The sequence below is a fragment of the Dyadobacter sp. HNCC25DJ185 genome, from assembly GCF_056895195.1.
In genome coordinates this window covers 57,672-115,342 of the sequence record NZ_JBXHAR010000003.1, presented here as the reverse complement: position 1 = coordinate 115,342, position 57,671 = coordinate 57,672, and the positions used below count along the sequence as shown (strand labels likewise).

32 protein-coding genes and 1 pseudogene (2 of these 33 cut by a window edge) are annotated in these 57,671 nt (G+C 46.4%); 16 read left to right on the top strand and 17 right to left on the bottom strand.

Going from position 1 to position 57,671, the window contains the following annotated elements:
* Nucleotides 1-959, bottom strand: partial view of an FtsK/SpoIIIE family DNA translocase gene (locus tag AC1XUF_RS09030; RefSeq protein ID WP_483341419.1) — the 5' portion only. 1,567 nt of this gene lie to the left of the window's left edge; the window shows 959 of its 2,526 coding nt (coding positions 1-959); the start codon lies at nt 957-959; the stop codon falls past the left edge of the window.
* Between the two features lie 38 nt (nt 960-997).
* Complete coding sequence (locus tag AC1XUF_RS09025) at nt 998-2,029, bottom strand: quinone-dependent dihydroorotate dehydrogenase (RefSeq protein ID WP_483341417.1); 1,032 nt, start codon at nt 2,027-2,029, stop codon at nt 998-1,000.
* 571 nt (nt 2,030-2,600) lie between these two features.
* Between AC1XUF_RS09025 and AC1XUF_RS09020 the strand changes: the two genes are divergently transcribed.
* The 4 genes from AC1XUF_RS09020 to tamL all read left to right on the top strand — a co-directional run bounded on the left by AC1XUF_RS09020 (nt 2,601) and on the right by tamL (nt 13,600).
* On the top strand, nt 2,601-5,027 hold the full coding sequence (locus tag AC1XUF_RS09020; RefSeq protein WP_483341415.1) for a TonB-dependent receptor: 2,427 nt from the start codon (nt 2,601-2,603) through the stop codon (nt 5,025-5,027).
* 375 nt (nt 5,028-5,402) lie between these two features.
* Nucleotides 5,403-6,116: a hypothetical protein gene (locus AC1XUF_RS09015; RefSeq protein ID WP_483341413.1), complete on the top strand. Its 714-nt coding sequence runs from the start codon at nt 5,403-5,405 to the stop codon at nt 6,114-6,116.
* 124 nt (nt 6,117-6,240) lie between these two features.
* Complete coding sequence (locus AC1XUF_RS09010; protein ID WP_483341411.1) at nt 6,241-11,175, top strand: translocation/assembly module TamB domain-containing protein; 4,935 nt, start codon at nt 6,241-6,243, stop codon at nt 11,173-11,175.
* Nucleotides 11,165-13,600: a translocation and assembly module lipoprotein TamL gene (gene tamL, locus AC1XUF_RS09005; protein ID WP_483341409.1), complete on the top strand. Its 2,436-nt coding sequence runs from the start codon at nt 11,165-11,167 to the stop codon at nt 13,598-13,600. The genes AC1XUF_RS09010 and tamL overlap by 11 nt, the downstream gene beginning before the upstream one ends.
* Nucleotides 13,601-13,605: 5 nt before the next feature.
* Here the strand turns inward: tamL and mce are convergent, their stop codons facing one another.
* Both mce and rsgA read right to left on the bottom strand, forming a co-directional pair.
* Nucleotides 13,606-14,007: a methylmalonyl-CoA epimerase gene (mce, locus tag AC1XUF_RS09000; protein WP_483341407.1), complete on the bottom strand. Its 402-nt coding sequence runs from the start codon at nt 14,005-14,007 to the stop codon at nt 13,606-13,608.
* A gap of 13 nt (nt 14,008-14,020) precedes the next feature.
* On the bottom strand, nt 14,021-14,956 hold the full coding sequence (gene rsgA, locus AC1XUF_RS08995; protein WP_483341405.1) for a ribosome small subunit-dependent GTPase A: 936 nt from the start codon (nt 14,954-14,956) through the stop codon (nt 14,021-14,023).
* Nucleotides 14,957-15,227: 271 nt separating this feature from the next.
* Between rsgA and AC1XUF_RS08990 the strand changes: the two genes are divergently transcribed.
* Nucleotides 15,228-16,451, top strand: coding sequence for an ROK family transcriptional regulator (locus AC1XUF_RS08990; protein WP_483341403.1), 1,224 nt, complete (start codon nt 15,228-15,230; stop codon nt 16,449-16,451).
* A 30-nt stretch (nt 16,452-16,481) separates the two neighbouring features.
* On the opposite strand, the gene AC1XUF_RS08985 is transcribed toward AC1XUF_RS08990, so the two are convergent.
* A complete protein-coding gene (locus tag AC1XUF_RS08985; RefSeq protein ID WP_483341401.1) occupies nt 16,482-17,732 on the bottom strand; it encodes a 3-deoxy-D-manno-octulosonic acid transferase in 1,251 nt (416 codons plus the stop codon).
* Nucleotides 17,733-17,947: 215 nt separating this feature from the next.
* Here AC1XUF_RS08985 and AC1XUF_RS08980 point away from each other — a divergent pair, with 215 nt between their 5' ends.
* From AC1XUF_RS08980 to AC1XUF_RS08965, 4 genes are all read left to right on the top strand, one after another.
* The gene (locus AC1XUF_RS08980; protein WP_483341399.1) at nt 17,948-18,721 is read left to right on the top strand and encodes a hypothetical protein; all 774 of its coding nucleotides are present in this window, start codon (nt 17,948-17,950) and stop codon (nt 18,719-18,721) included.
* A gap of 59 nt (nt 18,722-18,780) precedes the next feature.
* Entirely contained in the window at nt 18,781-19,659 is an 879-nt protein-coding gene (gene lipA, locus AC1XUF_RS08975; protein WP_483341398.1) for a lipoyl synthase, read from the top strand.
* Nucleotides 19,660-19,874: 215 nt separating this feature from the next.
* Complete coding sequence (gene metK, locus AC1XUF_RS08970; RefSeq protein ID WP_483341396.1) at nt 19,875-21,155, top strand: methionine adenosyltransferase; 1,281 nt, start codon at nt 19,875-19,877, stop codon at nt 21,153-21,155.
* A 364-nt stretch (nt 21,156-21,519) separates the two neighbouring features.
* The gene (locus AC1XUF_RS08965; protein WP_483341394.1) at nt 21,520-22,461 is read left to right on the top strand and encodes a fatty acid desaturase family protein; all 942 of its coding nucleotides are present in this window, start codon (nt 21,520-21,522) and stop codon (nt 22,459-22,461) included.
* Between the two features lie 253 nt (nt 22,462-22,714).
* On the opposite strand, the gene AC1XUF_RS08960 is transcribed toward AC1XUF_RS08965, so the two are convergent.
* Both AC1XUF_RS08960 and AC1XUF_RS08955 read right to left on the bottom strand, forming a co-directional pair.
* Nucleotides 22,715-25,828: an efflux RND transporter permease subunit gene (locus AC1XUF_RS08960; RefSeq protein WP_483341392.1), complete on the bottom strand. Its 3,114-nt coding sequence runs from the start codon at nt 25,826-25,828 to the stop codon at nt 22,715-22,717.
* 7 nt (nt 25,829-25,835) lie between these two features.
* Nucleotides 25,836-26,906, bottom strand: a complete 1,071-nt coding sequence (locus AC1XUF_RS08955) for an efflux RND transporter periplasmic adaptor subunit (protein ID WP_483341390.1) — start codon at nt 26,904-26,906, stop codon at nt 25,836-25,838.
* A 299-nt stretch (nt 26,907-27,205) separates the two neighbouring features.
* Here AC1XUF_RS08955 and AC1XUF_RS08950 point away from each other — a divergent pair, with 299 nt between their 5' ends.
* Nucleotides 27,206-33,286, top strand: coding sequence for an alpha-2-macroglobulin family protein (locus AC1XUF_RS08950; protein ID WP_483341388.1), 6,081 nt, complete (start codon nt 27,206-27,208; stop codon nt 33,284-33,286).
* 60 nt (nt 33,287-33,346) lie between these two features.
* A complete protein-coding gene (locus tag AC1XUF_RS08945) occupies nt 33,347-33,739 on the top strand; it encodes a DUF4240 domain-containing protein (RefSeq protein ID WP_483341386.1) in 393 nt (130 codons plus the stop codon).
* Nucleotides 33,740-33,749: 10 nt separating this feature from the next.
* Here the strand turns inward: AC1XUF_RS08945 and AC1XUF_RS08940 are convergent, their stop codons facing one another.
* Nucleotides 33,750-34,964 carry a DegT/DnrJ/EryC1/StrS family aminotransferase gene (locus AC1XUF_RS08940; protein WP_483341384.1) on the bottom strand — a complete coding sequence of 405 codons (1,215 nt, stop codon included), beginning with the start codon at nt 34,962-34,964 and terminating at the stop codon, nt 33,750-33,752.
* Between the two features lie 154 nt (nt 34,965-35,118).
* Here AC1XUF_RS08940 and AC1XUF_RS08935 point away from each other — a divergent pair, with 154 nt between their 5' ends.
* Both AC1XUF_RS08935 and AC1XUF_RS08930 read left to right on the top strand, forming a co-directional pair.
* Nucleotides 35,119-36,405 carry a hypothetical protein gene (locus tag AC1XUF_RS08935; protein WP_483341382.1) on the top strand — a complete coding sequence of 429 codons (1,287 nt, stop codon included), beginning with the start codon at nt 35,119-35,121 and terminating at the stop codon, nt 36,403-36,405.
* Nucleotides 36,406-36,531: 126 nt separating this feature from the next.
* Entirely contained in the window at nt 36,532-36,939 is a 408-nt protein-coding gene (locus tag AC1XUF_RS08930) for a DUF6855 family protein (RefSeq protein ID WP_483341380.1), read from the top strand.
* A gap of 64 nt (nt 36,940-37,003) precedes the next feature.
* Here AC1XUF_RS08930 and AC1XUF_RS08925 read toward each other — a convergent pair whose 3' ends face one another.
* From AC1XUF_RS08925 to AC1XUF_RS08900, 6 genes are all read right to left on the bottom strand, one after another.
* On the bottom strand, nt 37,004-38,785 hold the full coding sequence (locus AC1XUF_RS08925) for a purple acid phosphatase family protein (RefSeq protein WP_483341378.1): 1,782 nt from the start codon (nt 38,783-38,785) through the stop codon (nt 37,004-37,006).
* A 45-nt stretch (nt 38,786-38,830) separates the two neighbouring features.
* Complete coding sequence (locus AC1XUF_RS08920; protein ID WP_483341376.1) at nt 38,831-40,189, bottom strand: PhoPQ-activated pathogenicity-related family protein; 1,359 nt, start codon at nt 40,187-40,189, stop codon at nt 38,831-38,833.
* Between the two features lie 26 nt (nt 40,190-40,215).
* Nucleotides 40,216-41,487 (bottom strand): hypothetical protein, encoded by a 1,272-nt coding sequence (locus tag AC1XUF_RS08915; protein WP_483341374.1) that lies wholly within the window; start codon nt 41,485-41,487, stop codon nt 40,216-40,218.
* Nucleotides 41,488-41,563: 76 nt separating this feature from the next.
* Nucleotides 41,564-43,219, bottom strand: a complete 1,656-nt coding sequence (locus AC1XUF_RS08910; protein WP_483341372.1) for a SusD/RagB family nutrient-binding outer membrane lipoprotein — start codon at nt 43,217-43,219, stop codon at nt 41,564-41,566.
* A 17-nt stretch (nt 43,220-43,236) separates the two neighbouring features.
* The gene (locus AC1XUF_RS08905) at nt 43,237-46,644 is read right to left on the bottom strand and encodes a SusC/RagA family TonB-linked outer membrane protein (protein ID WP_483341370.1); all 3,408 of its coding nucleotides are present in this window, start codon (nt 46,642-46,644) and stop codon (nt 43,237-43,239) included.
* Between the two features lie 23 nt (nt 46,645-46,667).
* Nucleotides 46,668-47,738 carry a PKD domain-containing protein gene (locus AC1XUF_RS08900; RefSeq protein WP_483341368.1) on the bottom strand — a complete coding sequence of 357 codons (1,071 nt, stop codon included), beginning with the start codon at nt 47,736-47,738 and terminating at the stop codon, nt 46,668-46,670.
* A 21-nt stretch (nt 47,739-47,759) separates the two neighbouring features.
* Here AC1XUF_RS08900 and AC1XUF_RS08895 point away from each other — a divergent pair.
* Nucleotides 47,760-48,059 (top strand): annotated as a pseudogene (locus AC1XUF_RS08895) (transposase); the annotation flags it as partial.
* 337 nt (nt 48,060-48,396) lie between these two features.
* On the opposite strand, the gene AC1XUF_RS08890 reads toward AC1XUF_RS08895, so the two are convergent.
* From AC1XUF_RS08890 to AC1XUF_RS08880, 3 genes are read right to left on the bottom strand one after another with little or no spacing between them, the layout of a single operon-like run.
* Nucleotides 48,397-50,049 carry a SusD/RagB family nutrient-binding outer membrane lipoprotein gene (locus tag AC1XUF_RS08890; RefSeq protein WP_483341366.1) on the bottom strand — a complete coding sequence of 551 codons (1,653 nt, stop codon included), beginning with the start codon at nt 50,047-50,049 and terminating at the stop codon, nt 48,397-48,399.
* A 24-nt stretch (nt 50,050-50,073) separates the two neighbouring features.
* The gene (locus AC1XUF_RS08885) at nt 50,074-53,442 is read right to left on the bottom strand and encodes a SusC/RagA family TonB-linked outer membrane protein (protein WP_483341365.1); all 3,369 of its coding nucleotides are present in this window, start codon (nt 53,440-53,442) and stop codon (nt 50,074-50,076) included.
* A gap of 34 nt (nt 53,443-53,476) precedes the next feature.
* On the bottom strand, nt 53,477-53,680 hold the full coding sequence (locus AC1XUF_RS08880) for a hypothetical protein (protein WP_483341363.1): 204 nt from the start codon (nt 53,678-53,680) through the stop codon (nt 53,477-53,479).
* Nucleotides 53,681-53,882: 202 nt separating this feature from the next.
* Between AC1XUF_RS08880 and AC1XUF_RS08875 the strand changes: the two genes are divergently transcribed.
* Complete coding sequence (locus tag AC1XUF_RS08875) at nt 53,883-57,623, top strand: T9SS type A sorting domain-containing protein (RefSeq protein ID WP_483341361.1); 3,741 nt, start codon at nt 53,883-53,885, stop codon at nt 57,621-57,623.
* A 22-nt stretch (nt 57,624-57,645) separates the two neighbouring features.
* A protein-coding gene (locus tag AC1XUF_RS08870) for an RHS repeat domain-containing protein (RefSeq protein ID WP_483341359.1) crosses the window boundary here: on the top strand, nt 57,646-57,671 show its beginning. The gene runs 3,223 nt beyond the window's last position; only the first 26 of its 3,249 coding nucleotides appear in the window; it begins with the start codon at nt 57,646-57,648; the stop codon falls past the right edge of the window.

The following is a 57,671-nucleotide window of genomic DNA, read 5'->3' as shown; positions in this document are numbered from 1 at the left end:
TCCACTGGTTCCGCCGCCTGCGTAGTATCCTCTACTTCCAGTTCCAGTTTGGTATCAACGGCCACGACGGGTATGGGAATTGGCTTCACAAAGGGAATACTCGTCACCTGTCCATTCCCTGGCTCCAATACCGGCTTTTCTGTTTTCGATGGCAGTGGCTCTGGCTCAGCCTCGACAGGCTGGATGTAATCGTCGTAGGTATCGTTAACCACAGATACGAAATTGCCAACCTTCTCAGGTTCTTTGTTATTGTCCGCTTCTGCAGCGACTGTCGCGTCATTGGCCAGCTCATCGGATTCTTCCAGCCGCGCATTTTTGAGCTGCCAGGCCTCAAAGGTTGACCGGGCATCATAGAAGAAAACAGCGAAAACAAACAATGCAAAAACGATCGGGATAACGCTTCCCCATTTGAGCCAGTCGAACAAAGCGACATTGACCATGTAGCCAATCCCTCCCGAAACAAAACTCAGGTTATTTTCGGTGTTGCTCATCATCACCACATAGCCCATCAGCACACTGATCCACAATGTGAAGAAGATTACCTCTTTGGTGGTTCTGGACAAAGGAAGAAATTCCCTGGCAAATGCCAATTTCCAGCCTGCTACAATGGGTACCAGTGGGAGCAGCAAGGCACCTACCCCAAACCAGCGGTAGACAAAAAAATGTGAAACCACGGCGCCCAGCACACCGAAAAAATTACGGGTTTGTTTGCCTGCATCCCTTACTGAGAGTTCGCTCAACCCATCAATCACACTTTGGTCCGAAAGGCCTGTGATGACATAGGACACAAAAGAGATTTCTAGAATGATCCCTAGCAGAATGAAGAAGATACCCCACGCCAGCGTATTCTTTGGACTGGAGAAAAACTGCTCCCAATCGAAAGATAAACTAAAACGGGAACCCGTCGCTTCCTCTGTTTTTGAACGCGGTGTGTTTCCTCTTGGCTTATTAACTGACATTTATTAGGCTATGGAATGCGTGATTACTTTTGCTCAGATTACTTGTTAACCAGCGCCTTACAAATATTTTTTGCAATTCCGGGCCCTTCGTAAACAAAGCCGGAATATACCTGAACCAATCCTGCACCGGCCTCCATTTTTTCCAGGGCCTGTGTCGGCGTTGCGATGCCACCAACGCCGATGACCGGAAACGCATGGTTGGATTTTTCGCAAAGGTAACGAATTACTTCTGTCGAGCGTTGTGTCAGTGGCGCCCCGCTCAAACCGCCTGCGCCTAGCTTTTCCACTTCCGCCTTATTGGTTTTCAGGTTTTCTCTGCTGATCGTCGTGTTTGTTGCGATAACGCCCGCAATGCCCGTTTGTTTTACGATGTCAATGATATCATCCAGCTGGCTGAGCGTCAGATCCGGCGCAATCTTTAAAAATATGGGTTTGGGATTAACTTTTTCCTTGTTCTTTTTCTGCAGCTCCATCAGCAATGCAGTAAGCGGCTCCTTTTCCTGCAAATCGCGCAGTCCGGGAGTATTAGGAGAACTTACGTTTACCACAAAATAGTCAACCACGTCAAACAATTCCCTGAAACAAATCAGATAATCGCTTAGCGCCTGGTCGTTTGGGGTATCTTTGTTCTTACCAATATTCCCTCCGACTAAAATCTTTGATTTTCGCTTCGCTAATTTTGCGGCGGCGACCTGGGCCCCCTTATTGTTAAAACCCATCCTGTTGATCAGGGCCTTATCCTTCTTCAAACGAAAGAGCCTTGGCTTATCATTGCCTGGCTGCGGCCGCGGGGTTACTGTCCCGATCTCGATAAAACCGAATCCCAATGCTTCCAGCTGATCCACCATTTCCGCATTCTTATCGAATCCCGCCGCCAGCCCAACCGGGTTCCTGAACCGCAAACCGGCTACTTCCTGCACTAAATCAGGATGTTCGAAGGTATAAATAGATCGTAATATCTGGGGAACAAAAGGAATTTTAAACGCGAAATGCAATACCTCGGCTACAAAGTAATGGATCCGCTCAGCATCAAACAGGAAGAGTATCGGGGAGATCAGAATCTTGTACATGCTGCAAATGTATCATCTTTGGCAGGAAGGGTTTGAATGGGCAGGGGTTTTTATTTTGTCAGGAAAGCTCTTTCAAGTAGACGTAAGTAACGCCATTCTTATTCTGACTCGCCGAAAACGTTAGCAGATATATTTTACGATCGGCAAATTTGACTAACCTGCTTCCAACACTCTCCTATCTGTCCTTACCTGAGTATAAAAGCGAACCTTGTGACGATTTTAAAAACTTCTTTTCCCTTAACCGCCCCGCCGCATTATGCGCTTCAGAGGATTGATAAAGTTTAACCTACTGATTTGACGCAAAGCCTACATCCACCATTTAGCCAAATATACCAAAGGACTCCGTTGCCTGGAAATACGTGATGATTAAACAAAACCTCTGCCAAAATTTTAGCAACCCCTATCTTAATTTTTTTATACTTTTATGTAATTGTTTTACGATCGGGTGCGTTACCAATTTCGGGGTAAGCTCAGTTTGACAAAATGATCGTAAAAACGGATTTATCCTATTCATCACGCGCTACACCTAGTAATTCAACTAAACTCCTAATAAAAATTAAAACCTATACCCGTGAAAAATAGCCGTTTCCTGAATATCATTGCGCTGCTGGTGCTATGCCATTCTCTTTTTGCCGCCCCAAATAGTTATAAAACAACCGCAAATATTGCAACAACCTCTCTGGCCGATGGCGGTAAGCTTGTAGGCAAAGTTGTGGAATCGCCGGCCAATACGGCGGTCAGTTTCGCAACCATTGCTTTATTAGCTTCCAAAGATTCGTCTATTGCCAACGGTGTTGTTGCAGATGAAAATGGCGTTTTTACAATCGCCAATGTACCTCCCGGCAACTACATTCTCCGGGTCACCAATATGGGTTACCAAACCCGTTTTGTCGCCAATGTAAAAGTAGCAGCAGAAGGAAACATTCTGGACCTGGGCAATATTGTCGTTCAGGCCGAAGCACAAAAACTTAACGAAGTAGTTGTGAAGGGAGAGAAAAGCATGATTGTTGATGATATAGACAAGAAAATGGTGACCATCGGAAAGGACCTGCTTGCCAACAGCAACAATGTGAGTGACCTCCTTGAAAAAGTGCCTGCCGTTTCGCTGGATGAAAACGGAAATCCGCAGGTCCGTGGGAAAGGAAATGTGGTTGTACTGATTGACGGCAAGCCTTCCAACCTTTACGGCAGCGATCTCCCGACCATCTTACAATCGTTCCCGGCCAACCTGATCGAACGCATCGACGTCATGACGACGCCTTCTGCCAAATATGAAGGGGAGGGTGCTTCCGGGGTGATCGATATCATCACTAAAAAGTCAAAAATCCGTGGTACCAATGGCGGTATGCGCCTGAGCCTTGGAAACAAAGAAAACCATAACGCTTCGGCCAACATCAGCTATCGTGCCGGAAAACTCGGTATGAACGCGTCTCTAAGCGGCAATACCAGGGGAACAACTTGGGAACGTAACCTCAACCGCCAGAATTTCATTTCCGAAAGCGCTTCCTACCTGAATCAATCCGGGACAGGTTCTAACAAGGGCAAAAACGCATTCGGACGGGTTGGTGTAAATTATGATATCAATGAAAAAAATTCGCTGGAAGCAGGCGTCAATTATTCGCTCGATAACAGTCGCAATAACAGCAATATACTCAATGAAAACAGCCTGACGCCCGGAGTAGTTTCGGAGAGTTTCAGACGTATCAACAACAGTAAGGGAAATGGGGATAATGTGAATTTCAGCCTCGACTATCGGAAGAAATTCGCAGACAAGGACCACCAGTTCAATTTCAATTCAAGCTACTCATTGGGAGGGTCCGACGGTGAATCGTATTTTGTTCAGGAAAGCCAGATTGATAGCCTGATGAAAAACCAACAGAACCTCCGCAATAATAACCGTAAGTCCCTTTTTCTTAATACCGACTATACATGGCCTATCACGCCCAAAGCGACCTTGGAAGCAGGTATGCGGGTCCGCACGAGCTCGAATGATAATACCAATGCCTTTTACAATATGAACAAAGAGACCGGTGCATACGTATTTGATCCCAATATCAGTAACGTTTTCAGTTACAACGACGCTACATATACAGGATTTATGACTTTTTCCCAAAAAACGGACCTATGGGGAATGCGCGCCGGTTTGCGTGTAACAGGTTATAACCAGAATATCGATCAGGTCAGCATCAACCATGAATTCGGGGTGCACTTTCTTACGCTCGTGCCCTCGCTGGCGCTTACGCGCAAACTAGGCGAATCATCGCAGGTGAAGCTGAATTACAGCCGCCGCGTGCAGCGTCCCGAGGCAGATTGGCTCAATCCCTATACCGACGTATCGGATCCGCGAAACGTAAAAGCCGGAAACCCAAACCTGCGACCTGAATTCACCCATAACGCAGAAATGGGGTATTCCAACTACGAAGAATCAGGTGGTTTTGGTCCTTCACTGTTTATGAATTACTCCAATAACGCGATAACCCAGATACGTACCATCGACGAAAACGGTGTTTCTCTAACCCGCTACGACAATGTTGGTCGTGAGCTTTCTTATGGTTTTGAAACCGATTTCTCTAAAAAATTCGGAGACATTTTGAAACTCAATGGAAGCGGCCGTTTTTTCCGCAATGAAGTAGTGTCTGCAATTGCCCAGATCGATAACCGCACCTGGAGTTACTCGGGCAACCTGAATGCCTTCATCACACTCCCGATGGACTTTCGTGCTTCGGCATATGTAAACTACGAGGGCCCTCGCGCCATCGCCCAGGGTACCCGGGAGGGTGTTTTTATCGCCAATATGGGTATCCGAAAAGATCTTCTGGAAAAAAAAGCAACAATTTCGTTCAATGTGCAGGACATTTTCTTATCGAGGAATTACAGGAGCCAGCTGAGCACAGCTACCTATTCTCAAGAATCCAACTGGCACCAGACCAACAGGCTGGTTAATCTGACATTCCAGTACAGATTTGGTAAAATATCCGCAAGCGGCGACGACGCTTAATATAATACGTTACGCAATTTGCGAAAAGGAAGGGCTCGATATTGCCCTTCCTTTTTCATTTTCAGCGCATTAGAAAATTAGGCTCTTGCCCCGTGAAGATCGCCCTGCACGGTCGCCCAAATGCACCCGCTGCACTGTTCCGCCATTAAAAACGGGCAATATTAAAATAGGCACGATAACGAATTCCCCAATACCTCCCCCAAATAACTTGTATTGGCCTATAATGGAATGGTTTTTGCAAATGAATGTTAAGCAGCGACTGATATATTTCGCTTATTTAAACTAAAAGCTCTTTTACAGATCTAAAAGTTGAAGAAATACTTATTCCTTCGCGTATAAATCTGTAAAAAGTTTAAACATTAACATTTGATCGATATGAAAAAATCATTGATAATCTGGGTTGTGCTGCTGTTTGTTTCCAACATCTCCTTTGCTCAGAAATTACCCGCAGATTCGATTTTCGCGAATTTTTACAAAGCAACTGGCGGCAAAGCGCTTTGGGACGGGGTAAAATCCTATAACATCAAACGATCTTACACTGCGGCTTCAGCGACACCCTATGATGCTGTCATCACGACCTCATTACCGGATCAGTCCATTTACAAGTCTAAAACCATCATGAAGCGCAGCTTCGTGTATACCGTAAAAGGTAACCAGGGCTGGATTAAGGTGCCGATCGGCCAGAAAATGGACGTAAAAGACCTGAGCCAGGCCGAACAGCAGAGTATGAGACAGGAAATGTACGACAACCTGGTGCCTTTTATAGACTACAAAAACCGGGGCCTGATCGCAACAACTGTGGGTGCCGAGGCGGTGAATGGCATACCGTTCAACCAGGTGGAGCTACAAGGGAAAGGGGTGAAATACAATCTTTGGTTTGACGGAAAATCGGGCCTGCTGACTCGACAAAAGGTAACCCAGGGAGGAATTGAAACAACGACCGAAATGTCGGACTATGTAAAGTCGGCGTATGGCATACTATATCCTTCAAAACTGGTCGAGATTAATACAGTGGACAAAAAACCGGTCACGATCAAATCTGACTTAGCCGTCAATCCTGCCGTGAACGCAGAGTTATTTAAGCGATAATACAATAACCTTCTTTGAACAATACCCTGGATGGTTGAATTGAAAAGTTTAACCGTCCATTTTTTACGAAAAAACGAACGAAAATTACTTGTCTGAATACTTTCGGCAGGGCTAATAATAAGGAATGAGGAAAGCACTAAAAGTATTGGCGATCATAATCCTGACCATCCTGATTTTGGTTGGAGTATTAATTTGGGGAATACAGACACCGTTCGGTCAGCATTTTTTAACAACACAGGCCAATTCCTTTTTACGCAAAAAACTCAAAACTAAAGTAAATATCGAAAAAGTCAGGTTTGACATTCCTGACTGGATACTATTGGAAGGCGTTTATTTCGAAGATACCCATGGCGACACACTGGTAGCAGGCAAGAGATTATATGTTGACTTAGATATGTACAGCCTCATCAAAGGCAATGTCGGCATCAACAAAATAGAATTGGAAGGCGTCAACGCCAACATCAACCGGGTTCTTCCCGACACAATTTTCAATTTCCAGTTTATCATCGACGCGTTTGCAGGCTCGGACACCGCAGCGGCACAAACGGATACCAGCACTGCCCCGATGGAAATGCGGCTTGACCAAATCTCGCTGAAACAAGTCAGGCTTTCTTATCGCGATGCGGTTACAGGTATGGACGCCAGCGCCAATATCGATTCAGCTACGGTCAAATTTGACAAATTCAATCCTTCACTTTCCCAATATCATCCTTCCAACGTTGCGTTGCTCAACAGCCAGGTAAAACTGCGGATGTACCCTGCGCTCAAAGCAGCAGCTGCAAGTCCCCCGCCCGATCCCGCCGACTCGTTGGATCTCAAGGTGGGTGATATCCAAATTGAGCAGTTTAAATGGCAGTTTGACGACGAAGTATCCGGATTAAAAAATGGGATCACTGTTGGAAAGCTGACGGGCCATGTCAACAAGATTTTTATGCAAAGCCAGCAAGTGGACGTGAAAAATGTTGTGGTGGAGAAGATGTCCCTGTATGTAGAGTTTGCGAAAAAAGCGAAAGCAGAAGCCAAGAAAGACAGCATTTCCGCTTCGGCCGAAACGCCGGGATGGAATGTCAGAGTGGGTGATATCAAGTTAGTCAACAATGATATCCGGTATGAAGATTTCAACACACCTGCGCAACCAAAAGGCCTCGATTTTGCACATTTGAATGTAAAGGACCTGAATATCGACCTTCAGAACTTCCTTTTTTCTTCTGAAGTCATTTCAGGCGCGCTCAGATCCGGCTCATTTCATGAAAAAAGCGGCTTTAAGTTGCAGGAATTTCATACCAACTTCGCCTACGGGGAACGGGAAACTTACCTGAGAAACCTGCTGGTAAGGACGCCCAATTCACTTTTAAGAGATGAGCTGAGCCTCAAATACAAAAACCTGGACGAATTGACCAAAGACATCGCCAAGGTTAGGCTCAAACTGCAACTGACCGACAGTCGGATTGCATTTGCGGATATTTTGCTCCTCGTCCCGGATTTGGCGAAAACTCCACCTTTTGACAAAGAACCTCATGGCATCGTAAGAGGCTCCGGGCAAATTACCGGCACGGTTGATGATATGCTGATTTCCAAAGCAAAGTTCAGCATGCTTACCGGAACGGTTCTGAATGTCGACGGAAGGCTGAAAGGTTTACCCGATCCCGAGAAGCTATCAATGGATTTGAACGTAAATGAAATCTCGTCGACAAAGCAGGATTTGATGAAAATGCTCCCCGACAGTGCAGTACCGGCTTCCATTGAACTACCTGAGGAGATCAAAATTTCAGGAAAAGTGAAGGGTACTATGGAAAACCTGACGCTGACGACCACGATCAATACCTCATTTGGAATCGGAACTTTTTCCGGAAACCTGAAAGACATCACCGATAGCATTCGCGCGCAATACAACGGTACGCTGGCTTTCAATGACTTTGATCTTGGAAAACTCATGAAACAGCCCCCGCAGGAAATGGGCAAGCTGACACTCCGTACAGACCTGGAAGGTGTTGGCTATGCACCAAAAACCATGGTAGCCCGCCTCGACGGAACAGTGCAAAGTGCTGACATCAAAGGCTATATTTATAAAAACCTGACGTTAAAAGGCGATGTAGATCACGGAATGGCTCATATCAAGGCTGATATGGCTGATCCAAACATCGATGTAAAGCTGACCGCTCAGGCCGATCTTTCGAAAGACTATCCGTCGGTAAAAGCGGATGTTAACATCCGCAATCTGGATCTGACCGCGTTGAATTTGTACACAGATTCTACGAAGGTGAAAGGAAATATCCAAGTAGATATGCCTTCCACCAATCCTGAAAATCCCTTAGGAACTGTCAATATCAATGATTTGGTACTAACGCACCACCGCAGGCCTATTCCACTGGATAGCATCAGCATGGCGCTTACCGATTCGAGCGGGGAAAGACAGGCCACCATTAACGCGCCTTTTTTGAAAGCTAAAATGGATGGCAACTATGCATATACCGACCTTGCAGATGCGCTGCTTACCGAGGTAGGCAAGCATTTCAAAGCCCCAAACCTTACCTACAAAGAAGTTGCCAAACCAGTCAACTTCACATTAGACGCAACGGTAACTAACCATCCTTTGTTCCAAATGTTCGCTCCCGGACTGCGCGAGATGAATGCCGTACAGCTTCACGCGCAAATGGATAACCAGAAGGATTCGTCCATTGTGGCCAGGCTGAGCATCCCGATGGTTGATTATGACAGTATTCGCACCGAACGCGTGTCGGTTGACTTCAGTAATGTACAGGAAAATGCATCACTGAATGCAAATGTAGGTCTGATCAATACAGGAAGTTTCCGCATTCAGAATGCTTCATTAAGAAGCAAGATTGTCGACAACGACGTAAAATTTGACTTTGTAGTTAGAGACTCGGTTCAAACCGAGCAGCACATTGTAAAAGGAGATCTGGCGATTGCCAATAACCAGTACCGCCTGAACCTGCGCGATGACCTGATGCTGAACTACCGCAAATGGGCAACGGATACGGCAGGGTACATCCAGTACGCAACCGACAGCCTGTTTGTGAAAGATTTTGTAATCAGTAACCAGGGACAATCGCTTAAAATCAACAGCACCACTTCGGCTCCAAACGGTCCGCTGGACATTGCCATGACCAATATTTCCATAGGCCCGTTGATCGAGATCGCGACACGTGATTCCACCATGGCAAGCGGTATACTGAACGGAAAGGTGTTACTAAGCAATTACATGACGGCTCCGGTTTACACGGGTGAACTTACGATTGACAGTCTGGCGGTTACCAAAATACCGGTCGGGAACCTCTCTATTAAATCCACAAACGAGACAGAAAACCTGATCCGGGTAGCGATGACGCTTGTTAACGGCGAGAACAATATGGGTTTGACGGGCAGCTATAACCTGAAATCGGACAATCCGATGAACTTTAACCTGAATCTGAAGAAACTAAGTGCGAAGACAATCGAAGCGTTCAGCTTTGGAGAGTTAAAACGCGCGGAAGGAGATATGACCGGCGATATTGCCATCACTGGTTCCACCGACAGCCCGAAATTAAACGGGGCTGTGAATTTTAACAACTTTGCATTCACTCCTACACAATTGGGCTCAAAGTATTCCCTGGCTAATCAGAAAATTCAGTTCAACAATCAGGATATCAATTTTAATAACTTCATCATCACTGATTCATTGAATCAGCAAATGAAGATCAATGGCAATGTGAGTATTGCTAACATCCCAAATGTAGGTTATAACCTGACAATCGCAGGCAAGAATTTCAATGTGCTTAATTCAACCCAAAAACAAAACGCGCTTTTTTTTGGCAAAGCTAACATTGATGCTAACCTCAATGTGAAAGGGCAGGGCGCCAAGTCCGTTGTCAATGGAAGCATCAAGGTGGACCCCGGTAGTAATATCACTTTTGTGGTTCCCAATGACGCCACAGAAGCCGGCGACGCGTCTAAGGGAATTATCGAATTTGTTGATATGAGCGATTCCTCTCAGGTTGTGAAGGTAGATTCGATTGAAAAGGCGAACGATATCATGGTCGATTTCGCGCAACAAATCGACCTGGAAATTGCGGTGGACGATAAGTCTGAATTTAAAGTTGTGATAGACGAGCTCAACGGTGATAATATCCGACTGAAAGGAAATGCACAGCTTAATACTGGAATCGCACCAAACGGGCAACTGTTCCTGCTTGGTTCATACGACCTAACGGAAGGTTCTTACGACCTGACTTTACAGATCCTGAAACGGCAGTTTGAGATACAAAAAGGAAGTAATTTGATTTGGACAGGCGATCCCATGAAGGCGGATCTGAATATAACAGCCGCTTATCCGGTCATGGTTGATCCTGGCTCCATCGCTGCTAAATTTCAGGGAGCAAGCAAAATACCAGTTGAAGTACAGATTGTGATCACCGGAAATCTGACTACACCTAACATCACTTTCAACATTGTGTTGCCAAAAGGGCAGATCGATGAGCAGGTGATAAGCGATATTGCCGCCCAGACATTTTGGCAAGATATGCAGCAGAACACTTCTGAAATGAACAAACAAGCGTTTGCGCTTCTCATCACCAATAAATTCATCACGGATCAATCTTCCCCGGGTTTCAACCTGGGTTCCAGCGCCGAAGCTGTTGCACGTCAGAGCGTAAGCCAGTTGCTAAGCGATCAGTTGAATAATCTGGCATCGGATCTGATCAAAGGGGTAGACCTCAACATTGGTTTAAACTCTACTGCAGACCAGACTACCGGTGCTCGGACAGATCTTAACCTGGGCCTGAGCAAAGCATTTTTGAATAACCGTCTTAAAGTATCCGTGGGTAAAAACTTTGAACTGGAAAGCCAGAGCAACTCCGCCAGCTCAACACAAGTTTTCGACAACATTGCACTGGATTATTCCATTACAAGGGATGGCAGATACCTTTTCAGGGGTTATCGCAAAAACCAGTACCAGTCGATCCTGGAAGGTTTTATTATCGAAACCGGCGTGAGTTTCATCGTCACTGCGGATTACGATCTTTTCCGTGAAATTTTTCAAAAGAGAAGAAATGAAGAATAGTTTATTAGCAATGCTGTTTTTTTGCGCGTGGTTGTCGGGATGTTCTGTCAACAAATATATTCCTGCGGGCCAAAGCCTGTATGTCGGCAGTAAAGTTAATGCCAGGGCCGACAGCATTTCAAAGCCAAATATTTCGGGTGTTGCGAGTCAGTTGGAAGGAATTATCAAGCCACCACCCAATAAGACGCTATTCGGGTTTGCTTGGAAAGTCTGGTTCTACTACTGGATTGGCGAACCGAAGCGGGAAGGCGGACTAAAAAGCTGGTTCAGAAAAAAACTGGGTGAACCACCTCGCTTTGCAACACAGCGTGTCGTGGACATCAATGCGTCCAATATGGTTTCCTTTCTGGATAATGAAGGTTATTACCGTTCTTCGGTTAAGGGAAAACTTGTGGAAAGCAAAAAGAAGACCCGAAGAACTGCAATAGCGGAGTTCGACGCCTATGTGATGCCTCGATATGTAATCAACGAAATCAGTTATGTGGTACCGGACAGCTCTTTGTTTAACAGAGATCTGGTTTTGGCTAAAAAAGATACTTATCTCAAAAAAGGCGATCCTGTGAGGCTGGATGTGATTTCTTCGGAAAGAACCCGGATTGACAATGAGTTAAAAGGAAAAGGCTACTACTATTTTAATCCCGATTATCTGATCATTAAAGTGGATTCGACCATTGGAAAAGTCGATTCAACACTAGGGCCCCAGCAGGTAAATCTATTTCTGGAAGTCAAGAAAGAAACCGCCCAGACTTCGCTGAAACAGTATTTTATCAACCGCATATATGTGAATACCGGTACGGATGAAAATAAGGCAGCAGACTCTGTAACAAACCAGCCCTTACGCAGAGGCCTGAATATTACTGATCCCGGAAAACTTTACAAGAGACGGATTTTTTATGATGCGATTGGCTTCCGGCGAGGTGATATGTACAATAATAAAGTACATGACATTTCATTGCAGCGACTGGTAAACCTTCAAAATTTCAAATTTGTCCGCAACCGTTTTGATTTGGTTCCCCGCTCCGATTCGGCACTACTGGATGTTTATTATGATTTGTCTCCGCTAAAGAAAAAGTCTTTACAGACCATGCTTGCGGCCAGTACAAAATCCAACAACCTTGGCGGCTCTGAGTTAAGGGTTACCTGGCGTAACAGGAATGCATTCAAAGGTGCTGAAATGCTAACAATAAGCCCATACTTTGGATTTGACGTGCAGTTAGGCGGCAACCGCGGCTCTAATGCCAACACGGTTGGTAATGAATATATAAGATATGGGGGAAGAGTCGATCTGTCTTTCCCGAGATTTATTGTCCCTTTTGTTAGAATAAGGCCCGAGAAAAGCCAGGCACTGCCCAAAACGATTCTTTCCTTAACTTACGAAAACAGGGTTCAAAGGCATTTTTATACGACTACATCTATTCGCGGCGATTGGTCCTATGTCTGGAGAAAAAATCAAGAGGTTGAGCATACCCTGACTCCCATTTCAATCAACTTTGTTGAACCTAGAAACGTCAATACTGAGCTCCTCGGCGATATAGCTTCGGACCCAAATACGAATCCGCTGGATATAGACAGACTATATAAAATAGTGGACCAGAAATATTTTATAGCAGGGTCAAACTATTCCATATCCTATCACCCAACTCCAAAACCTTTCAGCAAAAACCAATTCGCTATTAGTGGAGGAATTGACTACGGTGGAAATCTGCTGAGCCTTTTTGCGAAAAAGCCTGCCGCGCCTAATGATACGCTTCCGAAAGAATTCCTTGGAGTTCCGGTATTTCAGTATATTAAACTCGATGGCGATGTTCGCTACTACCGCACCATAACTCCTGGCATTAAATGGGCAAACCGGCTTCTGTTAGGTGCGATCCGTCCGTATGGAAACTCAAAGACAATGCAAACGCCACAGTTTAAACAATACTTTGGCGGCGGAAGCACGGGTATCAGAGCTTTTAGAGCAAGATCGCTTGGCCCTGGCGCATATCCACCTGATACCCAATCAATTCGTTTACTAGGTTATCAATCATTTGCAGATATCCGCATGGAGTTCAACAGTGAGGTTCGTATGGCTTTTACCAAAATAATAAACGGTGCCGTTTTCGTTGATGCCGGAAATATCTGGGCATTTGGGGACAGCCTGAGATCAGGTTACGACTCCAGAGGATTGATAAGCAGAGGTTTTCTTCGACAATTGGCAGTAGGTGGTGGTATAGGTCTCCGATTGGATTTCTCTTTCCTGATTTTCAGGCTTGATCTGGCGACGCCGTTCAGGAAACCCTGGTATAAGGGGTTAGCTGATCCTGATAACCCCGATGATGCTACCAAGAATAAAAATCCCTGGGTATTTAACGAAATCAATTTTGGCAGCAAAGCCTGGCGTAAGGAGAATTTGATCTTGAATATTGCGGTGGGACTACCCTTTTAGCAGTGTCACTTAATCTCCTGGCACAACTCAATCAAAACCGCTCCAGTAGTCTTTGGGTGCAAAAAACAAACCAGTTTGTTGTCGGCACCTTTTTTAGGTGTTTCATTCAAAAGGACAAAGCCCTCATTACGCAAACGCTCCATTTCCAACACAATATCTTCAACCTCAAAGGCGATGTGGTGAAAACCCTCGCCTTTTTTTTCTATAAACCCGGCGATAACGCTATCTGGAGAGGTCGCTTCCAGCAGCTCTATTTTGGTTTGATTGATTTGAAAAAAAGAGGTGGATACTTTTTCCGATTCAACGGTTTCCCGTTTATAAGGAACAGAATTGAATAATGCCGAGAAAAGCTTTTCTGCCTTTTCAAGTTCCTTTACAGCAATACCGATGTGTTCAACGTTAATCATGCGCTTGATTGGGCTATTTCCGATTATCCTGCCCTCCTACCATACTCAGATAACTTTCATACCGGCTCAGCGCGATCTCACCTTCTTCAACGCCTCTTTTAACAGCGCAACCTGGCTCATTGATGTGCTGACAGTTGTTGAACCGGCAGTGGTTCAGAAGATCCCGCATTTCGGGGAAATAATGACTGATCTCCTCGGGCTTCATATCCGCAAGGCCCAGTTCTTTAATTCCTGGAGAATCGATAATGTAGGTGTCCGGTTCAAGCTCGAACATTTCGGCAAATGTGGTGGTATGGACGCCTTTGTTTGCAAAGGTCGAGACTTCCTGCGTCTTGATGTTCAGATCCGGAGCGATTGTATTTACCAACGTCGATTTCCCCACGCCCGAATGGCCCGAAAGCAATGAAACTTTTCCTCTGAGCAATTCGGCAAAATCCTCCAATCCTTCTTCCAGCACAGCCGTCACAGCCATGCATTGGTATCCCAGACTACTATACAGTTCCATTAACTCCGATTGAAAATCCTTCATATCGTCATTTAACAAATCCTGCTTGTTGAAAACCAATATGCCCGGAATACGAAACGACTCGATTGCTACGAGAAACCGATCAATAAAGCCCAATGATGTCCTTGGAAAAACCAATGTCGCGATCAGGATCGCCTGGTCTACATTAGCGGCAATCAGGTGGGCATGGGCCGTTTTGTGAACAGACTGCCTGATCACATAATTGTCACGCGGTTGTATTTCATGAATGATCCCGAAATTCTCTCCTTCATTTTCTATTTCAAAATTCACATAGTCACCCACCGCAATCGGATTCGTGACTTTCAGGCCCAAAGCTTTGAATTTGCCCTTCAAACGGCATTGCCATATATGTCCATCCCGGCTATCCCTCACCTCATACCATGAACCGGTAGACCGCAGCACCAATCCTTTTATCAAGCTCATTCTTTTATTTTTTATTGCAAGTAGTGAAATTTAAAGGAGTTTCGCAGAAATGGTCAATTATAAATGAATTAATGTCAAAATGCCGTCAATAACAGCCAGTAGTTTTATTGCCAGAGTGTTTTTTTACATGAATTGGTGAAAAAGTGACGATTCATTCAATAATAATATTTTTTAATATAATCAGGCGTTTTAACACTTTCTTCATACATTAGTAACCAGGGATAATAAAGAATATTAATAATACTATACAATAAATACCTCTCCCCTTAGAATGGACTTAGTCGCTGAAGAACCGAATTCGGTCATTGATATTCGAAAAAACCGCATCAAAAGCAATCTTTTGCTCCACCTATATCAAAACGGGGACACTTCCATTAACCGAATGGCGAGGCTCTTTCATGCCAGTATACCATCGGCTACGGGTATAGTCAATGACCTGATCCGCGAGGGGTGGATAACAGAGACAGGTACAGGCCCCGCTCGCGCCGGCCGCCCGCCCGTACTCTACGGCCTTAATCCCAAAAAGTACCTGACACTGATCATGGACATCAACCGGCATGATACGCAGCTTGTCATCTTCGATTTGCATAATCAGCTGATCGTTAAACGGAAGGTTGACATCAGGCTAGACGATTCGGCCACTTTCCTGGAAGCACTCTTCGCCTCAACCGAAGACTTTCTTAAATCAAACAGCATCAGTCCTGCCAAACTATGGGGGATTGGCGTTTCGATGCCAGGTCTTATCAATACTTCAAAAGGGATCAACCTGACATACCTCAATCTGACACCTCCGGGCGTTCCGCTAGTTACCTATTTGAAAAAACATTTCCAACTACCCGTTTGCTTATTCAACGATACCAAGGCCACAACCATCGGCGAGCACCGTTTTGGCTTCGCTGTTGAAAAAACACAGGTATTGACCATCAATATAGACTGGGGGGTTGGTCTTGGCATCATCATCAACGGGGAAGTTTTCAATGGAGCGTCAGGCTTTGCCGGTGAATTGGGCCACATTCAGGTCAAGCCCGACGGACTGCTCTGCCATTGCGGTAAGGTAGGATGCCTCGATACCATTACATCGGCCATTGCGCTGATCCGCCAGGCGAAAGAAGGTATCCATAGCGGACGCGCTACCATTCTGACACAGATTGTCAACAACAACCTCGATTTACTTGAAACGTCTCATATAATTGAAGCTGTACACGCGGGCGACGAGTTCTCGATCGATCTTTTGAGCAAAGTAGGGACTGAACTCGGCAAAGGGCTGGCAACGGCGGTGCACCTGTTTAATCCCGAGGTAATCATAGTAGGCGGCCTGCTTGCGGAAGCCGGACCCTTTATCTCCAACCCCATTGAGCAGGCAATCAATAAGTACTGCTTATCCGACTTTAAAAACCCGCTTTCGATCCATATTTCCAAACTTGGCGCAAAAGCCCGTCTGCTGGGTACGCAGGCCCACCTTTTCGAACATCTTATTGCAAAAGAATTTCCCTGAGCCAGTCTATTAGGTTGACATTAGTGACCGTCAGCCTAATAATTCTACCACTTTACCCATGATCATTTCGGTTGCACCAGTTCCCGATAACACATAATTACGGCTCACATTTCCCGCTAATTTCCTCGACTCAGAATCTTGTATCCAGCCCGCCAGTAATCTCAAAATCGTTGGCGAATCTGGTATAGCTACTGCTCCGCCAAGCCGGATCAGGTTTACTGCTTCCTGGAAACGGTGGTAGCTTTTATCTCCAAATATCACCGGTAAACCAAATGTTGCTGCTTCCAGCGTATTGTGAAGCCCTGCACCGAAAGAGCCGCCAATGTAAGCCATCTCTCCATATCTGTAAAGGGACGAAAGCATACCAATGTTATCAATGATGAGGAAATCCGCTCCTTTTCTGTCAATTTCACCGATTTCAGAGTAAAGCATTGTTGCTCCCATCAGTTTTTCGCGCCAGCTCTGAATCTGCTCTTTTTTAATCTCGTGTGGAGCAATAATCACTTGCATTTTTGTTCGCAGATCATTCAAAACCGGTATCAAGACCTGCATATCCTCCTCCCAAACCGAGCCGCAAACCAGACATACCCTTGAATCACGGAAACTGGCTATTTCGGGAAGGTCACGGGCGGCTTCGGCGATACTCTTCACACGGTCGAACCTGGTATCTCCGGCAACGGTCGCCGCAATCCCAATTTGTTTCAGCAAAGTGACCGACTCCTCGTTTTGAACAAAAATATGGTCAAAACGGGTTAACATCTGCCTGAGAAATCCCCCATAAAATCGGAAAAATGGCTGTTCTTTCCTGAATATCGCCGAAAAAGAAAGGATATAACAATCCGCTTTTCGCAGCTCTCTCAGGTAATTGTGCCAGAATTCGTATTTGATAAAAAATGCGATATGAGGCTTGACCAACAAAACAAATTTCTTTGCATTGGAAGGAGTGTCAAAAGGGAGATAACAAATGTAATCAGCCCCTGCGTAGTTTTTCCGTACTTCGTAACCGGAGGGGGAAAAGAAAGTAAGCAGGATAAAATGACCAGGATACTGGTTTTTAAAAGCTTCGATCACAGGTCTGCCCTGCTCAAATTCCCCTAGGGACGCGGCATGAAACCAGGCCACCGGCCTGCCATTGGTCTTTTCGGGAAACGACCGGGCCATTCTGTCCATCAACCCTTTCCTGCCTTCAACACCCAGCTTGATTTTGGTGTTGAACGGTGCAACAATTTTGATCAGAAAAGCGAAAAGATCTATAACGATTTGATACGTGATTTCAATCAAAGGAATCTGAGTAAAAGGACATTATGAGGGAAAATAGTTTTCAAAAATCACACTGAACCAGAATCGTCGGCAGGCTTTTTTGCTTCTTTTTTCGTTACTAGAACATAAATGTACAAAAAACGGTTAAAGTGAGGTCGGGATACCAAAGCTTACATGATTATTTTGTACTTTCACTTTTTATAGAACACATACCCGATCACTGAGATCCCAAGAAAATGATGCGTGTAAAACTTTTACTTTCTGTATCTATCCTGTTTGCACTATCGACAGATATATACGCTCAACGCAAGGCGGCGAAGAATGAGGAAAATGAGGAGAGCTATAAATCTTTCACCTCAGTGGGTATTACAACCAACACAAACTCAGGTATTTTGGGAGGTGCTGTATTTCGCCAGTCGTCCGCTCTGTCATCCAAACTATTCGGAAAAAATCAATACCGTTATCTGGCCCTGGAGCTGGTTAATGTAAAACATCCCAAAGAACTTTCCACACAGGATTTTGTGACAGGTGCCAGGCTCGTTTACGGAAAAGAAAATTACCTGTTCGTTCTCAGGCCCGAATATGGTAGAGAACTCACCCTTTTCAACAGACATGAGGACGAAGGAATATCAATCAGCGCAATTGTAGCTGCAGGCCCTTCGCTGGGTTTGGAAAAACCTTACATGGTGCAGTTCCAGACTTCTGACGGGCGTGTGGTTACAGAACCTTTTGATCCTGTTAAACATGCCGGAAGTTCGCAGACTACCGGGATCGTCGGAGCAGGAAGTTTCTTCCAGGGTTTCGGGCAGACCAAAATTGTTCCCGGCTTACATATCAAAACAGCCATGAGCTTTGAGCTTAGCGCATTCAGAGAGAATGTCACTGGTGTAGAAATTGGCTTTATTGCAGAAGCTTTCACACGTAAGGTTCAAATAATGGCCTTTGCTGAAAACAGAAGCGTCTTTACTTCTGGATATCTGACTTTGTATTTCGGGAGCAAGAAAAAATAGTCCCTATTACTAATTGATTTACAGCCCAATCCAGGTTGTGTTCAGAGATTACAAATGATATGATTGAATTGCCAGTTATTCCGTCGGAGCGGAGAAAAAGGCCCGACTGGTTAAGAGTAAAGCTTCCCGCAGGACCAGAGTTTCGAAAAGTGAGACAGCTGGTCGATAATTATAAACTGCATACGATTTGTGAAAGTGGGAATTGTCCTAATATGGGTGAGTGCTGGGGCGCCGGAACTGCCACCTTTATGATATTGGGAAACGTCTGCACAAGAAGCTGTAGCTTCTGCGCGGTTGCAACTGGGCGGCCGAACGAATACGATACCGACGAACCCCGTCGCGTTGCAGAAGCCATTAAGCTGATGCAGGTAAAACACGCGGTTATTACCTCCGTTAACCGGGATGAACTGAAAGATCGTGGCGCAGAAATTTGGTATCAAACCGTGAGACAAGTCAAAGAAAACACGCCCGAAACAACCATTGAAACTCTTATTCCAGACGTAAAAAATAATTGGGATGCATTGATCCATATGATCGAAGCAGGTCAGGAAGTCGTTTCACATAACATGGAAACCGTGGAGCGTTTATACCGCGCGGTACGTCCTCAGGCGAAATACACGCGCAGTCTTGAACAAATCAAACGTACCAAGGAGTTCGGCCAGCGAACCAAGTCCGGGATCATGCTCGGCCTGGGCGAAACGCAGGACGAAGTTTACAAATCAATGGATGATCTGGCCGAAAACGGACTTGATATCCTGACCTTGGGACAATACCTGCAACCGACGAAGATGCACCACGAGGTCATCGAATGGATCACCCCTGAAATGTTCGATAATTACAGGGAGGAAGGTCTCAAAAGAGGACTTAAATATGTAGAGTCCGGCCCTTTGGTGCGTTCCAGTTATCATGCCGAACGCCATGTAAATGTGCCGATCTGACTCTTGCTTCGCATCAATACAAGCCCTGCTTAGACCAATTAAGCAGGGTTTTTATTTTTGAAGTAAGTGTTATATTAACTTCACGGTGCCGCTAATCGCAACTTTTCAACCCTTATTTATTTGGTTAATGACTTAAAAAAATTCAATTTTGTTTTTTGATTCATGCACTTACTACACAGTTCCAAAAGGAATTAACTTCAAACATTTTTAAATTTATGCCATACTTATTCACCTCGGAATCCGTATCTGAAGGACATCCGGACAAGGTAGCAGATCAAATATCAGATGCGCTGATTGATAATTTTCTGGCTTGGGATACCAATAGTAAAGTAGCGTGTGAAACACTGGTGACGACCGGGCAGGTTGTTTTGGCCGGAGAAGTGAAGACCAATACGTACCTCGACGTCCAGAAAATAACCCGTGATGTGATCAGGCGAATTGGCTATACCAAAAGTGAATACATGTTCGAAGCAAATTCATGCGGTATTTTGTCAGCTATCCATGATCAGAGTGCAGATATCAATCAGGGTGTGGACCGTGCGGTAGTTTCCGAAAGTTTTGAAGAGAAGGCAAATGCACAGGGAGCCGGCGACCAGGGAATGATGTTCGGCTATGCAACCCGTGAAACTGAAAACTATATGCCGCTTGCTTTGGACCTGGCGCATAAGATTCTTCAGGAAATGTCTTATATCCGTAACAACGAGTCTGACCTGATCCCATACCTTCGCCCAGACGCGAAATCCCAGGTTACCATTGAATACAGTGACGAAAACGTACCCTTGCGTATCGACACCATCGTAGTGTCGACTCAGCACGACGATTTTGATGCGGAAGAAGCCATGCTGGCCAAAATCAAGCAAGACGTTATTAACATTGTCATACCCCGTGTGAAGAATAAGCTTGCCCCTGCACTGCAACAGCTGTTCACAGGCGATATCACATTCCATATCAACCCCACCGGAAAATTTGTGATAGGCGGGCCACATGGAGATACAGGCCTTACCGGACGTAAAATCATCGTAGATACTTATGGAGGTAAAGGTGCTCACGGCGGTGGTGCTTTTTCAGGTAAAGACCCTTCCAAAGTGGACCGCTCAGCTGCTTATGCTACCCGTCACATTGCGAAAAATATGGTTGCTTCCGGCTTGTGCGACGAAGTCCTGGTGCAGGTATCTTATGCGATCGGCGTCGCTCAACCTTGCGGACTGTACGTAAATACATACGGCACTGCCAAAGTTGCTGAGAACGACGGGGCAATTGCGGCAAAAATCAGTGAGATTTTTGATTTGCGTCCTTACGCAATCGAGCAACGCCTGAAATTACGCAACCCGATCTATTCCGAAACCGCCGCATATGGACATATGGGGCGTAAAAATGAGACGGTTACCAAGTCATTCAAAGGTGCTAACGGAGAGGAAAAAGAAGTAGAGGTAGAGCTTTTTACCTGGGAAAAACTCGATTTTGTAGATGACATTAAGAGCAAATTCGCGCTCTGAATTACATTTTTGTCATTCGCTTGAAAGCCGACAAGTTTGTCGGCTTTTTTATTTTGCTCAAACACATTATGCAAAATAATATTTGGCGAAAATTACTAAAATGACCATACTATTCTGAATTGAAAATTAAATGTACCCGATAACTAATATTTTTAAATTTAATCCGTTCCTTGGGAACTATTTATAAAACAAGCCCTCGAAAATCCAAAAGGCATCCCTCTGTATGCAAAACCAGAAGATCAAATTCACGAATTTGGAAAAAAGCATTTTTTTCCCAACGCTACGACAGCGTGTTGACCAGTACTTTCTCATAAACAATTTGTGCAAATCAGGAGGGTCGAAAATAATATACAAAGCATTTTTTATGCTAAGCCTTTATCTGATACCTTATGGAATGATCCTATCGGGGTATTTCTCGAATATTACAATGCTCGGATTAACGGTCGTGATGGGCTTGGGTGTTGCGGGTGTCGGTATGTCTGTAATGCACGATGCGATTCACGGTTCACTGGCCACTTCTAATATTTTAAATAAATTCTTCGGGGCTTCCATTTACCTTTTAGGGGGCAATGCCTACAATTGGGAAGTTCAGCATAACAGGCTGCACCACACTTACACTAATATTCATGAGGTCGACGAGGACATCACAGGCAAGTTTTTGTTGAGGCTGTCTTATCAGGAACGGCAAAAGTACATCCACCGATTCCAGCATATCTACGCCTTCTTTTTGTACAGCCTTATGACCTTGTCTTTTCTGTGGAAGGATTTCAAAGAAATTTCTTTATTCAACGAAATGTCGAAGTCGGGAATGACTAAACCGTTCCCCAAAAAAGAATTGATCCGATTGATTTTGACCAAATTAGCCTATGTACTGTTTATCTGCATCATCCCGCTTTACTTTACTTCTCTCACATTTGGGCAGTGGTTACTGGGATTTTTGATGATGCATTTCGCCGCTGGAATGATACTGAGTACCGTTTTTCAAATGGCACATGTTGTCGAGGGGGTCGAACAGCCAATACCCAACGATTCGGGCAGTATTGAAAACGCATGGGCAGTTCATCAGTTACAAACAACTTCCAATTTTGCAGGAAAGAACCGTTTTCTTTCCTGGTACATAGGCGGGCTGGATTATCAGATCGAACACCATCTGTTCCCTTCCATTTCGCACATCCATTACAATGCCTTATCACCGATTGTAAAAGCAACAGCCTTAGAATTCGGCCTGAATTACAATGCCAAGAGTGGCTTCACAAATGCGCTTGGATCGCATATTCGCATGTTAAGAAACATGGGAAATAGGTAAGCCAGCACGATGGTGCTTATTTTTATGCCCTCCGTGTCACATCCGTAGTCTGTCGGTAGCCTGTGGGTAAAATACCCTTTTCTAAGCTCCTTGATATTCGCCAGGGGTCTCCTCAAGGATCTGGTGTGCACAATGGTAGCAATTCGTACTGCAAAATGCTAAGCGGCGTTCTCAATATCCGTTGCCGCAGAACCCTGCTGTTGCATTAGGTAAGTTTAACAAATCTTTTGATCGCAAATACTCCTACTATGGCCTAAGCATGTTCCTGCTCCTCGAATTCACTCTCCCTTGCTACCCGGTCAATCATCCTCATTTTCTCAAAGTTCTTGGGCCTTGAAAGGAAGGTGTAAATAGCGGGGATCACATAAAGTGTCAATACGAGCGAAAAAAGCAGTCCTCCCATAATGACAATCCCCATCGACATCCGGCTCTTCCCTGCCGAACCCAAAGCCATGGCAATAGGAAGTGCGCCCAAAACAGTCGCAAGGCTAGTCATCAAAATTGGCCTGAAACGAAGCGTTGCGGCTTCCAATGCAGCCTCCTGGATACTTCTCCCCTGCTCACGCAATTGATTGGCAAATTCCACAATCAGGATACCATTTTTAGTAACCAGCCCAATCAGCATGATCATACCGATCTGACTGAAAATATTCAGGGTCTGATCGAAAAGCCAAAGCGAAAATACAGCCCCGCCAATGGCGAGAGGTACTGTAAACATAATAATGAACGGGTCGATGAAACTTTCAAACTGTCCTGCAAGAATAAAATAAATCAGGATAAGCGCGAGAAAGAATGAGAACATGGTATTGGACGAACTTTCGGCATAATCCCGTGATGATCCGCTCAATGCCGTCTGTATCGCCTCATCATGCAGCTTATCGCGAATCCGGTCCATTGCTGCAATACCGTCACCAATAGTCTTGCCCGGTGCCAATGCTGCCTGGACCGTAGCGCTCATATAGCGGTTATAGTGAAACAGCTGTGGTGGGCTGCTCTCTTCCTCGGCCCGCACAATGTTGTCCAGCTGCACAAGGCTCCCTGTATTGGTCTTCACAAACATACTCTTCAAATCCAGCGGCTCGTCGCGGTTGATGCGGTCGTACTGCCCAATCACCTGGTACTGTCGGCCATTCATAGTAAAATAGCCAAAACGCTGGCCCGCAAATGCCAACTGCATTGTCTGGGCTACATCTTGTACCGAAACGCCCAGCGATTTTGCCTTCTCACGATCAATCGAGATCTGTATTTCCGGCTTGCTGAATTTGAGATTAACATCGGTGATGGCGAAAGTAGGATCTTCCGAGACCTCCTCCATAAATTTAGGAAGGTACTCCCTTAGTTTTTCAAAGTCCGGTGCCTGGATTACATACTGAACGGGCAACCCGCCCCGAGAATCCACGGAAATCGTCTGCTGCTGCACGACGAAAGATTTTGCATCCGGCATTTGTTTCAGCTTTTTATTGATATAGTCGGCGATTTCCTGCTGGGTCTCTTTGCGGAATTTCTTGTCCACCAAAGCAATTCTGGCACTACCCGTATTGGCCGCACCAAGTCCCGAATTACCGGGAGAAGTGATCATCATCAGCCCTTTTCGCCCGGGCATTGAATCCATGAGCATGTCACTGACTTTCATCACGTAACGGTCGGTAAATTCAAATGACGAGCCTTCGGGTGCCGTCATATTCAACCGGAACCAGTTCCGGTCGTCCAGCGGAGCGAGTTCGGATTGCAGATCCTTTCCAAAAAACCAAATCATTCCCAGAGTTGCTGCCACCAAAGGAACTGCAGCCCACCGCATTTTCAGGAATTTGCCCAGCGCGTTTCCGTAATTCTCGGTGATCTTTACAAAAAACGGCTCTGTCTTTTCATAGAACCAGCTTTTCTTATGGGTTTTGCGAACCAGGTAAGCATTTAGCATGGGGGTCAGTGTGAGCGAAACAAACGCAGAGATCAAAACCGCAGCCGAGATCACGATACCAAATTCCCTGAACAGCTTCCCGACAAAACCTTCCATAAAAATCACCGGAAGAAATACGGAAGCCAGTGTGATCGAAGTTGACAAAACCGCGAAAATGATTTCATTGGCCCCTTTTATCGCCGCTTCAATTGGCCCCATTCCCGCCTCGATCTTCTTGAAAATATTCTCCGTAACCACAATACCATCATCCACAACAAGCCCTGTCGCCAAAACAATAGCGAGCAGCGTCAGCACATTGATTGAGAATCCCATGATGTACATCACGAAAAACGTCCCGATCAGCGAAACCGGAATATCGATCAGTGGCCGGAAAGCAATGAGCCAATCCCGGAAAAACAGGTAAATGATGATCACCACCAGAATGATCGCGATGAGCAGCGTTTCTCCCACTTCCTCAATCGATCTCTCGACGAAAATCGTGTTGTCGATCAATGTATCCAGCTGATAATCTTTGGGCAGCTCTTTTTTGATCGCGGCCATCCGCTTATTTACTTCCTCGGCAATGTTGAGATAGTTAGCTCCCGGCATAGGCGAAATCGCCAGACCGATCATCGGTACATTATCGAGCCGTAGTATGGTTTCCTCGTTTTCAGGACCCAATGTCGCATAGCCAATGTCCTTCAGATGGATAGTCTGAGTCGCCGAATTCTTAACGATCATTTCATTAAAATCCTCCTCCGTCCTGAAACGCCCGATCGTTTTCACGGTAAGCTCGGTGTTGTCGCCGGCAAGCTTGCCGCTCGGCAGTTCCACATTCTCCTTGTCCAGCGCCACTTTAACATCCTGGGTGGTGATGCCCAATGACGCCATTTTGACCGGATCCATCCAGATCCGCATCGCATATTTTTTCTGCCCGAAAATCCGGATTTCGCTCACGCCCTCAATGGTCTGAAGCCGCTGTGCGATCACGTTTTCCGCATAGTCGCTTACTTCAAGGTGGGAACGTGTGTCGCTTTTGAAAGTAAGCACGATAATCGGCTCCGAGTTTGCATCAGCTTTGGCAACCACCGGCGGGCCGTCAATATCGAGTGGCAAAGTCCTGGAAGCCGAACCCACTTTGTCCCTTACGTCATTGGCGGCGCGCTCCATATCCACACCGATATCAAATTCGACGGTAATCTGGCTGGTACCCTGACTACTCGTGGAATTGATCGATTTGATCCCCTCAATACTGTTCAGCTGCTTTTCAAGCGGTTCCGTGATCTGAGACTCGATGATATCGGCATTGGCACCAGTATAGCTGGTTCGGATAGAAACCACCGGCGGGTCGATCGACGGGAATTCCCTCATCCCAAGGAATTTGTAGCCCAGAAATCCAAACAATATGATCAGCAGGTTCATCACAATTGCCAGAACCGGCCGCTTGATAGAAAGAGTCGAAATACTCATAGTGAAATTACTGTGGGTTCACGGAAGTGTTAGGCTTAATGGCAATAATTCCGGAGGTGATCAATGAATCGCCAACGTTCAGACCGTCGATCACCTGGATTTTCTTATCAGTCCGGAGGCCGGTAGTAACCATCACCTCCTGCGCTTTACCGTTTTTAACAATAAAAACCTTCTTCCCTTTCAGCACTGGCACAATGGCTTCGGTTGGCACCATCATAGCAGCCTTATTTGCATCCAGATCCGCCAGGACTTTGACGAACATCCCGGGCACGAACCTTCCTGACGGGTTTTGGGCTATAGCCCGTACCCGCAATGTTCTCAGGTTTTCATCTACCTTAGGGTCAACCGCCAGGATTTTAGCATTATAAGTCGAAGGATCACCGTCGAGGCTGAATTTCACCACATTTCCAACACGGATATTGGGCGTATATTTCTCAGGAACAGTGAAATCAATCTTGACCGGGTTGCTCTGAACGATGGTAACGATCGGCGTGCCGGGTGCCATAAACGCACCTTCACTGATATATTTAAGTCCTATCCGACCGTTGAAAGGTGCACGGACCTCTGTTTTCGCTAACTGCGCTTCCAGAATTTCCCTTTCCGCATCCAGCACCCTGATATTGTTGGCAGTGACGTCATACTCTTCCAGATTAATTGCCTCCACATTCAAAAGTTTTTTCTGACGCGCTTCAATTTTCCTGCTAAGTTCCTGATTATAAGTTACCTTTTGCAGCTGCGCTTTCAATTCCCTGTCGTTGATCTTCGCGATAAGCTGCCCCTTAGTTACATGGGCGCCTTCCTGAATATCCAGCTTAACAAGTTTGCCGGTAGCTTCTGCCATCAGGTTTACTTCTTCATTGGGCAATACCGTTCCCGACGCAAAAATTTGGTTCTCAATAGTCTCTCTGCCAACAACATATACATCAACAGGTACAGCCCCGCCGGATGATTTTACACTTTTACCGTCGCCCCCCCTTTTTTCCTCAGCGCCCTTTCCTTCCCCCGGTTTAGAGAAAACGAAAAGCTTGCCCAATACCAGCACAATGATGACTACCCCAACCAATATTATTGTACGCATAACATCAACTAAAAATAGATTTCGTTCAAAAAGAATTGTATTTATTTATATTTTCTAAAAAGTCCTATTTAAAGATACTTCATAATGTACAAAGCGACAATTAGTTACTTTTATACTTTTCCCCGGAATTTGACTTGCCGTAAACCGTTGTTTTACAAATCCTTCCTTTCGCTAATTAGTCCCTGCAAATGACCTCTCTTCCCTTATATTTATTTCTTGCAAATACCTTTTTTAAATCTGCCATGAAACCACTTTTGTCACGGTTATACTTTTTTCTCACACTATTTGTACTAACAACTATGCACACCCAGGGACAGGATCCTGTAAAAAACTATGATGCCCAATGGAAAACCGTTGAAGCGCTACAGACAAAAGGTCTTTATAAATCCGGTTTGGATGAGGTCAAGAAAATCTATCAGCTTGCCAAAAGTGAAAAGCAGGATGCACAACTGATCAAAGCTGCAATTTACATGGCCGGCCTGCAGACTGAAAATCGGGAAAGCAATGACATTACGGCTATCAAAGAACTGGAAGCTGAGCTGTCGGGCAGTGCAGAACCAGCAAAATCCATCCTGAGCAGCGTAGTTGCCGACCAATATTATTTTTATTACCAGACCATACGCTGGCAGCTTTACAATCGCACTGCAACGACGGGGTTCTCTAAAGAAGACATCAGTACATGGGGAACAGAAGACTTCCACAAGAAAATTTCGGAACTGTACCTGGCATCCCTTCAAAACGAAAAGCTGCTGCAAGGGACAAAGCTGGAATCGTTCGAAGCCGTTATTACAAAAGGGAATGCCCGGCAACTCCGCCCGACCCTGTTTGATCTGCTGGCCCACAACGCATTAAAGTATTTTTCCTCGGACGAGAGAGAATTGAAAAAGCCGTCGTATGCATTTGAAATCAATACCGCCTCCGCCTTCGATCCAGCCGCAGATTTTATCCACCGTAAATTCGAGACGAGAGATTCCGCCTCCCTGGAATTTTATGCGTTGCAGCTTTATCAGCGATTAATTGCATTCCACATTGGCGATCCCAAGCCGGATGCATTGATTGATGTGGACTTACAGCGGGTTCAATATGTGAAACAAAAATCGGTTCACCCCGACAAGGACGAACTTTACTTCAAAGCCATTAACCACATTGCAGAACAATTTCGGAAAGCACCTGCCGCAGCCCAGGCCTCGTATCTCGTGGCAGCCTGGCACAGGGAACGTGGAAACTTATACCAACCACACGGAGACTCGACTCATCGTTTTGATTTAGTAAAGGCGGCTGAAATCTGTGAAAAGATCGTTGAGGAAAACCCCGAAACAGAAGGTGGAGTTAACGCTTACAACCTCCTGAGCACCATGCGGCAAAAAGGCTTGCAGTTTTCCGTTGAAAATGTAACAATTCCCGAAAAGCCGTTTCTCGCTTTTGTAGAGTACAGGAACATTACAAAGCTGTTTCTGAGACTCGTCAAGGCAACCGACGGAATTAAAATCAGCAACAGAAAAAATGATATCGCCGACACTTGGCGATTGCTGTTGAAAGCAACGCCCATCCGAACCTGGAAGCAAGACCTGCCTGATACCAGGGACCACCAGCAACATAGCGTTGAAATTAAAATAGGCGCCTTGCCTATCGGCGAATACATGCTGCTTGCCAGTTCAAGTATTGATTTCAACGAAAGCAAGGCCATTACCGGAGCCCGGCTAGTGTATGTAAGCAATATCAGTTATGTTGAAAAAGAGGACGATTGTTTTGTTTTGAACCGAGATAATGGGAAGCCGCTGGCAGGGGCCAACGTGAGAATCTGGAACAGCAACTACAGCTATTCCACAAGAACTTACAAAAAGGAAAAAGGTCCGTTATTCGTGACAGACCAGCACGGTTATTTCAAAAACAGAAGCAATGACCAGAGCAAAATGGCAGATGAACAATGCCTGGAAATTACATATGGACAGGACAAATTGTTTATGGATGATCCCGTTACTACTTACTATTATGACGAGGACTGTAAGGATGAAGGTGAAGAGCCCACTTCAATTTATCTTTTTACCGACCGAAGCATTTACAGGCCCGGGCAGACGGTTTATTACAAAGGAATTGCGAGAGAAGGTAACACTGTTTTGAAGGATCAGACTAAAAAGATTGAAATTATTCTTCAAAATGCCAATAGTGAGCCGGTCGAAAAACGGACTAATACAGTAAACGAATACGGCAGTTTTTCAGGATCATTCATATTACCAAAGGCTGCCTTAAACGGACAGTTTTCTATCAAAGCCGACGGCGAGCATACAGTCTATTTTCGGGTGGAAGAGTACAAAAAACCCAAATTCTCTGTCCAGTTTGATACGCTGCGCAATTCCTATAAACTCGGTGAAACCATTGAAGTTAGAGGAGCAGCCAGTGCATATGCCGGCAACCACATTGACGACGCGAAGGTTTCCTACCGGGTGGTGCGTAATGCGAGGTTTCCGTATACGGCGCGTTCGTATAAATGGTGGAACAGGCCTTCCATGACGGCAAACCTCGAAATAACCCATGGCGAAGCCATTACCAATGCTTCCGGCCAGTTTTCTATCAGCTTCCAAGCCATACCGGATAAACAAACAGATAAGAAACTGTATCCTGTTTTCGACTACACCGTTTATGCTGAAGTAACAGACTCAAACGGCGAAACCCGCAGTGCACAGACCATCGTTTCAGTCGGGTATCAATCCATTCTTTTAAAATCAGCTATTCCCGAGCGCCTTGCGGCCGATAGTCTTAAAAACCTGTCGATCCGGACAGAAAACATGAACGGGAAATTCATTTCTTCCGCCGTTACAGTGAAGATAACAAGCCTGGCCCCTGAAAAAAGGTTGATCCGCGAACGCTATTGGGAAAGGCCGGATCAGTTCGTAATGACCAGGGATGAATTTCTTGCAAACTTTCCGCACGATGAATACAATGACGAAACCGAGATGGAAAGCTGGCCGGAGCAAGGTGTAGCATTTGAAAAAACCGTAACAATGTCGGAAAATCAGAAGTTTTCCATTTCAGAAAGCAAACTTCCTGCTGGTTTTTATAAAATTGAAATAACCGCAAAAAGCGAAACCAATGAGGAAGTAAAGGATCTGCAATACATTGAACTGACTGATCCAAAAAAAAATACACTTCTGAGACCTCAATATCTCGTTGCTGAAGACAGCTCTCCGATAGAACCGGCAGAAACCACTTCCATCATACTGGCCACGTCGGCCGACGACCTTTTCGTTATCAGCGGATCCAACAGAAAACCCAATCCTCATGACTTTTCATTTTTCACGTTAAATGATCAGACAAAAACGCTGAGCTTCTCTGCTACCGAGGCCGATCGTGGTGGTTACAACATATACTATGTGTTTGTGAAACACAACCGTGTCCATCAGCATCAGGAAGTCATTCAGGTTCCCTGGACAAACAAAGATTTGAAAATTGAGTACCAGACATTCCGAGACAAAACACTGCCCGGCAGTCAGGAGCAATGGAAAGTCAGAATTTTGGGATACAAAAAAGAAAAGTTTGCCGCTGAAATGCTGGCAAGCATGTATGACGCTTCTCTCGACCAGTTTTACGCCCACCAATGGGCCAGGCCATATCCCTGGCCTGTATCAGTTTGGACACGGCAATGGAATAGTGCCTATAACTTTTCGTCAGGGGACGGTGCGATTCTGGATTTGTCAACGGGACCGTACAAAAGTTTTGACAAGAGGTACGATGAATTGCTTCATACCGGTGCCCTAATGCAAGGCAGACTTGTTCGTGGCGGCGGGAGGAATGTCCGATATCGGCGAAGCGTGGCAGGAGCCGCCACCGTATTGAGCCGGGATCAGGAAGAGATGAATGATGGAATTCCTGCCGCTCCATTGGCAGCTCCAATGATTGGAGAGGACAAAGCGGAATTAAATAAAGTGGTAACGGTTGGCTATGGTGAGAAGAAGAAAAGAGAGGCGCCTGTACAAGAGCAAAATAGCAAAACAGCCTCGGAGAATACCATTCGCAAAAACTTCAACGAAACCGCATTCTTTTTCCCCGACCTGAAAACCGATCAGGACGGTTCGATCACCTTTTCATTCACGCTACCTGAAGCGTTAACCCGCTGGAAATTTCAGGCATTGGCGCATACCAAAGAACTGGCGTTCGGGTACAGCTCCAAAGAGATCATCACGCAAAAGGAACTGATGGTACAGCCCAATGCGCCCCGCTTTCTCCGCGAAGGCGACAGGATCACGTTTCCCACGAAAGTAGTTAACCTCACTGATCGTGAGCTTGCTGGGAAAGTATCTCTTCAACTTTTTGATACGGAGACCAATCAGCAGGTCGACGATATCTTCAAAAATAGTATCGCAGAACAGCCATTTAAAATCCCTGCCGGACAAAGCATGACGGTCGGATTTCCCATTGAAATTCCAAAGGATTTTACCAAAACACTTACATGGCGGATCGTGGCCAAATCGGGAGCATTGTCTGACGGGGAAGAAAATATGCTGCCGGTGCTTTCCAATCGGATGCTCGTAACGGAAAGCCTGCCGATTGCCATGCGCGGAACCGGGATTAAGGGATTCAAATTTGAGAAACTGCTGAATTCACAAAACTCCAAAACACTCAAAAACAAATCATTAACCATCGAATATACCAGCAACCCGGCCTGGTATGCGGTCCAATCGCTGCCCTATCTGATGGAATATCCTTATGATTGTGCCGAGCAAACCTGGAACAAGTACTATGCTAATTCACTTGCAGCGCACATTGCGGGCAGTTCTCCGCGCATCGCGAAAATCTTCGAAAACTGGCGGACTGTCGATACGACCGCATTACTGAGTAACCTGGAAAAGAATCAGGAATTGAAATCTGTTCTGCTGGAAGAAACACCCTGGGTACTGGCAGCCAAAACAGAGGCGCAGCAAAAACAAAACATTGCATTGCTGTTCGACCTGGTCAGAATGGGCGATAAATTAAATACAAGCCTGGACAAGCTTACCCAATTGCAAAGCACGAACGGAGGCTTCGTCTGGTTCAAGGGCGGGCCCGACGACCGCTATATGACCCAATACATTGTGTCAGGAATCGGGCATCTGAAAAAAATAGGTGCGTTGCAAAAGGGACAGGAGGAACGGATCAATGCCATTCTCAAAACGGCAATCCCTTATCTCGACAACAGAATTAAGGAGGATTACGACCGTTTGTTAAAGTCAAAAAGTAGTATGAAAATCTCGACTCCCGGTGCGATGGAACTTCATTATCTATATATGAGAAGTTTTTTCTCCGATATACCGGTTCCCGCAGCTTCTGTTGCGGCTTATCAATATTACAGGGAACGATCGCAACTGACGTGGGTTAACCAATCGAAATATTTCCAGGGACTGATTGCATTGACCTTGCATCGCGGCAATGATAAAACGCTTCCCAAGGCCATTCTGAAATCCCTCAAAGAAACTGCAATCGTTTCGGAAGAAATGGGTATGTACTGGAAAACCAACCAACGTGGCTGGTGGTGGCATGAGGCACCTATCGAACGGCAAGCTTTGCTGATCGAAGCTTTTCAGGAAATTGAAAATGATTCAAAAACGGTGAATGACCTAAAAACCTGGTTACTGAGAAACAAACAAACCAATAACTGGGAAAGCACCAAGGCAACCGCAGAAGCTTGCTACGCGTTGCTTCTGAAAGGCTCGGACTGGCTTTCGCAGGAACCGAAAATCAGTATTAATTTGGGAAAAACAGCGATCATATCCTCGGAAACTGCGGCAGAAGCTGGTTCAGGATACTTTAAGAAAACCATTGATGCTGAGCAAGTGAGTGCGGAAATGGGCGATATCAAACTTTCGGTTAGCAATAAGAACAAATCCACTGACATTCCAGGGCCAGGCTTATCGGGCTGGGGCGCGGTATACTGGCAATATTTCGAAGACTTGGACAAGATAACCTCAGCGGAAACACAGCTAAAACTTTCAAAAAAGCTTTTCATCGAAAAGAATACAGATAAAGGCCCGGTACTTTCACCGGTAAATGAAGGCAATTTGGTCAAAATCGGGGATAAAATAAAAGTCCGAATCGAACTTCGCGTCGACCGGGATATGGAATATGTTCACATGAAAGATACCCGCGCATCAGGCTTAGAGCCGGTAAATGTACTGAGCGGTTTCAAATGGCAGGGCAGCCTGGGGTATTACGAAAGCACAAAAGATGCCAGCACCAATTTCTTCTTCAGCTCTCTGAGAAAAGGCACCTATGTCTTTGAATACCCCCTTTTCGTAGCCCACGAAGGTGATTTCAACAACGGGGTTACCAGCATTCAATGCATGTATGCGCCGGAGTTTGCGGCGCATAGTGAGGGGGTTAGGTTGAAAGTGGCTGGCGGGAAATGATTTTAGGGAAATTGGAGGATGATCAACTGAAAAAATGTTTAATCAAATAAATAGGCAATCATGAGCACACTGAATCCAAGAAGTATTCCCGCCGAATTTTGGGCCATCATCGAAAAAGCAGATCGCGATCGCGCGAAAATGGCAGCAATTCTTGAGCTGATGACCCGAGAAGAAATGATTTCTTTTCACAGACAATTTTTGGACGCTGCCTCGGCAATTTTAGGCCAGGACTATATGCAGTATATGGACGCAGATACCTCTGAAGATGGAGCGGATGATATCGCACGGTGGATAGTTGGCCAGGGTCAGGATTATTACCTGGCCGTATACGATCATCCTGAAAAGACACCAGCCCATGTTGAGCCCCATTCGAAACAACAGGTCTTCTATGAAATAGCAAGGGTTTTTATAAGGCGATTTGAGGATGATATTTGGAACTACTACGAAGATTAAGACAGCCCGCTTAACCAACCACCCTCTGAATCTTCAAAATCGCCTCTGCAAACCCTTCCATATCCTCCTTTTCCCCCAGCAGCGCATGTTGCAAGATCCAAACCGCGTCAGTATTGCATGCCTGCTCGGCCACCGGGCAATATACCTTGCTATAGTCTGCGGTTTCAGGAATGGCGTAGCACATGAAGTTTTTGTTTTGGAAAAGCGGCTGCTTGTAAAGCGGGTGCGGGTATCCTTTGAAACAGGGTACCCCTTCTGCTGCCAGCATTTCAGCAAAGGTATTTTTAGCTAACCCGCCGAACTTGGACGCATCGTATTTAAAAATATAGATATGATAGCAATGCAGCGTGATTTCCTCTCCTCTGGTCAGCGGCGTGATACCGTCGACCTTAGCCAGCAATTCATTCAAATACAGTCCGTTTGCATTTCTTTTCTGTGTTTGGCCTTCCAGTCTTTTTAGTTGCTCCGAAAGCAAAACTGCCTGCATCTGCGTGACCCGATAGTTACAGCCCGGATTGTAATGATCGTACCATTGCCCACCCTCGATCCGGCCCACATTGCGGAGCGAATGCATCATCGCATACAAGTCGTCGTCGTCCGTAATTACGATACCACCTTCGCCGGAGGTAAGGTTCTTGGATGACTGAAAACTAAAACTGCCCACATGGCCGATAGAACCCAGTTTTTTCCCTTTGTATTCCGCTCCATGTCCATGTGCGGCATCCTCGATCACTTTCAATCCGTAACGCTCCGCTATATCCATAATCGCATCCATATCGCAAGCCAAGCCACCGAAATGCACGGGAATGATCGCTTTGGTACGATCGGTAATGGCAGCTTCGATCGCAGCCGGACTGATATTGTAGGTTTCGGGATCGATATCCACAAACACGGGTACACAATTGCATTCAATCACCGACGAAGCCGTGGTAATGAAAGTATAAGGCGGCACAATAACCTCGTCGCCGGGCTTTACGCCGCAGGCAATCAGCGCAAGACGCAATGAAACCGATCCATTGACGCAGGTAATGGCATATTTGCTGCCGCAATAAGCTGCAAACTCCTTTTCAAACCGTTCGACTTCATCCCCGCAATCCGGATTTCCCCACTTGCCGCTTGCCACAACATCCGCCACGGCATCCACTTCACTTTGGCCGTATACCGGCCAGCTGAATAATCTGGTGATCGTTTTAGGCCCCCCGTTAATGGCCAGTTCCTGGTTCATACGTGTTCTTGTAGTGAATAAATATTTGTTTATGACCTACTTGTTCATACTCCCAAAAGGAGTTTTCAGACTATTTAACCAAGTCAGCCAGACCATTATAGCCCTTTTCTCAAACGAACAAGTATTTATTCCACAAACCCTTATAAAAAGAAAAATGAATAACAAACCACTACTTTACAACCTGCTGATCGCCGGAATGTCATTTGGCACTGCCTGGGCCATACGCGGACAATTTGGACACGAACAGGCAGCCGCCTGGGCGGCCGGGATCGGGGGAATGGGGATCGTTCTACTCGCAAGAAGATCCGACTGGTACGCAAAAGCATTTCAGCTCACACTCGCATCAGCAGCAGGATGGGGCATTGGTGGGATTATCAGCTATGGAAAAGTGGTGGGTTATGCACGCGGACTGGAATTTGGCAATGTGTATTACGGTTTTCTGATGCTCTTTTTGATTGGCAGCTTATTTGGGCTGGTCGGTGGAGGATTATTTGGGTTAACCCTGGCGTCGAGCAGGCAAAAGCCTGTCCGCTGGCCGCAGCTTATTGTTGAAATGACGGTCGGGGCCATCCTCTTTTACTACTTTTTAATTGAACAAATCGGGTGGTTGATGACGCCGCCCCGCTCGGAAGCCTGGGCTGCGGGATTTGGTATGACCGTGGCACTGTTCTGGTATATGATCAGGAACAAACAATATTCCGCCATACGGGTGGCTGTTTTTGCGGGGTTGGGCGGAGGGTTTGGTTTTGCCTTTGGCAACTTCCTGCAGGTCATGGGAAGCGTTTCGGAGATCCAATTCAATTTCTGGAATGTGATGGAGTATTCCATTGGCTTCTTTGGCGGGATTGGAATGGCATACGGTACATTTACCAGCGAATGGGAAAAGTCTGAAGATTCGGTAACCAGGAACAACCTGATCGCACCCATTATCATCCTGACACTCCTTCTCCCGTTCGTCGTCTGGGACCAGTCTTTTGAAACGGACCGCCTGGTTGATACCATTAAATCTTTCAGCCCCTATGCCGATGGCGCCTATATCGCGACAGTCGTACAATGGATAGCGTTATTACTGGTCCTCGCATTCAGCGCCTGGACGATGTACCGGTTCTATTTCCAAAAAAAGTCCGAATTTCTTGAATTGGGTAAGAAAGACCTGCAGCGTTTTTATTTCGCCTACTTAGGACTTTCCACGGTTTACAGCCTGCTGATCACCTGCGCATTCATGAGCCTTTACCGGATCGAGCAATACCTGTACATTGTCAATATGCTTGTTATCGGCCTGTTAATCAACAAATTCAACGTCAGCTTTTCCAGCCGCGGATTGAACCTGAGCCGTTGGATCGTCAACTTGATCTTCATTATGGCTTTTTTTGCGATACTTACCGCAGTGGCGGTTAGTTCACATGGAGAGTTGAAAGGGGCCAACAGCCGTTTTGAGTGAAAAGAATTTTAGTCTGCGATTAACTTATGGTAATCTTTGATCATCATAAGTTAATCCAGCCACCTGCGTAGTTTTTTGCCTTGGTCCACTTATAGTTTGCGTTACCACTAACTAAAACACAATCATATGGCAACCGAGCAAGGTACAAAGGATGACCCGTGGTTATTAAAAACGCCGCCGCTCTCTTCCGATTTTATGATGTATAAGGACGTGAAAGACGGCAAGGAAATCCTGGTCTGTACAGTTGGCAAAACCATTTTGCACTACGATTACCGTTGCCTGCAGGATTTGCAGGACATGCTGAAGAAACACGGCGACTGGATGGAGCTTGGAAGCGCCGATGAACAAAAACCGGCCAAAGAAGGCACTGTAGAAGCTTGGGGACGGTCTGAATCCAATCCTGTCGGGGGTTGGTATGGCTTAAAGAAAGGACTTCGGGGAAGATTTGGTATGTACGTACCTCCGCTCATGGAAAAACTAGGATTAGCAGAGGCAACACACGACGCCAAAGGCAATAAAATGCGGGTTATTTGATTCAATGCCACGAAGGCACGAATGGAACACAAATACATTCGTTCCTTCGTAGCATTAAAAAGGACTACTTCTGAATCGTAAGTTCGTCCTTCAAATTTCCTTCCGGATCAAAACATTGATAAGACAAGTTGTTTCCCTTGATAGTAATATGCTGATAAAGGGGTCCGTTCCGGTAGCGCTTGACGGCATAATCTTCCTCTGTCCATATTTCCTGCTTGCCAGGAATACTGATGGACATGGTATAAATCGTGCCTTTCGCCGGCGAAGCAACTGCCTTTCCGGCGAACATCGGTTTTGTCCTGAGGTAATAATGCATGTGGCCGTTCATGACCATGTCCACGTGGTATTTGTCAAATAAGGAGCACCATTCCCGCATGATCTCATCATAAGGTTCTTCCACATTGTAGGGCGGAAAATGGAACATCGCAAACTTCCATTTAGCCTTGCTGTTTTTTAACGTTTCCTCCACCCATGCAGTTTGATTGCGTACGGGTAAAGTCACATCGAGCATGAGGAACAATGCATCCTGGTATTCATATGAATAAGTCATTTCCGACGGCTGGCCAGCCGGGCCGTTTTCGGGCAGACTGAACATTGCCTTGTACATGCCGCCACCCAGCCCATCCTGACTGTCGTGGTTGCCGGGTACCGGCATCAACGGTTTTGCAGTAAATACCGGGCTGCTATATTCCCACAGGTGGTCCCACTCATCGCGGTGCAATCCTGTACTTACCAAATCCCCCGCAATCTGAAAGAAAGCCGTTTCAGGATGTCTCGCCAACGATTTCCTGGCCATATCGCCCCAGACCGGGGAGTAGTGGGTGTCGCCAAACCAAATGAAAGAGAAACCTTCATTTTTGTCAGAAGCAGTCCGAAACGTCACCGGTGAAGACCAGTTCTTCCCGATAGTACCTATTGAATAGGCATAATCCGTCCCTGGCGAAAGTCCTGTGATCTTCGCTGTGAAACGGTTCACAAAGCGGTCGTTCTGCAACAACCTGTCTTCCATTTTAAACACAGCAGCATCATTCAAAAGCGTGTCGGAAGAACCTGTTTTCCAATACTTTACCTTTCCGGAGGTAACCGAGGGGCTGGTTCTCCATTGAATATCTACCGTAGTTTCAGGATCACCGCTCCATGTGAGCATCACCTGATCCGGCGTAGCGGACGAAGGGGTTTCCGTTTTCCTGAAAGCCTGCACCAGGTGGGCTTCCCGCGCGCGGCCACGCACGGTGGTGAAAAGCACCTGGCCTTTAAGTGCATCTGGAACTTCATTGAGAATAAGTCCGTCCCAATCGTGGTAGGTAAATGCGCCAACCCGCATGGTATCGAGCCCATGCTGGGCAGGAACTACATTTTTTATTTCCAGCTTGTCGCTTTTGTTTTGAGGCGCAACGGTAATGAAGTATACCGGCCGGTGTTTATCAAATCCGTTGATCCCCAATCCAACACTACCTTTATCGAAATTCTTTTGCCAGACTTCATAGGTATATTCTTCGCTCTTAACGAGCATGGACGTTTTTTCAAATCCGCTCGTTTCCAGCCAAAAGGGCAGCGTCTTCTGCCCCTGGTCGCGCATGAGCGAAACCGTTATCGGGACGTTGGCATCGAATGTCCAGAAACTGGTAGCGAGAACGGCCTTATCCTCAGCACTGAGAAATCCGAGAATGTACTGATCCGAAATCGTGTCCAGTTGCGCCGGGGTAAGGGTTTTGTAAAGTCGGGTCACCGCATTGTCGATCACTTCTTTGACCGTGCCCGATACCAGCGGCTTTTCTTTCTGGCAAGACATGGTCATTGAGCTGGCCGACAGCAGGCTCACAACGAGAATTATCTTGAATTTCATGCGTTTGAAAGTTTTCTGGTGCCGACCAGGCCCATACTACTTACTTTAAAGAAGTGCCTTGCTATTGGTCAAAAATACCCTTGTGCTTTCGGTGTAAGTATCCCCTTTCGGTGTTTTGTATTTCAAATCCACATAAAAGGCGCGAAAGCCGCTGGTCGGAAACGTTGCCGACACTTTTACAGACGATTTATTCCTGATCCCCAGGCTTTTGCTAGTCCATTTATCGTCCCGCATATCCTGGTCAGCTGAATTGGCCGACCATAGGATCACGTCTTCCAGCACATCTGCAGTCGCCTTGATATCGAGCTTCACCGTGTTATTGCTTACGGATTGCGTCCATTTGCATTCGTTGTAAGGTTTCTTATCGACCGTGGCACCGAAAAATGCGCTTAACGCCTCCAATGCCTGCTTGCCCCCGCCCAGATCGTGGCCTGCATTGGGAACATAGTGCAGCAAATTGTTTCCGGGAATATTGCTCAGGTAATTTTTAATATTATCCACTACCCAATATTCATCGTTGGTGCCCATAAAGATCATTTTAGGCATCGTAAGTTTTGCGCGGTAAGAATAGGGGTCGATCATTGTCGTAATGGCCTGTCCATCCGGCGAACCCGTCGACTGCGGTATGCCCAGTTTCACATAGTCCTCAATCTGAATGCTGTAATCCCCCCAGGACTTGATCTGATAATCAAGGCTGACAGGCATATTCAGGACGTCAATCACCATGGGCGCTATCGCTTCTACCCTTTTATCGCTGGCGCCGGTCAGCCAGGTTGTCCAGCCACGCTTCGAGGCACCGGTTACCACAAATCGGTTTACAGCATGGTTGAGCTTTTGTCTGGAAAACTCCTGAACGGCATCCATTGCCCGCACGGCGCTTTTAACCATTGGGAAAAGCAATGGCCAGCTGTAGTCCTTGTCTTTTTTGAAATTATGTAAAGTGTAGGAAATCAGCGCGTCTTCGGTGAGGTCGCCGAAAAAAGGCTGGTTGGGAGTTTGTTTCAGCAATGCTACAATGGCCTTGTTGGTAGCCGCCACATTGCCCAGCGAAGCATACATATCGTCATCCTTTTTGTTATTCCAGTTGGGCAGGCCGTCCGTGTTATGCCCTCCGGTGATAAAAAGCAATGCATCGTCATGCTTGTTTTCTTTAGGCACCATAATGGTCAGCTGGTGCGTCCAGGTGAATTCGCGCCATTTCTGGGATGTCAGCAGCACGTTGTAAAAAGTAACGTCCCCGTGAACAAATGAATCTTTGAGCTCCCATTTAAAAGCTTTGTCGCCGTTGTTCAGGTAACTGTCCAATGCTGTTTCGGGTGTGATTTTTTGCGCTTCCAGACTAAAAACAAAAGCAAATTGAATCAATAAGAATGTGATTCCGGTCTTTACAAATTTCAAAAACATAAATTGTGACGGGCTATGGTTGTTTACTATTTTTCGGGTTTAGGACTTTCATTGACGAGTTTAATTGCCTGCTCCATATAAATCTCCCCGGTCATTTCGCCCAGGCTGGTGCGGCTCACATAATCATACCTTTTAAAACTGTTAAAATCGACTTTGGTCAGCATGTAACCAAATGCATCATTGGTCAGCCCGAACAAAAATGGCTGTTTGGTATTCATATGCCGTTTTACGTAAAAACCAATATTGGGCAGTGCTTCACCGGGAACAGTGAGAATTTGCGCCGTCCCGATGTTCAGGAGGTTAAGCTGAGTAGCTATCCTGTTCTCTCCGGCCATTTCATTTTTAATGGGCGATTTTTGAAGGATATAACGCATGATCTCCGAATCAACCGGGAATTCGATTTTTCGGGCCGCGCAAAACAAGACAGGATTTTCCAGGAGAGGGGCATCCTTTACAATTCGCAACGCCTCGTCGGCCAGCAGCTCGCCGATCCGCTTGCATTCGTTCCAATCGCTGGCTTCCTTGCCATTTTCCAGGCGGTTATCGGCAGTTACCATTCCTCCTTGTGCCCCGTTCATAAAAACCGCCATACCACCGCCCTGTGACTCGATACGGTCGTAAAGCGGCCCGCAGAGGTCCGGGCTCAATATTCCCCTGCCCGACCCGATTACTTCCGGGTGAACCGCATAGTTGACCAGCGTGGCGATGGGCCTGCCTTTCTTCACGCCCGACGCGGAGATCGCCTGTATGACCCCGCATCGCGGATCGTACAGCTGGTCTGCATAATAATTGTACGCAATCTTTCCCTTTGCTTCACCTACGGCTATTTTCAAAGAGGCATCTTCCAGCTTACCAGCTGCTTCGTTGACCGCATCCGCTATCTTTTTAACGCAATCGTCCAGGTACTTCAGATCGGCAAAGGATTCCCCCTTTTCATTTGGAAAACCATAAGCATCCGGCCCACTGTGCGTATGTGTTGCGCCGATCAGAATGTTTTCCGGAAGTATGCCCTTGATCAGCGCCCGGGATTTATTGCCCAATGCCGCCGGCCAGCCCAGATTATCGACATTGACAATGGCAACTTTTGTGTCCCCTTTTTGAATAACAAGCGCTCTTACAAACAGGTCTCCGTTTTTTTCGACGGATTTTTTTGGAGTACCAATGCCCCCTGAAACTGGCAGCAAAGGATCAGGGGTGATGTTTCGGAGTGCAGCGCCCGCTTTGAAGTGCTGGGCGTAACTCACCAGCGTGACATGGCAAATAAAATAGAGAAGGATTACAACTGTTTTCTTGTTCATTGGTGCAAGTTGCTATGTAAATGCGGGTGATTTTTCAATCACCCGCACCGTTATCTTATTCTAACATCATCATTTATCAATAAGGCTTTCCTGTGCCTTCCAACAGCCATGTTTTTGACCAAGCGCTGTTATTAGTAGGGTCGCTGCTCGCGTATGATGTACGCACAAGGTTGGCCAAAGCTGCCTTAGCGTTATCGGTGTTGGTGTTTAAATCATCATCAAGGCTATAATAAAAACGGAGTGGCAAAACTGACCTTGCAGCCGAAGGGCCGGCTTTCAATACCGGCAAGCCTGTTCTCCGCCAGTCGAACCAGGATTCGGCAGCAGCGCTCCAACTGGCTATCCATTTTTGTTGCATGATACTTTGAAGACCATTGTAAGGCGCACCGGCAATGTAATTGGCAAAACTCGCACCAACGCCCCATGCGTTAAACGATTCTTGAATTCCTTTTGCATAATACGTTTCTGCTCCCGTAATCCATGTATAGGATGCCGCTTCGGCCAAAATGAAGTTTACTTCGGCCGCTGATAGTAGGCGCATCTTCAACAAATCGCCTGAAGCATTTTTGTACATGCTGTTTATTTGCGATATGTGCGGGTTGAAGCGGCCTTGCCCGCTTACTCCACCTTCCATTTGAAGATTGTAAAACATTGCCCCTCCAATGGCCGGAGGAATACCAATGTAATCAGTGCTGTAATTTATCGGGGTGTTGTAAGTGGTTTCGTATTCTTTGGCTACGTCAGCTGAAATTTCCCATGTTTTACCATCGGTGCTGGCCCTGCTGACGTTTGTACCTGATACAAGCACGAGCGGCTGCGGCACTTTATCGAACCAAACTGCAATGCGCGGGTCCTTTAAACTTTTAAGCGCCTCTACCAATGTGGAAGCTGGTTTTCTGCGCATATATTCGCCATCAGGTGAAGTGGTAAACACCATGTTTGTAGGCCATGCCGCATTGGCCGTTCCTGGGTAGCTGACATTGGCATCGTCTGCGGAAGAGGTAATCAACGGATACTTCGCCGGGTCAGAAGCAATTTTAACAACACCTGCTTTGGCATATTCTCCTTCTTTGGCCTGCAAACGCATGTAATAACGCAGTGCCAGGGAATTGGCAAACTTTCTCCATTTCGAAACATTTCCTGCAAAAAGTACATCTTGAGTTGCGTTGATAGGCTGGCCACCTTCTTCTGCCAAAAGTGTGTTGGCATTTTCAAGGTCGGCAAGAATACCATGATAAATATCCTGCTGCTTATCAAACACAGGCTTGAAATATTTTGAACCTTCTTCCGCGCGCAACGCCTCTGTATAAGGAGCATCGCCCCAAAGGTCGGCAATCATACCAAAGGTGTAGGCTTTCAAAATCAGCGCTACGCCTTCATGATACTTATATCCGTCTTTCACAGCTTTTTTGTGCAACTCATCGGCATTGCGCAAAATTCCATAGTAGTCTTTCCAAGTCTGGCCAGGCGAAGCCCAGTCGTAAGCATTGAAAGCACTTTGCCAACCAGTTTCCTGCATATGCTGCATTACTCCGGAAAGGTTTCCAAAACCCAGGTCAACTACCTGACCACCTAACATTGTAATTACAGTCGGTAATAACAAGTTGAGGTCGGTTGTTTCCGGAGAAGGAGAATTGGGGTTAACATTTAAATCGTCCAGGTCTTTACATGCACCAAGTATTACAAGTAAACTCAGCGATAGGGTTATGACTTTATAGCTTAACTTTTTCATACACTTTCTCTTTCTGATTAGAATGTAAAACCAACTTTGAAACCAACGGGAACAATCCAGGGGCTAACGTTATAGCGTTCAACTCCTTGAAACAATCCGCCACCTGAAGGCTGAAAGGCACGTTCAGGGTCAACACCAAACCCTTTCTTTGTCCATACCATAATGTTACGGCTGTAAATTGATATGTAAGCATTGTCCATTTTCGCTCTCTTCACCCATGCTTTTGGGAGTTCATAACTCAACGAAATTTCCCGAAGTTTGAGGTAATCGGCATCAAACACTGCGTAAGAGCCAACCGACCAAAGGTTACTTGCGCCCCAGGGTTCAAATATTGTTCCGGGATTTCCAAGATTTTCCTGATAAAGCGTAAAATGTCCATCGGCACCCATTTCACCAAATACACCAGGATAGAATACGCCGTCCTGATTGCCGGGGAAAGGCATATTAGAACTTTCAGGAAAACCTCCCGTCGCTGGTGTAGGGCCACCGATTGGATAAACGCGATCGGGTGTAATCAACGTGCTGGCATTTTTAACAACCCAATCGCGAAGTGCGTCGCTGGGGCCACCTGATACACCTGGGGTAACGGTTTTGTCTGCCCAGTATTGGGTGAGCATATCGTCGTTCATGTAACGGAAAGTTTGCGATACAAACTGTCCGCCGTGGCGCCAATCGAAGGTCATGCCAAGTGTAAAGCCCTTCCAAGTCAGTGAGCTTTGCAAACCCATGATAAATTTAGGGTTGTAGTTACCGGTTTTGGAATAAGTGCTTGAGTTGGTCAATTCAGGGTCATCACTAAAATTTCCGGTCAGCGGATTTCCGGGAATAATCGGATAACCATAGTAAGGCGATTCTTTGTCTGTAACGCGCAGTGTTTTGCGTGTATACAAATTACCCAATAACCCGTCGGCTTTAGAGCCATCCGGCAAAGTTGCCCCTTTTACATACCCTCTGTTCGAAACGTTGGCCTGGCTCCACGGTTCCACATAGGGGATACCATCGGCAAGCTCCAATATCCTGGTCTGGTTTTTGGTAAAGTTCAGGTTCACATCCCAACTCCAGTCGGCGGTCTTGATAGGCGTGCCACCGATCATCAGTTCAACACCTCTGCTTTGCAGCAACCCTGCATTGATGTTAATGGTAGTGGCCCCTGTCGATGCCGCAAGCGGAACGGGGAAAATCTGCCGACGGTCGTTCATAATGTAATAGGTTCCGTCAAAACGAACCCGGCCTCCGAACATCTTGGCTTCTGCACCGTATTCCTGCGAAGTAATTTGTTCAGGTTTCAAATTGGGGTTAAGTAAGCCTGATTGTTTGTTCAACATAATTGCCTCGCCCCAGTTGCCTCCGTTGGCATAAACCTGCAACAACTTGTAAGGATCGGTGTCGTACCCTGTACGCGCCACGCCTGCCCTTACTTTCAGCATGTCAACATGGTTCATCGGTACAAATTCGTTAATCAATACGCTTAATGAAGCAGATGGATAGAAGAATGAGCGGTTGGCCGCAGGCAACGTGCTACTCCAGTCGTTACGGGCAGTTAAATCGAGGTAGATCGCTTCCTTCCATGCTATGTTAGCTGTTCCGTAAACGCTGTTCACCTGTTTTTCATAACGGGCTGAACTATAATTCAATGCAGTATTGGAAATGTTACTTAACGTGTATAGGTTGGGTATAATCAAACCTGCACCTGTTTTAGCCGAATTGCTAACGTTGGTCGATCTGCTGTAACGCACATTGCCACCTGCCGAAACGTTTACATCGAAATCACCAAATTTGTCTTTGTACGAAAGCAAGGCATCGGTATTGCGTTCAAAATTATTGCTGTTGCTGATACCGTAAGACCCGTTCTTCGGCTCTTGAGAATAGCCTTGCCCGATTTTCGATTCACGCAGTTCGTCAAGCTTATCGATAGTCATCCGAGCCATCAGCGAAATTTTCGGGCTAAAGTTATACGAGGCCATGATGTTACCGAAAATCTGATTACGGTTAAAACTGTTGTTGACATCATTAGCCAACATCCACGGATTGTTGCTATCGCCCGGCAACAGGTTTTTAATCGTATTTCCCTGACCGATGTCGTAATCCTTTAGATCCATGATATTGACATAAGTGGGAGTGGTGTAAGCCCATTGCAAGGGGTTTGTGCCGCGGTCGCCAGAAGCCCTGTTTTTAGCAAAGCTGTTCACATAGTTGATGTCGGTGCTAAGGGTAAGTTTGTCGGTGAGTTTTGATGAAAGCGACAACGATAAGTTATTCCGGTTAAGATCGGTGTTCGGAATCAGCCCTTTGTTTTTCATGCTGGTCACACCTATGCGCGTGTTCACCATCTTTCCACCGTTGGTTACCTGTACCGAGTTTGTAGTAGTGAAGCCGTAATCCCTGAGGAAATTTTTTACATTGTTGGGATACGACTTCAGTTCCGTCGGAATGGGATTTCCGTTGGCATCCAAAGGTGAGTTCCATTGCACAGCATAATAACCTTTATCCAATTCAGCACCCAAACCGAATGGTGATATCAATGGGGACATGATCTGGCTGCCACCGTTTTGCTCAGGTGTGGTGACAACATAACCCCCGTATTGTTTTTGCACTCCTAAATAGCGTTGCGGTACATCGAAAGTATTATTTGTTGACACGCTCACTTTCATTCCCTGGCCATCTTTTGCCTTTTTTGTGGTGATGAGCATCACGCCGTTAGAGGCACGTGAACCGTAAAGTGCCGTGGCACTTGCACCTTTCAATATCGATACGCTTTCAATACTTTCGGGGTCAATATCTGAAATGGCATTCCCATAATCCACCGTGCTGTTGCCGCTACCAAAACCTCCTACGTTGTTGGCACTATTAAACATGGGCACGCCATCAACCACATATAAAGGTTGGTTATCATTGCTCAATGATTTTGCACCGCGGATAACCACATTGATTGTGGAGCCTGCACCACCGGTTTCGTTGATGGTTACACCAGCCACTTTACCTTGCATAGCAGTTAAAAAGTTTTCGCGTGCCACTTTGGTAAACTCGGGACCGGCCACTTTACCGATAGCATAACCCAGCGATTTCTCTTCACGCTGAATACCCAGGGCTGTTACCACTACTTCCCTTAGTTCATTCACATCGGCTTCCAAAGCTACATCAATGACGCTTCGTGAACCTACGGTTACTTCCTGTGTTTTATAACCAATGAATGAAAAGACAAGTACATCGTTGGCACTAACGGAAAGTGTGTATTTCCCATCAGCATCGGCGCTTGTTCCGGTTGTGGTTCCTTTTTTAAGGATATTGGCACCAGGCACAGTTGCATTCTTTGCATCGGTTACTTTTCCTGATACAGTTCGTTGTTGCGCTTGCGCATGATAGAACAATGTCAGGAAAAGAATAACCAAAACCGACTTCATCATGTTTTGACAGAATTGTTTCATAATAAAAATGTCTAGGGTTAGGCTTATTCTGTTACAGCTTCAAAAGAAAGGATCAGTGCATGTGTATTCACACCCACGGCTTTGTCACTTGCAGCCATGAACATAATGAGTTGCATACGTGTGTTGGAAATAGACCTCATTACCACTTTACGTTGAAAATCGCGGAAGCCGATAAACTCTGTTCCTGAAAAATCAAGTGTTTTAGCACCTTTAAACGTAAGACCGGCGCTACTGTAAGCCGAAGTAACTTTGAAATCTTCGCTTTCCACGAAAGTGAATTTGGCATTTGCCTCGGGCGTGTACTTAGCAATGCACAGGCCATAGGTTGCGTTACCCACTAAAACATTGGCAGGATAGCCACCTGTGGCAATTTGATAAACAAGGCCACCAAATGCGCCACCATCGGCTTTCACATCATGCACATATTTACCGTCATAGAAAAAGGTGTAAGTGTCATCATAAATAGCTCCCATACCAAATGTGCTCGAGGCAAAAATTCCGTCAGGAATGGGATTATAAGGAGTAGCACTTGTGAAAGTGGCATCCGCGTTGGCGAGGTAGTCGCCTGCGGCAGTATGGGATTTTGTCAATTTCCATTTTTTACCCGCATAACCAGCTGCGGTGTGGTCTCCGACAAGGTAATCGTAAGGTCTTAAATCCACAGCGAGATTAACACTCTTGGTGATGGTTGTTCCTTTACTGTCCTTAGCAGTGAGCTGGGCCACATAGTACCCTCCTGTTTCATATACGTGAACAGGATTTTGTTCCGTGCTGGTTTTGCCATCGCCAAAATCCCACGACCAGCTTACGGCACTGTGGGTAAGTCCTTGAAAAGCCACCTGATTTCCCTTAAGCGTGTTGTAAATTTCCGCACTGAACGGAAATACCGGACTATCGTTATCATCATCATCGCACGATGACACCAAGGCGAACATCGCTGCTATGAGGATAACCGACATTAATTTGAGCACAAGTTTTTGCATAGTACAGATGGATTGATTGGGTTTAAATTTAATTTGATGACGGTTTGATGAAGGTTGATACTTTCTCACCATACATTTTCCTGATTCTACCATTGGTTTCGTTTTCATCATAGCTTAAGTAAGATTCATGGGTTGGTCATCGAAAGTTGGCAACGTAACTGGATCAGGCTAACACGTTTTTTTGAATATCCGTCAGCCATCAGAAAAGTCGTCTACACGACCAACACCGTCGAAGCTTTCCACCGCCAGATCCGTTCTGTAACCAAGTCGAAAGGAGCTTTTTCCTCAGAAACAGCGCTGGTCAAACTGCTCTACCTAACCACCCAGCGAATCATCGAAAAATGGAAAATCCCTTTGGCAAACTGGCCGGTCACAGTACAACAGCTGGAAATCTTATTCGGTGACCGGATTAAGCAATACATGAAAGTTTAAATTATGACACACTTAAATGAACATAGCCATGTTTTACGGACAAAACAGTATGCATACTAGGATGTAACCTGCTTGAATTAAAAACCGCTTACATTACTTGCGTATTGACCTTAAGTACTATTTCAGGCCCTTCAATTTTAATTTATTGTGTGTTAAGGAATTGTGAAGTCGAAAGCGTCAGCGTCTGGCTTATATTAACTAAGGTTAGATGTGAGCCAAAAACAACTAAACGCTAACAACTATAAGCTTAGCTGTTAGCGTTCGGTTTTAATTGGGGTAAGGATCGGGATTATTACCTGTCCGCTGCCAGCCAAAACCGGCAGCGGAGGGCCAACCGCTATTTAATTAACCACATCTTGGAAAACTGGTCATCCACGGCAGGCGTTAAAGAAGATACTCCCAGGTCGTAGGCGGTCCTGTTCTGTCCCAGTTCATTGCCTGGATAACGGTAACGTTCCGGGAAAGGGAAACCGCTCAGCCTCCCATTATTGAAAATATCCGGCAACCTGGTCCGGCGAAGGTCCAGGTAAGCCTCAGAAGAAACCAAAAACAGTCCGATCCATTTCTGATCGGCTATTTTTACCAGTTGGCCCGCTTTATCGCTGGGCAATGCGATGGATGGCTGGGCCAGGTACTTGTCAATAGCTGCCTGGGAAACTCCCCAGCGCAACATGGAATTGGTGATGCCTTTGCGGTAGTAAGTATCCGCGCTCCCGGCCACCAAACCCTTCGCGGCCGCCTCAGCGAGAATGAATTGCACTTCGTCGCTGTTCATGATCATGGCTTTGAGCAACGGATGCTTGTTTTCCCTGAAAAGCTTCGAAAACTTGGATACCTTGAAGTTCCCATACGCTCCGCCGGCAGCGATATCATAATGACCGTTGCCATTTTTCCAGTCAGCCAGCATACCGGCGATATAGCCTACATATACTTTGTTTGAGTCGATCAGGATGTCTTTTGTTGCGTAAAGGGCAATGTCCTTGTTCTTGCGGTCGATGTATTCCCAGGTTGAAGTATAGCTGTAACCGTTCGGGTCTGTGGTCGAAAAGCTAACCCCGTTTTTCGCCGGATCGCTGGTCCATGGCTTTTCAACCGGCGCAAACCAAACCTGCATGCGCGGATCATTCAATTCCGCCAGTTTATCCACCAGCGTTTTGGTCGGCCTTCTGGTATCGAAATTATCAATCGTCCCCCAGTTGAGCGGGCCGCCTGTCCAGGAATTGCCGTTTTCTCCGCCGGTTGTACCCACATAACCAATAGAGGCATTGTCCGTTGCTTCGGTAAAAATCGGGGCGTTCAGTAAGGCGGTCATTTTCGCGCCAGCGTCAGGTAATTTAGCTGACGCGCGCATTAACAACCTCAATTTTAACGAGTTGGAAAACTTCTTCCATTTCTCCTTACTTCCCCCGAACATCAGGTCGTAGCTATCTGAAATCGGTTCGGTGCCTGCGTCCATCAATGCATTTGCAGCATCGAGTTCGGCCAGTAAGCCTGTGTAAATGTCAGTTTGCTTGTCATATTTCGGATAAAGGATTCCCTCCCGCGCTTTAAGTGCCTCTGAATAATATACGTCCCCGTAAAAATCCGTCATGAAGGAGAAGAGCAGCACTCTGAAAACCTTAAAGATTCCTTCGTGCGTTTTGGAACCGCGGCCCTCCGCGAGGCCAATCGAACCATCAATCAGCTTAAGGATATCCATCGCCGTGTACATGTCATTGATCGGCGATTTGAACCCGGAATAGAAATTATCCCCGCTTTGGTAATTGCTTTCCATATGCTGTACCGCGCCTGGCAGCATCCGTGTGTCGAAACCCATTTTCTGATAAAAAAGCGCGGTCTTCTTGATGATTGAAGCGAGCAGGTAAGGGTCGTTCACGGATTCTACCGCGTCTTTTTGCTGCAGGGAATCGTAGGTCCTCAGTTCGTCGTCACTGCAGGAAAACAAGCCCGCAATGGTGATCAGCGTAAATATTTTAATAAATGATTTCATGTTGCTTCGAAATATCGGTGGTTACTAAAAATCAAGGGACAGCTTAAACCCATAAGACCGGATGCTCGGTAAAGTAGCCCTCAGGATACCCTGATTGGCCCCAACACCTGTAAACGCAGATTCAGGATCTTCATGACGGCCCGACTTGTTCCATTGGAAGAGGTTCCTGCCTACCAAAGCCAGCGTTACATTGTTCAGTTTGTAGGCTCTGGTCAATGCTGTGGGCAAGGTGTATGCCAGGGAAACTTCCCTCATTTTGAAATTGGTCGCATCGTAAGTCCTGGTAGACGCAAAATTCCAGATGATGTCGCCGTAGCCGTTATATGGGAAATCGTAAAAGGTATCCTTTGGATCGGCTCCGTTCACGATGTAATCCGAATCTTTCGCATCCTTGGGATCGCCCTCGTAAGCAGGGTTCAGGAAAACGCCTTTCACATAACTGGCATCTTGGAAATCAGAACGCTTGCCGTCGTTATTTGAATTGATCGCATCATATTGGCTGGAGCCTGCGGCCGGCCACTGTAACCCTCCGTGTTCAGCATCGCGCCCGCCTACCCAGTATGGGTTATTGTCCCCGGATCCCAGGGTTGTAATCGCACGTCCGTTAGATTCCAGGTACTGCTGATTTACAGAGATATATTTACCGCCCTTCCTCAAACTACCCACCATATTTAAAGTGAATTGTTTGTAGCGCAGCGTAGTATTCAACCCCAGGATGAAATCGGGATTGTAATTGCCCAACTGGCCCCGGTCTCTTTCATCGGAAGACTTCTGGATCTTGCCTTCTTCCCCATCAAGTAAAGCCATACCTGCGTACTTTCCTGTTTTGACCCGAACGACCGGATTTTCTTCATAAATATTGCCAACAGTTTCCCCTTTCGCGATTTTGACTTTCGTTTTGCCATCATAGCTAGCAAAAACATATCCGTTTGGTGCAAAGCTGTCGGAAAGCCGGGTGATTGTAGCCTTGTAGTGCGTGAAGCTTCCAAAAATGTCCCATGAGAAATCCTTGGTTTTGATCGGCGACAATGTCAGTCCCCATTCGTAGCCTTTGCTCTGAACATCGCCAATGTTGGTCAGCAAGCCGCTGTAGCCGGTTCCCTGCACCAGTGGGATATTGTCGATCTGGTCTTTCTGGGTTTTTACAAAATAGGTAAAATCAAATTTGACCCTGTTGCGCAACAGCCAGAGGTCGACGCCCGCTTCCTGGGTAATGGAGTGCTGTGCTTTCAGATTGGGGTCTACGATAGATGCATTCAAACTTACCGTATTGATATTGCCCCAAGGATTCGCATCGTAAGTATAAGTATCTATCGATCTTCTCCTGGTCAGACCGTTACCCACATCCGCCAATCCCAATCGGAATTTCAACAGGTTAAATGCTTCCGGCAGCTTGAATGTTTCGGAAGCCAGCCAGCTTAGTGAGGCAGAGGGATAGAAATAATGGATTTTTTCTTCTTCCAGAATGCCCTTCCAGTCGTTACGCCCGGTCACATCCAGGAAGAGCATATCGTCCCAGCCCACGGTAGCAGTTCCATAGGCGCTGATGGATTTGCCTGTCTGGAAAGGGTTACCTGTGACTGTCATGGTGCCAGCCTTGATATTTGCCAGTGTAAATAACGACGGGGAGTTAAGGTCGCCACCGGTTATCTCCTGGCTGCTGGAATTGGTGAATCTGTAGTTTCCACCTCCCGCAACCGTCAGGGACAATTTCCCAAAGTTCTTATTATAAGTCAGGATCGCATCCGTGTTCGCTTCGACGCTGCTGTTGTTTCCGTAAACATACTGGCCAAGGGGGTCGCCTTTCTCGCCCCACGACTTCCTGAGCTCATAGGTCTCTTTCACATTCTCCATACCAGTCCTCAGCAACAGGGACAGGTTATCGGTGAACTGCCAGTTGAGCTGGATCTTGCCAAAGTAATTATCGCGGCCGAAGCGGTGTATCTTTTCATAGGTAGTCCACCAGGGGTTGTTTTCTGCAACATCTACCCCGTTGTCCTTCATAATGGCACCATTTTGCTTGGTACCTTCAAACCCGTCGAGCCAGTAGCTTTTCATGTCGCTCAGAGGCTGCAGGTTGCTTGGCATGTTGAACAACAAGCTGTTCAGTACACTGTTGCTACCTGTGACATTGGCCTTATTCGGGTTATACGTATTGATATAGCTGGCATTGATCGAGACCGTCAACCGGTTGGTAATGTTATACTGCGAGTTGAAATTCACCGATTTCTGCTGTGTCTTCGTATTCGGCATCACGCCTTTGTTGGTCATATTGGACAAAGACAACCTGAATGAACCTTTGTCGTAGTTACCGGTAACTCCAATGTTATTGGTAAAGGTGGTACCTGTTTGCAGATACGCCTTTACACGGTTTTCATTGGAAGAAACCATCGGCCCGTTTTTCCAGCTTTTGGCTTTGACATCCCAGTAATCGGAAACAAATTTGCCGTCGAGCTTGGGTCCCCAGGTATCGGTATTGTCATACTGCCATTCGTATGCCCTTTCCCCTTGTCCATATTCCATTTGGCTTTCGATAAACTGGTAAGGTTTTTCGGCAGTCGCCATGGTGGAGAATGAAACACCCAGTCCTTTTTTACCGCCTTTGCCCGTTTTGGTCGTGATCATCACAACCCCGTTTCCGCCTTCTGCACCGTACAATGCACCAGCGCTGCCACCTTTCAGAATGGTGATCGAAGCAATATCATTGGGGTTCAATTGCGAAAGGATATTACCGAAATCGACACCGTCCTTTGAAGTAAATGTCTGTGTCCCAACCGGTATACCATCAATTACATACAAAGGCTGGCCTTTCACGGCTACGTTTGCGCCGCCATCGCCTGTGGTTGGCATCGCGGTGGTACCACGGATATTCACCAGTACCGAGGAGGTTGGGTCACTGCTAAGGCTGGTGAGGTTTACCCCGCTCACTTTTCCATCCAGCGCTTTCATGAGGTTGGGATTACCACCTTTTACGATGTCCTCTCCCTTGACGTCACTCACCGAATAGGCAAGCGATCTTTTGTCGCGACTGATGCCCAGAGCGGTTACGACCACCTCTTTCAGGTTCTCAGCACTTGGGCTAATAATCACGTCGATGACGCTCCGTCCGTTTACCGGCACTTCCTCCTGGTCATAGCCAACAAACGAAAAGACCAACGTAGGGTTTCCCGAGCCTGTTTCAATGGAATATTCGCCAGCGGCATTGGAAGTAGTACCGCTTTGGGTGCCCTTGATCAGGATGTTCACGCCAGGCATAGCTGAGCCATCCTCTTTGGATGTCACTTTTCCTTTTACGATCGCTTGTGCCTGGGTGTGCGATACGAAAGCCGCCGCCAGGAAAACGGTAGAAAGCGTGCGGAACAGGAGTTTTTGAAACGTAGAAACTGCATTCATGTTATTCTAATGGGTAACGGTGGAAGACATGGTTTTATAAATCGTTTTCCCCTTGAGGGGATTCACCATTGGAGTTATTCTCCTTTAAGAGTTGTTTAAAGTAGCTCTCCAACGCATCGGAATACTGCTGCTGCTCTTCTTCACTGGTAATACCTGCCAAAAGTTCAGACAGTTCTTCTCCCGAGAGTTTGTTGCTGATTAGCTTACTAATCAATTTTTCAGCCCGGGAAAGCGACATGTAATTAGCTGGTTAGGTTTATACAGGATACTTAGGATGCAGATTAAAGGGCTATCAGGCGGGAAAAATTTTTGAGAACCACCAGTAATCCTGTTTTTCTGACCGAAGGAAAAGTGCCGCTTAAAAAGTCGTTACCGTGCCGATCACAGGGAGTCTAAATGGGAAATCATCAATCAATTTCTCATTTAACGAATGTGTTCTTATGCTCAGACCAAATTGGCATAATCCTAAATCGTTGATTTTAGGAACCCTATCCCTCCTCTCGGCGCAGGCGATCGCCCAGCAGAAACTCGAATCAAACAGGTACTTTGACCGAAGCCAGCTTACTACTTCGCCCGCAGCTTCCGGTATCGGCACCTTCGGGAATACGCCGGTCAGTTATTTTACGGGTACGCCCGATATCCACATTCCCTTGTACGAAGTGGTGTACAAGGAGCTCTCTATCCCTCTCGACCTCAGGTATCACCAGGCAATTGGTACAAAGCCGGATGCGTTTCCCGGAAGCACCGGTAATGGCTGGGTACTGAACACCGGTGGCATGATCACGCGCATTTCGCAGGGGACCACGCCTTCTAATTTTCCGGACAATGTGTTGGTGCCTGTGAATTTCAACCCGACCAATAATGCCAGCTGGTCTACAGCTGCGACCATGCAGAACCATTTGAAAAGCCAGACCGTGTTTGTCAATGCGGAAGGCAGGTATGACGAATATATGTACAGTTTCGGCGGCCGGACAGGTAAGTTTTACATGGACCATACCGACGTATTCCGGATCAAAACCGAGCAGGGCGAAGATATTCTGGTCGAAAAAGATCCGGCTATTACTTACAAGGAGTTTACGATGCCCGCCGAGGCGCAGCTTCCGCTGTCGTGCCTGGCTACGAATGTGGCTTACACCAACATGGTTAAGCAGCGCAATTTTATTTACAAATTCACATTGACCGACAGCCAGGGGATCAGGTACACATTCGGCGGGACTGATGAATCGATCGAATTCACGCGGCCAGGAATGACCTACAACGATTTTGATTTAAAAGATCAGAATACGGTACCTACCAGCTGGTACCTCACTGCAATCGAATCGCCGCACGGATATCAAATCAGCCTGAATTACAAAAGAGACAAATTCTACATTACCAGCGAGGCCTATATCAGCGACCGGATCATTCAGCCCCAGAAATTCGCCGACAATGATAACTCGCCAAAAGGTAAGATCATTAAAAGTACCCTCTATCATCCCTGCTACCTGGACGAAATTGTGACGCCGATCAGTAAGGTCAAGTTCAACTGGAGCGTGGCCAGCCAGCAATTGGGATACACATTTAATGTAGTGAACCCGCCTCTGCCCAACTGTAATGCCGTGCCGGGCGATTTGCACAGTCAGTTCCATTTTACCAAATACCCGGAAATCCGCGACGCCAGCGTTGCCGGCCGGTTCCCGAACAAGCTCGACAATTTCGTGGTCAGTAACGCGATCGGCTCCCGCATGAAAAAGGTCGATTTTGCTTATACGAATTCGCAAACCACGCGTCTGAAACTACTGTCGGTCAAATTACGGGGCAAATCGGATGCGCCACAGAATGTGCCGACTTACAGTTTTGAATACAATCCGCTTGCTTTGCCTGATTACCTTTCCTTCAAAACCGACGACTACGGCTTTTACAATAACAAAAACCCGTATATCAATTCTGCCGATCCGGTTTATTATTACAACCTGTTTACCAATGCCGCCACCCGCCAGAATTACCTGGATTCCCGCAAACCGGACGCCAACTTCACCAAAGCGGAGGTTCTTCAAAAGGTGACCTATCCCACGGGAGGCTACACCGAATATGAGTACGAGAATCATGAATACGGGCGCATTGCGAAATACTGGCCCGCGTCGGTTCAGGAGAATGCCGCCGGTGCAGTATATACAGGAGGGTTACGTATCAAGAAGATCAGTCACTTTGACGCCCCTAATCACAAAGCCACCGAGAAAAAGTACTTCTATAAATTAGGCTACGCGACCGGCGGCGCATTATCCAGTGGCGTTCTGAGCTACGAACCCGTTCATTTCGCTTATTTCACCGGGGCCGTGCAGGCACCGGCAAAGTACCAGGGGACTCCCGGTGAACCCAATTTCCAGGGGAATATGACTTACATCCAATACAGCACTGACCCTCTGAATGCGCCTGGAAACAAGGGCAGCCATATCAGTTATTCAGAAGTGACGGAAGTCGACGCCGACGGCAGCTACAGGATTTTTAAATACAAAAACTATGACAACGGCTACCACGACAAGCCCGCCGAAAATATGGTATGCGACAATGCGAATGTGGGAGAATTCTGGAAAGAGGACGAAATGAACAGTATGGAAGCCGAACGCGGCCAGCAGTTTTCCGAGGAGTCCTTTACGGGTTTGAATGCCCTAAAAAAGAGCACGGTTTACGGCTATAATGATGATGCGGCCCGGTTCAATACCCATGTGCGCCGGATCAAAATGATGCCCAATCCGATCTTCACGGCGAATTATCCTTCTCTCCGATACACCGCCACGCTCATTTACACTTACTATCCTTATCTGAAAACCAAAACTGTAACCGGGTACGAGCCAGGCGGGAATGTGATCAACTCCACCACGAAGACATATAATGAAACAAACCGACTGGTTACCTCCGAAACATTCACCGACAGCAAAGGGCAAAGCAATGCGGTTTCGTACAAATATCCACCGGACTATCCGGCTGATGCAATTAGTCTCGCAATGAAAAACAAGCACATTATTGCGCCGGTAATCGAGGCAAAAACGACGGTCGGCGGGACGCAGACGAGCCTGGTACAGACCACCTATTTCTCCCCATCTGCCAACATTTATGTACCGCAGGAAATCAAAGTGCAAAACGGTGCAAATCCGATCGAAACCAGGCAAATGTTTTCAAAATATGACTCAAAAGGTACTTTACTCGAACAGCAGAAGCCGAATGATGTAAAGGAAAACTACCTGTGGGGATACAATTCACACTTTCTGATGGCCAAAATTACCGGCAGTGATTTTGCGACGATTAATAGTGTCGATATGCAAGACATACTGGACAATGCAGAATTAGATGAATTAACGGTTCCGTTAGCGCTGGAGCAGATCAGGAATGCGATAACGGTTGCCAATCCGCTGGTGCAAATGACCAGCTACACGTATGCTTCCATTCTTGGAATTAACACCGTTACGGATGTAAATGGAAAAACTATTCACTATCTGTATGACGACTTTGGCCGATTAAAGAGCGTCAACAATGCAAACGGTTTCGGGGCGGGCAGTGCGAGGGCCACTTACTGCTACAATTATGCCGGCCAGCCTGTGGACTGTGCGACGCTCGCGCCCACCGGAAGTATCGCCGCCTCCGCACTAGCGCTGATCACAGAGGCAGTTGCATTGCCGGTTACATTGGTTGATTTTGAAGCAATGAAAATGGAGAACACGGCACAACTTACCTGGACAACCACTTTCGAAACGAACAGCGACCGGTTCGAAATCGAGCGGAGCAGCGATGGCAAACATTGGGCCGGGATTGGGTCTGTAGCCGCACAGGGAGAAAGCGATAAAGATCAAACCTATTCTTTCACCGACTCGGATCCGTTGCCGCACGAAAACCTTTACCGGCTAAAAATGCTCGACCGCGACAGCACATTTACTTACAGCAGGATCAGAAGCGTGCTTTTCGATACAAATGACCAGGCAGTTCTGTACCCCAACCCGGTTGCCATCGCGAATGAACTGAACATTCAAATCTCCGATCCGGGCCAGATAGCCCAAATCCGGATTTTTAACACCGCTGGAAAACTGGTACATCAGTCGGGCCCGACTACCCGCGTCGATACCAGGAAGCTGGAAGCCGGCTTGTTGATGGTCGAGATCAGGTATACCGACGGCAGCCTGACTACGCACCGGATTGTAAAACAGTAACATACACTTTGATCCAATTAAAATGAAAAATATACACTATCTCCTGCT

Excerpts from the sequence above, each read along its gene's own strand:
- AC1XUF_RS09025 (WP_483341417.1), bottom strand. The coding sequence starts at position 2,029 with ATGTACAAGATTCTGATCTCCCCGATACTCTTCCTGTTTGATGCTGAG.
- AC1XUF_RS09015 (WP_483341413.1), top strand. The coding sequence starts at position 5,403 with ATGAAAAAATCATTGATAATCTGGGTTGTGCTGCTGTTTGTTTCCAAC.
- AC1XUF_RS09010 (WP_483341411.1), top strand. The coding sequence starts at position 6,241 with ATGAGGAAAGCACTAAAAGTATTGGCGATCATAATCCTGACCATCCTG.
- tamL (WP_483341409.1), top strand. The coding sequence starts at position 11,165 with ATGAAGAATAGTTTATTAGCAATGCTGTTTTTTTGCGCGTGGTTGTCG.
- mce (WP_483341407.1), bottom strand. The coding sequence starts at position 14,007 with ATGATTAACGTTGAACACATCGGTATTGCTGTAAAGGAACTTGAAAAG.
- rsgA (WP_483341405.1), bottom strand. The coding sequence starts at position 14,956 with ATGAGCTTGATAAAAGGATTGGTGCTGCGGTCTACCGGTTCATGGTAT.
- AC1XUF_RS08990 (WP_483341403.1), top strand. The coding sequence starts at position 15,228 with ATGGACTTAGTCGCTGAAGAACCGAATTCGGTCATTGATATTCGAAAA.
- AC1XUF_RS08980 (WP_483341399.1), top strand. The coding sequence starts at position 17,948 with ATGATGCGTGTAAAACTTTTACTTTCTGTATCTATCCTGTTTGCACTA.
- lipA (WP_483341398.1), top strand. The coding sequence starts at position 18,781 with ATGATTGAATTGCCAGTTATTCCGTCGGAGCGGAGAAAAAGGCCCGAC.
- metK (WP_483341396.1), top strand. The coding sequence starts at position 19,875 with ATGCCATACTTATTCACCTCGGAATCCGTATCTGAAGGACATCCGGAC.
- AC1XUF_RS08965 (WP_483341394.1), top strand. The coding sequence starts at position 21,520 with ATGCTAAGCCTTTATCTGATACCTTATGGAATGATCCTATCGGGGTAT.
- AC1XUF_RS08960 (WP_483341392.1), bottom strand. The coding sequence starts at position 25,828 with ATGAGTATTTCGACTCTTTCTATCAAGCGGCCGGTTCTGGCAATTGTG.
- AC1XUF_RS08955 (WP_483341390.1), bottom strand. The coding sequence starts at position 26,906 with ATGCGTACAATAATATTGGTTGGGGTAGTCATCATTGTGCTGGTATTG.
- AC1XUF_RS08950 (WP_483341388.1), top strand. The coding sequence starts at position 27,206 with ATGCACACCCAGGGACAGGATCCTGTAAAAAACTATGATGCCCAATGG.
- AC1XUF_RS08945 (WP_483341386.1), top strand. The coding sequence starts at position 33,347 with ATGAGCACACTGAATCCAAGAAGTATTCCCGCCGAATTTTGGGCCATC.
- AC1XUF_RS08940 (WP_483341384.1), bottom strand. The coding sequence starts at position 34,964 with ATGAACCAGGAACTGGCCATTAACGGGGGGCCTAAAACGATCACCAGA.
- AC1XUF_RS08935 (WP_483341382.1), top strand. The coding sequence starts at position 35,119 with ATGAATAACAAACCACTACTTTACAACCTGCTGATCGCCGGAATGTCA.
- AC1XUF_RS08930 (WP_483341380.1), top strand. The coding sequence starts at position 36,532 with ATGGCAACCGAGCAAGGTACAAAGGATGACCCGTGGTTATTAAAAACG.
- AC1XUF_RS08925 (WP_483341378.1), bottom strand. The coding sequence starts at position 38,785 with ATGAAATTCAAGATAATTCTCGTTGTGAGCCTGCTGTCGGCCAGCTCA.
- AC1XUF_RS08920 (WP_483341376.1), bottom strand. The coding sequence starts at position 40,189 with ATGTTTTTGAAATTTGTAAAGACCGGAATCACATTCTTATTGATTCAA.
- AC1XUF_RS08915 (WP_483341374.1), bottom strand. The coding sequence starts at position 41,487 with ATGAACAAGAAAACAGTTGTAATCCTTCTCTATTTTATTTGCCATGTC.
- AC1XUF_RS08910 (WP_483341372.1), bottom strand. The coding sequence starts at position 43,219 with ATGAAAAAGTTAAGCTATAAAGTCATAACCCTATCGCTGAGTTTACTT.
- AC1XUF_RS08905 (WP_483341370.1), bottom strand. The coding sequence starts at position 46,644 with ATGAAACAATTCTGTCAAAACATGATGAAGTCGGTTTTGGTTATTCTT.
- AC1XUF_RS08900 (WP_483341368.1), bottom strand. The coding sequence starts at position 47,738 with ATGATGAAAACGAAACCAATGGTAGAATCAGGAAAATGTATGGTGAGA.
- AC1XUF_RS08890 (WP_483341366.1), bottom strand. The coding sequence starts at position 50,049 with ATGAAATCATTTATTAAAATATTTACGCTGATCACCATTGCGGGCTTG.
- AC1XUF_RS08885 (WP_483341365.1), bottom strand. The coding sequence starts at position 53,442 with ATGAATGCAGTTTCTACGTTTCAAAAACTCCTGTTCCGCACGCTTTCT.
- AC1XUF_RS08880 (WP_483341363.1), bottom strand. The coding sequence starts at position 53,680 with ATGTCGCTTTCCCGGGCTGAAAAATTGATTAGTAAGCTAATCAGCAAC.
- AC1XUF_RS08875 (WP_483341361.1), top strand. The coding sequence starts at position 53,883 with ATGCTCAGACCAAATTGGCATAATCCTAAATCGTTGATTTTAGGAACC.